At 60.8% G+C, this 46,423-nt stretch carries 51 protein-coding genes and 1 pseudogene (1 of these 52 only partly in view); 28 read left to right on the top strand and 24 right to left on the bottom strand.

Annotated features, from left to right (window positions below):
- The 12 genes from B058_RS17550 (at nt 1) to B058_RS16850 (ending at nt 9,166) form a co-directional block, all read left to right on the top strand.
- Nucleotides 1–576, top strand: coding sequence for a class I SAM-dependent methyltransferase (locus B058_RS17550; RefSeq protein ID WP_081616728.1), 576 nt, complete (start codon nt 1–3; stop codon nt 574–576).
- Between the two features lie 113 nt (nt 577–689).
- Nucleotides 690–1,052, top strand: coding sequence for a nuclear transport factor 2 family protein (locus B058_RS0110570; RefSeq protein ID WP_018508456.1), 363 nt, complete (start codon nt 690–692; stop codon nt 1,050–1,052).
- 108 nt (nt 1,053–1,160) lie between these two features.
- Nucleotides 1,161–1,805 carry an alanyl-tRNA editing protein gene (locus B058_RS0110565; protein WP_026240839.1) on the top strand — a complete coding sequence of 215 codons (645 nt, stop codon included), beginning with the start codon at nt 1,161–1,163 and terminating at the stop codon, nt 1,803–1,805.
- A 132-nt stretch (nt 1,806–1,937) separates the two neighbouring features.
- Nucleotides 1,938–2,567 carry a dihydrofolate reductase family protein gene (locus B058_RS0110560; RefSeq protein WP_018508454.1) on the top strand — a complete coding sequence of 210 codons (630 nt, stop codon included), beginning with the start codon at nt 1,938–1,940 and terminating at the stop codon, nt 2,565–2,567.
- 220 nt (nt 2,568–2,787) lie between these two features.
- Entirely contained in the window at nt 2,788–3,534 is a 747-nt protein-coding gene (map, locus tag B058_RS0110555) for a type I methionyl aminopeptidase (RefSeq protein WP_018508453.1), read from the top strand.
- 95 nt (nt 3,535–3,629) lie between these two features.
- Nucleotides 3,630–4,079, top strand: coding sequence for a DUF1801 domain-containing protein (locus B058_RS0110550; RefSeq protein ID WP_018508452.1), 450 nt, complete (start codon nt 3,630–3,632; stop codon nt 4,077–4,079).
- A 311-nt stretch (nt 4,080–4,390) separates the two neighbouring features.
- Entirely contained in the window at nt 4,391–4,711 is a 321-nt protein-coding gene (sugE, locus tag B058_RS0110545) for a quaternary ammonium compound efflux SMR transporter SugE (protein ID WP_018508451.1), read from the top strand.
- 259 nt (nt 4,712–4,970) lie between these two features.
- A complete protein-coding gene (locus B058_RS0110540; RefSeq protein ID WP_018508450.1) occupies nt 4,971–5,390 on the top strand; it encodes a VOC family protein in 420 nt (139 codons plus the stop codon).
- A gap of 39 nt (nt 5,391–5,429) precedes the next feature.
- Complete coding sequence (locus B058_RS0110535; protein ID WP_018508449.1) at nt 5,430–5,828, top strand: YciI family protein; 399 nt, start codon at nt 5,430–5,432, stop codon at nt 5,826–5,828.
- A 47-nt stretch (nt 5,829–5,875) separates the two neighbouring features.
- Nucleotides 5,876–6,448, top strand: a complete 573-nt coding sequence (locus tag B058_RS0110530) for a dihydrofolate reductase family protein (RefSeq protein ID WP_018508448.1) — start codon at nt 5,876–5,878, stop codon at nt 6,446–6,448.
- Nucleotides 6,449–6,882: 434 nt separating this feature from the next.
- Complete coding sequence (locus B058_RS0110520) at nt 6,883–8,385, top strand: lipase family alpha/beta hydrolase (RefSeq protein WP_018508446.1); 1,503 nt, start codon at nt 6,883–6,885, stop codon at nt 8,383–8,385.
- Nucleotides 8,386–8,503: 118 nt separating this feature from the next.
- Nucleotides 8,504–9,166 carry a phosphatase PAP2 family protein gene (locus tag B058_RS16850; protein WP_157265780.1) on the top strand — a complete coding sequence of 221 codons (663 nt, stop codon included), beginning with the start codon at nt 8,504–8,506 and terminating at the stop codon, nt 9,164–9,166.
- 17 nt (nt 9,167–9,183) lie between these two features.
- Here the strand turns inward: B058_RS16850 and B058_RS0110510 are convergent, their stop codons facing one another.
- Nucleotides 9,184–10,014: a ferritin family protein gene (locus B058_RS0110510; protein WP_026240838.1), complete on the bottom strand. Its 831-nt coding sequence runs from the start codon at nt 10,012–10,014 to the stop codon at nt 9,184–9,186.
- Between the two features lie 215 nt (nt 10,015–10,229).
- On the opposite strand from B058_RS0110510, the gene B058_RS0110505 reads away from it, so the two are divergent.
- The 4 genes from B058_RS0110505 to B058_RS0110490 all read left to right on the top strand — a co-directional run bounded on the left by B058_RS0110505 (nt 10,230) and on the right by B058_RS0110490 (nt 13,438).
- Complete coding sequence (locus B058_RS0110505; protein ID WP_018508443.1) at nt 10,230–11,102, top strand: formylglycine-generating enzyme family protein; 873 nt, start codon at nt 10,230–10,232, stop codon at nt 11,100–11,102.
- A gap of 81 nt (nt 11,103–11,183) precedes the next feature.
- Entirely contained in the window at nt 11,184–12,068 is an 885-nt protein-coding gene (locus B058_RS0110500) for a diguanylate cyclase (RefSeq protein ID WP_018508442.1), read from the top strand.
- Nucleotides 12,069–12,163: 95 nt separating this feature from the next.
- Nucleotides 12,164–13,117 (top strand): DnaJ C-terminal domain-containing protein, encoded by a 954-nt coding sequence (locus tag B058_RS0110495; protein ID WP_018508441.1) that lies wholly within the window; start codon nt 12,164–12,166, stop codon nt 13,115–13,117.
- Nucleotides 13,118–13,120: 3 nt separating this feature from the next.
- Entirely contained in the window at nt 13,121–13,438 is a 318-nt protein-coding gene (locus B058_RS0110490; protein WP_018508440.1) for a chaperone modulator CbpM, read from the top strand.
- Here B058_RS0110490 and B058_RS0110485 read toward each other — a convergent pair.
- The 4 genes from B058_RS0110485 to B058_RS0110470 form a co-directional block, all read right to left on the bottom strand.
- Complete coding sequence (locus tag B058_RS0110485) at nt 13,435–14,457, bottom strand: NAD(P)/FAD-dependent oxidoreductase (protein ID WP_081616777.1); 1,023 nt, start codon at nt 14,455–14,457, stop codon at nt 13,435–13,437. The two genes, B058_RS0110490 and B058_RS0110485, sit on opposite strands and share 4 nt — an antisense overlap.
- A gap of 158 nt (nt 14,458–14,615) precedes the next feature.
- Nucleotides 14,616–15,044 (bottom strand): GNAT family N-acetyltransferase, encoded by a 429-nt coding sequence (locus B058_RS0110480; RefSeq protein ID WP_018508438.1) that lies wholly within the window; start codon nt 15,042–15,044, stop codon nt 14,616–14,618.
- The gene (locus tag B058_RS0110475; RefSeq protein WP_018508437.1) at nt 15,041–16,327 is read right to left on the bottom strand and encodes an MFS transporter; all 1,287 of its coding nucleotides are present in this window, start codon (nt 16,325–16,327) and stop codon (nt 15,041–15,043) included. The genes B058_RS0110480 and B058_RS0110475 overlap by 4 nt, the downstream gene beginning before the upstream one ends.
- A gap of 56 nt (nt 16,328–16,383) precedes the next feature.
- On the bottom strand, nt 16,384–18,180 hold the full coding sequence (locus B058_RS0110470; protein ID WP_018508436.1) for an ABCB family ABC transporter ATP-binding protein/permease: 1,797 nt from the start codon (nt 18,178–18,180) through the stop codon (nt 16,384–16,386).
- A 98-nt stretch (nt 18,181–18,278) separates the two neighbouring features.
- Here B058_RS0110470 and B058_RS0110465 point away from each other — a divergent pair, with 98 nt between their 5' ends.
- From B058_RS0110465 to prmB, 3 genes are read left to right on the top strand one after another with little or no spacing between them, the layout of a single operon-like run.
- Nucleotides 18,279–18,626 carry an ArsC family reductase gene (locus B058_RS0110465; protein WP_018508435.1) on the top strand — a complete coding sequence of 116 codons (348 nt, stop codon included), beginning with the start codon at nt 18,279–18,281 and terminating at the stop codon, nt 18,624–18,626.
- Between the two features lie 6 nt (nt 18,627–18,632).
- On the top strand, nt 18,633–19,793 hold the full coding sequence (gene dapE, locus B058_RS0110460) for a succinyl-diaminopimelate desuccinylase (RefSeq protein WP_018508434.1): 1,161 nt from the start codon (nt 18,633–18,635) through the stop codon (nt 19,791–19,793).
- A 20-nt stretch (nt 19,794–19,813) separates the two neighbouring features.
- Nucleotides 19,814–20,716: a 50S ribosomal protein L3 N(5)-glutamine methyltransferase gene (prmB, locus tag B058_RS0110455; protein ID WP_018508433.1), complete on the top strand. Its 903-nt coding sequence runs from the start codon at nt 19,814–19,816 to the stop codon at nt 20,714–20,716.
- Here prmB and B058_RS0110450 read toward each other — a convergent pair whose 3' ends face one another.
- From B058_RS0110450 to B058_RS0110425, 6 genes are all read right to left on the bottom strand, one after another.
- Nucleotides 20,717–22,924, bottom strand: coding sequence for an EAL domain-containing protein (locus tag B058_RS0110450; RefSeq protein WP_245539292.1), 2,208 nt, complete (start codon nt 22,922–22,924; stop codon nt 20,717–20,719).
- Nucleotides 22,925–23,061: 137 nt separating this feature from the next.
- Entirely contained in the window at nt 23,062–23,523 is a 462-nt protein-coding gene (locus tag B058_RS0110445; protein WP_018508431.1) for a hydrogenase maturation protease, read from the bottom strand.
- Complete coding sequence (locus tag B058_RS0110440) at nt 23,520–24,818, bottom strand: Ni/Fe hydrogenase subunit alpha (RefSeq protein WP_018508430.1); 1,299 nt, start codon at nt 24,816–24,818, stop codon at nt 23,520–23,522. Before B058_RS0110440 ends, B058_RS0110445 begins: the two co-directional genes overlap by 4 nt.
- A 1-nt stretch (nt 24,819) precedes the next feature.
- The gene (locus B058_RS0110435) at nt 24,820–25,614 is read right to left on the bottom strand and encodes an NADH-quinone oxidoreductase subunit B family protein (RefSeq protein ID WP_040724232.1); all 795 of its coding nucleotides are present in this window, start codon (nt 25,612–25,614) and stop codon (nt 24,820–24,822) included.
- Nucleotides 25,614–26,462: an FAD/NAD(P)-binding protein gene (locus B058_RS0110430; RefSeq protein WP_018508428.1), complete on the bottom strand. Its 849-nt coding sequence runs from the start codon at nt 26,460–26,462 to the stop codon at nt 25,614–25,616. Before B058_RS0110430 ends, B058_RS0110435 begins: the two co-directional genes overlap by 1 nt.
- Nucleotides 26,459–27,451: a 4Fe-4S dicluster domain-containing protein gene (locus B058_RS0110425; RefSeq protein ID WP_018508427.1), complete on the bottom strand. Its 993-nt coding sequence runs from the start codon at nt 27,449–27,451 to the stop codon at nt 26,459–26,461. The genes B058_RS0110430 and B058_RS0110425 overlap by 4 nt, the downstream gene beginning before the upstream one ends.
- 285 nt (nt 27,452–27,736) lie before the next feature.
- On the opposite strand from B058_RS0110425, the gene B058_RS0110420 reads away from it, so the two are divergent.
- Nucleotides 27,737–28,402, top strand: a complete 666-nt coding sequence (locus B058_RS0110420; RefSeq protein ID WP_018508426.1) for a mechanosensitive ion channel family protein — start codon at nt 27,737–27,739, stop codon at nt 28,400–28,402.
- A gap of 42 nt (nt 28,403–28,444) precedes the next feature.
- Here B058_RS0110420 and B058_RS16845 read toward each other — a convergent pair whose 3' ends face one another.
- From B058_RS16845 to B058_RS0110405, 3 genes are read right to left on the bottom strand one after another with little or no spacing between them, the layout of a single operon-like run.
- Nucleotides 28,445–29,290 (bottom strand): pseudouridine synthase, encoded by an 846-nt coding sequence (locus B058_RS16845; protein WP_018508425.1) that lies wholly within the window; start codon nt 29,288–29,290, stop codon nt 28,445–28,447.
- A 47-nt stretch (nt 29,291–29,337) separates the two neighbouring features.
- Nucleotides 29,338–30,015, bottom strand: coding sequence for an SMC-Scp complex subunit ScpB (gene scpB / locus B058_RS0110410; protein ID WP_018508424.1), 678 nt, complete (start codon nt 30,013–30,015; stop codon nt 29,338–29,340).
- Nucleotides 29,996–30,823, bottom strand: coding sequence for a segregation and condensation protein A (locus tag B058_RS0110405; RefSeq protein WP_018508423.1), 828 nt, complete (start codon nt 30,821–30,823; stop codon nt 29,996–29,998). The genes scpB and B058_RS0110405 overlap by 20 nt, the downstream gene beginning before the upstream one ends.
- Nucleotides 30,824–30,909: 86 nt before the next feature.
- On the opposite strand from B058_RS0110405, the gene B058_RS0110400 reads away from it, so the two are divergent.
- The 6 genes from B058_RS0110400 to B058_RS0110375 all read left to right on the top strand — a co-directional run bounded on the left by B058_RS0110400 (nt 30,910) and on the right by B058_RS0110375 (nt 34,294).
- A complete protein-coding gene (locus B058_RS0110400; protein ID WP_018508422.1) occupies nt 30,910–31,161 on the top strand; it encodes an AbrB/MazE/SpoVT family DNA-binding domain-containing protein in 252 nt (83 codons plus the stop codon).
- Nucleotides 31,155–31,541 carry a type II toxin-antitoxin system PemK/MazF family toxin gene (locus tag B058_RS0110395; protein WP_018508421.1) on the top strand — a complete coding sequence of 129 codons (387 nt, stop codon included), beginning with the start codon at nt 31,155–31,157 and terminating at the stop codon, nt 31,539–31,541. Before B058_RS0110400 ends, B058_RS0110395 begins: the two co-directional genes overlap by 7 nt.
- A 56-nt stretch (nt 31,542–31,597) precedes the next feature.
- A complete protein-coding gene (locus B058_RS0110390) occupies nt 31,598–32,200 on the top strand; it encodes a TetR/AcrR family transcriptional regulator (protein ID WP_018508420.1) in 603 nt (200 codons plus the stop codon).
- A 167-nt stretch (nt 32,201–32,367) separates the two neighbouring features.
- A complete protein-coding gene (locus B058_RS0110385; protein WP_018508419.1) occupies nt 32,368–32,601 on the top strand; it encodes a sulfurtransferase TusA family protein in 234 nt (77 codons plus the stop codon).
- Between the two features lie 32 nt (nt 32,602–32,633).
- Nucleotides 32,634–33,224 (top strand): DsrE/DsrF/DrsH-like family protein, encoded by a 591-nt coding sequence (locus tag B058_RS0110380; RefSeq protein ID WP_425425246.1) that lies wholly within the window; start codon nt 32,634–32,636, stop codon nt 33,222–33,224.
- Nucleotides 33,225–33,634: 410 nt separating this feature from the next.
- On the top strand, nt 33,635–34,294 hold the full coding sequence (locus B058_RS0110375; protein ID WP_026240831.1) for a beta-class carbonic anhydrase: 660 nt from the start codon (nt 33,635–33,637) through the stop codon (nt 34,292–34,294).
- 202 nt (nt 34,295–34,496) lie between these two features.
- On the opposite strand, the gene B058_RS16840 is transcribed toward B058_RS0110375, so the two are convergent.
- The 4 genes and pseudogenes from B058_RS16840 to B058_RS0110355 all read right to left on the bottom strand — a co-directional run bounded on the left by B058_RS16840 (nt 34,497) and on the right by B058_RS0110355 (nt 37,079).
- Entirely contained in the window at nt 34,497–35,057 is a 561-nt protein-coding gene (locus B058_RS16840) for a LysR family transcriptional regulator (RefSeq protein WP_018508416.1), read from the bottom strand.
- A gap of 141 nt (nt 35,058–35,198) precedes the next feature.
- Nucleotides 35,199–35,996, bottom strand: a complete 798-nt coding sequence (locus tag B058_RS0110365; RefSeq protein ID WP_018508415.1) for a ZIP family metal transporter — start codon at nt 35,994–35,996, stop codon at nt 35,199–35,201.
- Between the two features lie 63 nt (nt 35,997–36,059).
- Nucleotides 36,060–36,209 (bottom strand): annotated as a pseudogene (locus B058_RS0110360) (NAD(P)/FAD-dependent oxidoreductase); the annotation flags it as partial.
- Nucleotides 36,210–36,344: 135 nt separating this feature from the next.
- Entirely contained in the window at nt 36,345–37,079 is a 735-nt protein-coding gene (locus B058_RS0110355) for an OmpW/AlkL family protein (protein ID WP_018508413.1), read from the bottom strand.
- Between the two features lie 144 nt (nt 37,080–37,223).
- On the opposite strand from B058_RS0110355, the gene B058_RS0110350 reads away from it, so the two are divergent.
- Nucleotides 37,224–38,813 carry a sigma 54-interacting transcriptional regulator gene (locus B058_RS0110350; RefSeq protein WP_026240829.1) on the top strand — a complete coding sequence of 530 codons (1,590 nt, stop codon included), beginning with the start codon at nt 37,224–37,226 and terminating at the stop codon, nt 38,811–38,813.
- A 184-nt stretch (nt 38,814–38,997) separates the two neighbouring features.
- Here the strand turns inward: B058_RS0110350 and B058_RS0110345 are convergent, their stop codons facing one another.
- Entirely contained in the window at nt 38,998–39,546 is a 549-nt protein-coding gene (locus B058_RS0110345) for a cysteine hydrolase family protein (protein WP_018508410.1), read from the bottom strand.
- A 105-nt stretch (nt 39,547–39,651) separates the two neighbouring features.
- On the opposite strand from B058_RS0110345, the gene B058_RS0110340 reads away from it, so the two are divergent.
- Entirely contained in the window at nt 39,652–40,626 is a 975-nt protein-coding gene (locus B058_RS0110340) for a GlxA family transcriptional regulator (RefSeq protein WP_018508409.1), read from the top strand.
- Nucleotides 40,627–40,920: 294 nt separating this feature from the next.
- On the opposite strand, the gene lon is transcribed toward B058_RS0110340, so the two are convergent.
- The 5 genes in view from lon to B058_RS0110315 are tightly spaced (at most 59 nt apart) and all read right to left on the bottom strand, a layout consistent with a single transcriptional unit that may run on beyond the window.
- Complete coding sequence (lon, locus tag B058_RS0110335; RefSeq protein WP_018508408.1) at nt 40,921–43,293, bottom strand: endopeptidase La; 2,373 nt, start codon at nt 43,291–43,293, stop codon at nt 40,921–40,923.
- Between the two features lie 59 nt (nt 43,294–43,352).
- The gene (motD, locus tag B058_RS0110330) at nt 43,353–44,132 is read right to left on the bottom strand and encodes a flagellar motor protein MotD (protein ID WP_018508407.1); all 780 of its coding nucleotides are present in this window, start codon (nt 44,130–44,132) and stop codon (nt 43,353–43,355) included.
- Nucleotides 44,132–44,869 (bottom strand): flagellar motor protein, encoded by a 738-nt coding sequence (locus B058_RS0110325; RefSeq protein WP_018508406.1) that lies wholly within the window; start codon nt 44,867–44,869, stop codon nt 44,132–44,134. The genes motD and B058_RS0110325 overlap by 1 nt, the downstream gene beginning before the upstream one ends.
- Complete coding sequence (locus B058_RS0110320) at nt 44,851–45,591, bottom strand: RNA polymerase sigma factor FliA (RefSeq protein WP_018508405.1); 741 nt, start codon at nt 45,589–45,591, stop codon at nt 44,851–44,853. Before B058_RS0110320 ends, B058_RS0110325 begins: the two co-directional genes overlap by 19 nt.
- Nucleotides 45,592–45,595: 4 nt before the next feature.
- On the bottom strand, nt 45,596–46,423 hold the 3' portion of the coding sequence (locus tag B058_RS0110315) for a MinD/ParA family ATP-binding protein (RefSeq protein WP_157265774.1). Its footprint extends 54 nt past the window's final position; 828 of the gene's 882 nt are visible here — the last part of the coding sequence; its start codon lies off the right edge, out of view — the gene reads right to left on this strand; it ends in the stop codon at nt 45,596–45,598.

Genomic DNA, 46,423 nt, shown 5'->3' with positions numbered 1-46,423 from the left:
ATTACGGATCAAGCCATCATTGATGCCGTTCTCAGCCGTCTACCACGCTCCGTCCTTGATATTGGCTGTGGCGAAGGATGGCTTGTTCGTGAACTTGCCGCCAGAGATATGCATGCTGTAGGTATCGATGTTGTACAAAAACTTGTTGAAGAAGCCNGGCGCGCCGGTGGCGGAGATTTTCGCATNCTGTCTTACGAAGAGATTGCTGCTGGGAAACTCAAAGTTTTGGTTGATGTCGTTGTCTGTAACTTCGCGTTACTCGGAAAAGAATCGGTTGAGGGAGTATTTGAGGCTGTTCCATCCCTGCTAAATTCACATGGCACATTTGTCGTACAAACCCTTCACCCAGTGATGGCGTGCGGTGACTTGCCATACCGGGATGGGTGGCGCGAAGGTTCATGGGCCGGGTTCAGTAGCAATTTCTCTAACCCGGCGCCGTGGTATTTTAGGACCTTGGAGAGCTGGATAAAATTGTTCGTTGATAGTGGTTTTCAGCTATGTGAAGTACGTGAGCCGACCCACCCAAAGACCCAGAAACCAGCTTCCGTGATTTTCATTGGAGAAACGGCTGGCTAACAACGCCATCAACCCGGACGTGCAAAAGAGCCGTTTCGCTCTGCTTTTGCACGCCGGTTATGGCAGTACGCATTAGAGAACCGCCGAACAGTAAATCGTCAATGTCTAAGACCATGAAGCCACGCCATCTTGTTCAAGCCTGGGTTGAAGCATTCAACCATGCAGATATCGATGCCCTAGCCAGCTTCTACACGGAAGAGGCCATCAATCATCAAGTCGCTGAATCCCCCGTCGTGGGACGAGAAGCAATCAAGGCAATGTTTGCCTCTGGGTTCGCAGCGGCGAATATGGTTTGCTTGGTCGAAAACATCTTCGAAGAAGGCGAGTGGGCTATCTTGGAATGGCGTGATCCGCTTGGCCTTCGCGGGTGCGGCTTCTTCCACGTCGTAAACGGGAAGATCAAACTTCAGAGAGGCTACTGGGACAAAATTTCGTTTCTCCGCAGCCAAGGCTTGCCCCTCCCGAAGGAACTTTGAGCCTGAGCAAAATGCGCTCTAACCCTTCCATCGAGAGGACCTGCCCCGGCAAGCCTGGTCAGGCCTCTCATGTCAAACATTAGGGCGCCCCACGTTATTAGAGGATGTATGACAAAGAAAGTCTTCTGGGATGATCCGTACGCGACTTCGCATCCAACCTGTGTTTCTTCGGTTAATGGCTGCGAAATCGAACTGGAATCCACAATATTCTTCGCCTTTTCGGGCGGGCAAGAGAGCGATCACGGTTCAATTGCAGGTATCCAGGTGCTTTCGGCAAGGAAAGAGGGATTGCGGATTATCTATACTCTGCCGCCCTCTCACGGGCTTCAGGTTGGTCAGTCCGTGCAAGTTGAAATTGAATGGGAAAGGCGCCATCGACTGATGCGCCTTCATTTCGCTGCAGAATTGGTTCTTGAAATCTTCTACAAAGAGCTAAATGGTGTGGGCAAGGTTGGCGCTCATATCGGCCCAGATAAGGCTCGGATCGACTTCGCATGGCCTGAGAGCATCTCTCCGCTCCTTCCCGCTTTTTCCGAAATGGCGAATCAGATCATCTCATCCAACAGCAGAATAGCGACCGACTTCGATGACATATTGAATGAAAGAAGATACTGGGAAATCCAAGGATTTTCCCGCGTCCCATGTGGCGGCACGCACGTCCGGTCAACAGGAGAGATCGGTCAGATCCGACTCAAGAGAAATAACATTGGCAAGGGAAAAGAGCGGGTGGAAATCTTTCTGTGCGAACCGTGAATATTTCGCCAATACTGATATTTGAGCTCCTTTATCTAATCGGAGAGCGCTAACAATTCATTCAAGCCGACGCCTAACGGTGCGGCTTAACGCCAACGTCAGACCGCCATCCGAACATGCGAGAGGAAAATCATGAGCAAGGTATTCGTCAACATTGGACTTAGCCTCGATGGCTACATGGCACCTGAAGGAATGACCATGGGCAAGCCTGAATACAAGAACTGGGGCGCCAAGTGGGGGGCGCTGATGGCCTGGGTCCTCAATCAACAGTACTTCCGCGAGAACCTCAAACTCGGACCAGGGGGAGAGACCGGTCCGGTCAATGACCTGCTTCGCAGCACTACGGAGCGCATCGGTGCCAACGTCATGGGCAAGCGAATGTTCGACCAAGGCGAGGTCGCTTGGCCAGAGGAGGCTCCGTTTCACACACCGGTATACGTTCTTACCCATGAGAAACGCGAACCCTGGGTACGCCCTGGCGGGACGACCTTTTACTTCATCAATGACGGACCGGAACGTGCCCTAGAGCTAGCCCGGGAATCCGCAGGCAGTCGTGATATTCGTATCGCGGGTGGAGCGGATGTGATCCAGCAGTACCTAAACCTGGGTGTCGTCGAGGAGCTGGAAATCGCCTTGGCGCCTGTGTTGTTCGGCGGCGGGCGGCGGCTCTTCGAGAACCTACGCGAGCCCGGGCCGCAGTTTCGGATTGACAGGGTTCTTGATGGCCCAGCCGCCACACACTTGCGCTATGTGCGTCAGTGAGGGGGCCTAACAACCGGTTGTTAGGCCATACAGAAGAGGCTCGATGGCGATTCCCGCCAATGTTCAATCGATCTGGTCCGCATTGTCGCAGGATCTGGGTGCATCTTCAGTGCGACATGGCTATCGCATGCGAGCGATTCAAAGTCGTCCATTCACCGGTAGCGTGAGGTGCGGCCTCATCCCTTCCCGGGTATTCTCACGTATTCAGATAGGAAATCACATGACCATCGAAACCGAAGATGATGTCGTTGCACTCAAACGCATAGGCAAGATCGTTTCATACGTGCTTCAGGAGATGCTCGATGCTGCCGAACCCGGCATGACTACGCGCGAGCTGGATTCACTTGGTGAGCAATTGCTTGAAAGACACGGCGCACGATCGGCGCCTAGACTCACATACGACTTCCCGGGCTCAACCTGCATCAGCATCAACGAGGAAGCCGCCCACGGCATCCCAGGGGGCCGGGTGATTCGACCTGGCGACGTATTGAACGTCGATGTTTCTGCCGAGTTGGGAGGATACTTCGCCGATACCGGAGGAACGAAAGTTGTACCTCCGACCAACCCACAGAAAACGCGCTTGTGCCACGCCACCCGCACGGCCCTCGAGCAAGCCATGAAGCAGGCCCGCGCTGGCCAGCCCATCAATGGCATCGGCGCTGCAATCCAGCGAACTGCGAAGACATACGGCTTCAAGATTATCGAGAACCTCGGCAGCCACGGGGTTGGCCGTGCACTTCATGAAGCCCCCGAGCACATTGCCGGATACTTTGATCCGACGGACAGGCGCATCTTGAGAGAGGGCATGGTGATCACCATCGAACCCTTCCTCTCAACAAAGAGCCGCATGGTGACCGAGACGTCCGATGGATGGACCTTGGTTGGAAGCCATGGCAACTTATCGGCGCAATACGAGCACACGATGATAATTACCAAGGGCGAACCGATCGTCGTCACTCAGCACTGAATAATCATCAATGAAAGCTAGCCCTTCCATCGAGCGGCCGGCTTTCGGCCGCACGAAAACCGCGATGCCGCAACAGCACCTTTCGGGAGACTTCAATGCTAGGGGCCAAGACTCAGATCAAGCGATTCCCAAAGAAGACTCCCACTTCGGACGCGGACAAGTCACCCTCTGAACTGATCGACGCCCGCATCCAGGGCTTGCAGGATTGGAGGGGGGTACTACTTGCCCAGCTCCGAGAACTTATCAGGGAAGCGTCCTCTGAGATCACCGAAGAATGGAAGTGGAACACACCTGTCTGGTCCTGCAACGGGATCATCTGCACCGGCGAAACCTATAAGAAGGCTGTCAAACTGACCTTTCCGAAAGGCGCATCACTTGCAGATCCTTCTGGGCTTTTCAACGCGAGCCTAGAAGGGAAAGCCAGGCGTGCCATCGATTTCGCGGAGGGCGCCTCGATCAATGAAGCGGCACTGATGGCTCTTGTCCAGGCCGCCGTCGTCCTCAACAACGCACTAGACGTTTCCAGGCGCAAGAGTGCAGCCTAACCATGGACCCATTGCGACATGCGACTGGCGGCGCCATTTATCATCCTCGTTATGTGACCTCCTCACGGAGCGCTGTAACGAATGGCTGAGCTATCTTCGAGAACTCTCATGTGCCTGAAAAGCGAGGCCTTCGCACTTTCTGCTTGTACCGTCTAACTTATGATACCTACGCCGCATAACCTGGCAGTCGGGCGGGGCTGCGCAAAAAGCCGCGCGGGCCGCTCACTTCTATGTGGGCACTCTTGGAAGTGAGGACGACCTCGCCACTCCATCCTGTATCGGGGACGGCTCCGTGCATTAGAAAGGTATCTATGAATTGGGTAATTCTTGTCACGGCCGGATTATTCGAAATCGGATGGGCGATTGGACTCAAATACACCGAGGGCTTTACTCGTCTTTGGCCAACTGTCGGCACTGTATTTGCAATGTTAATCAGCCTTGGCTTGCTCGGCATTGCAATGAAATCCCTCCCCGTCGGTACGGCCTATGCTATCTGGGTGGGTGTCGGTGCCGTTGGTACAGCAATATTGGGCATTGTCTTGTTTGATGAATCGGCGAGCGCTGCACGGCTGATCAGTCTTGCGCTCATCCTTGCAGGCATAGTTGGCCTGAAGCTGGCCACACATGCCTAACCCGGGCTCAACCTCGCTCCTTTCAATCGCTGGAGGCTGCGCGATAAAGCCGCCCAGCGCTGGTTGGCTCTACGTAATACGTTTTGGAGCGAGAGAACAATGGTCTTTTTTTGAAGCCGATCGACGGACTCTCCTCCTTTTTCGATTGGCCGGATGCCGACCTTATTTAATCTGGCCCATACGATGCGTCGGGGGGCAGAAAATCCATTTCATTCGTTCGGTGCCAGAATCGGCGCCACCGTCCCGCAGGGCTAAATCCATGAAGCAGTCAATCGGTCAAGTAGCCATCGTGGTGAGCGAATACGACGAAGCCATCACCTTCTATACAAGCACGCTCGGTTTTACTCTGATCGAAGACACATACATACCAGAGCAAGACAAACGCTGGGTGATCGTTGCACCACCAAACTCCACTGAATCTCGCGTGCTCCTGGCACGCGCTGCAAATGACGAGCAAGCCTCTCGTATCGGCAACCAGACAGGAGGTCGGGTATTCATGTTCCTGTTCACAGATGACTTCTGGCGCGACTACAAGAACTACCGAAGCAAGGGCGTTGTCTTTGTCCGTGAGCCGAAGGAAGAAACATACGGAACAGTGGCGGTGTTCGAAGACCTCTATGGCAATCTCTGGGATCTCCTTCAACCGAAGCAATTGATGCAAGACCATGGCATGCGTTAAATTGAGACGTTTGCATCACGGCTCAATCTGGAGAAGCTGATGTCCGATATATCTCCCCTTCCCGATTTCTTGGTTCTTTCACGCGGAAAATGGGACGCTGACAAGTCCCCGGAAGAGATCCAGCGCGCCATCGACGCCTTCTATGTCTGGCACGATCGTCTTGTACAAGAAGGCAGGCTCAAACCGGGCCAGAGGCTTGCCACGCAAGCCAAGCTGGTCTCGCGCTCGGGTGTGAGGGATGGCCCCTATACAGAAGCGAAGGAGGTCATTGGGGGCTACTGGTTTTTCTGCGCGGCCAACCTGCAGGAGGCCGCCGATCTGGCATCCCAGAATCCTTGCCTGGCCTGTGGGCTTACATTCGAGATTCGACCTGTCGAAAGCGAGCGGGCAAGCGCCTTCAAGTTTGCGAACGAGACACCCGGCCCCGGAACCAGGTAGCGTGTGGGCATCATCTAGGCGCATGAAATCATATTCAGGGCACAAGAATGAAAACGCAGTATTTCGCAGCGACCAGCCTCGATGGCTTCATTGCTACCGAGAATGACTCACTTGACTGGCTGTTTCCGCTTGGCGACCTGAATAGCTCCAGCTATCCAGCGTTCATTGCTGATGTGGGTGCGTTGGCAATGGGGTCCTCAACTTACGAGTGGATGGTGCGCAACGCTGAAAAGCTTGCCTCTGAGGCCGGCTCAGCATGGCCGTATACGCAGCCAGCCTGGATATTCTCCAGCCGCAGGCTTCCAATCATCGAAGGGGCGAACATCAGATTCGTCAATGGGGATGTACGCTACGCCCACGATGAAATGCGAACTGCTGCGGGCACCAAAAACATCTGGATAGTGGGAGGCGGGGATCTCGCGGGTCAGTTCTACGACGCTGGCTTACTGGACGAACTTATCATCCAGGTGGGTTCGGCCACCCTCGGCAAGGGCAAGCCACTTTTTCCTCGCAGAGTGCTCAGCCCAGCTCTGCGCCTGATGTCTGTCCATCAGTTGGGTACTGGCATGGCTGAGTTGCGCTATGAGGTACACAAAGGCGATCCGGGTGGCGATGTTTAACGATTCATTCAAGCGCGACAGCCTAGAACACGTCCCTTAAGTCGCCCCTCTCCCTGCCAGGGACAACTCCATTTTTCAGCCGCATCCGTAACTACCGTGCTGTCGATGATCGGCTGGGCACCTCCGGGCAACCCTCTGTGGGCCCGTTGCGCGAGGACGATCCACGCTACTCGCTGCCTGTTGAGACTGGCGTTGTTGGATCGCTTGGCATGCGCTATGCGCATATTCCTGTCCAGTTATCGGCACCTACCTACGCCGATCTCCTCGAATTCTTCGAGGTCATGGCCAGACACGAAGGCGAGAAGCCCCGGGTTCACTGCGCGGCAAACATGTGGGCCCCTGCTTTCCTGGGCTGTACTTAATTCAAACCTTGGGGCGCTAGGGCCAGGCCGCCTAGAATACCCTCGATACCAACCGCAACAGGAGTGGACGGCATGGCCGATACCCCGTGTTACCCCATCATCTACGTCCGCGGCTACGCGATGACGAAATCGGAAATCACCGAAACCACCTCGACGCCGTACATGGGCCTCGAACTCGGTTCGACCAAGGCGCGCCAGGCCTGGGACGGCGCGGTGCGCAAGGTCTTCTTCGAGTCGCCCATCGTGCGATTGCTGAAAGAAGGCTACAGCGATATCTACCGGGACGGCCTGCAGCTCGAATCCGGACCGATCCCGCCGCAGAGCATCATCATCCATCGCTACTACGATGCGGCCGATCCGGATTTCGGGTCAGGCAAAGTGCCCACGATCGTCGACGCCGCGAAAGGGCTGAGCGACCTGATCCTGCGCGTGCGCGACCAGGTCTGCCTCGACGGCCGCATGAAGCCCGAGGACTTCAGGGTGTATCTGGTGGCGCATTCGATGGGCGGCCTGGTCTGCCGCTGCTTCCTCCAGAACGGCGCGGCCGGCAGCGACGCGGCACGCAAGCTCGTCGACAAGGTGTTCACGTTCGCCACGCCACACAACGGCATCGAGATGGCCGGGATGAATGTTCCGGATTTCTTCGGCCTGTGGGACATGAACAACTTCAACCGCGACGAGATGAGAAAGTATCTCGACATCAAGGACAAGAACGTCGGGGTCAATTCGCTCGATGGAAAATTCGACCCGAGCCGGTTCTTCTGCCTGGTCGGCACGAACAGCAAGGACTACGACGTGGCGCGCGGCGTCTCCCGGCTGCTTGCTGGCGAACTGAGCGACGGGCTGGTGCGCATCGAGAACGCCTATGTTTCGGGTGCGCCGCGTGCCCACGTCCACCGCAGCCACAGCGGTCCGTACGGCATCGTGAATTCGGAGGAAGGCTTCCAGAATCTCACCCGCTTCCTGTTCGGTGACGTCAGCGTCAATGGCGTGCTGGAAATCGAAAACCTGCCGCTTCCGCCTGCGACCAGGCTGCAGAAGCTGCTTGGGAAAAAAATCGGCTACTACTTCGAGGTGGCGGTCGCCACCAGAGGCGCGCTCGATTTCGATCTCACTCGCCGCACGGTGGCCAACAACAGCGCCATATTGCGTTCGCGCGCCGAGCTCTTCGAGGACGACGGCACACTGAAGGCGGATGCGCGCCATCCGCATCTCTTCTCCACCTTCCTCGATCTGTCGAAGCGGCCGTCCGACAGCCGGGAAATGATGTTCACGATCCAGCTCGCCGTATCGATGATCACCTATACCGGCGAGGATGCTTCGCGTGACGACCACTATGTTCCCGGCGAATACCTGTTCCGCGACACGGTCGTGATCAGCGCCATTCCGCCAGCAGACCCGGCCGCATCCTGGCAGGTCGGCTTCGTCCTGGCCGACAGCGGATGGTCGGGTGCGAAGACGACTCCGGCGAACGGAAAAACCGACGAGCAGGGCCAGCCCTATGTCGCGATCCCGCTGGAGAACGAGAAAGGCTTCAAGGCAAGCCTGCGGCTATACGGCTCGCATTGGGCATAGGTTCCGCCCTTGATGTCGGGATTCATACTCCGGCAACCTTTCGGGCACCGGAGCGATTTTTCATCTGCGGATGGTAGGCTGCGCATTGCCATCCTTCCTGCCTGCTCCCGTCAAACCGATGTCTTTTCATGCCGCTGATTTCTGGATCGTGATCACCCATCTGGGCGCTGCCAGCATCACGCTGCCGTTGTTTCTGGTCATCGCGGCCGAGTTGTGGCTCGCTGGTCAGAAATCCGACCTTCTGGCCTGGATGGTGGCGATGTCGGCAGGCGGGGCGATCGTGCTCGCCAGCAAGATCGCTTTCATTGGCTGGGGGTGGGGAAGCGCATCCTTGAACTTTACCGGTATCAGCGGCCACACCATGTTGGCCACGTCCATTCTTCCCGTGTGGATGGGTCGGCTGCTGGCGGAGCCGGACCGTCGCTTCAGTCTTTCCGGCGTATCCCTGGGCCTGGCGATCGGTGCCGCGGTGGGAGTTTCAAGGCTGGCATTGGGGGCGCACAGCCCAAGCGAAGTGATGGCGGGCTGGTTCCTCGGGCTGGCAATCAGCCTGACCGCCTACAAGGTGATGCGGCACCGGCGTGCCGTCCAGGGCGTGGCCGGCCTCGCGGGCGCCTTCCTGCTACTGGCTTTCAGCCCTTCCTGGTCCGGCTATTTCCCTACTCACAAGTGGGAGGTCGACATTGCGCTGGCAATGTCGGGCCATGCGCAGCCTTATGTCCGGCAGGATCTCCATCGCCCGTTGCGAGAAAGCGCGAGTGAATTCTCCTGGCGCGAATAGGCAGGGAATGCGCAGCGCTAAACCGCTGCCAGCGCCTGCTTCCGGTATTTGTTCAGGTCGCGCACGTTCTCGAATGTCTGGCCCAGCAGGCTCGACAGGTTGCGGAGAATGCCGCCGACGACCTTGCTTTCCCAAGCATCGTCGAAACGAATCTGCTCGTCGAGCCAGTGCTCCAGCCATTCCGGATTGGGCAAGCGCGACTGGATGGTGTCCTTGGGGAACAAGGTTTCGTTGACATGCAGATTGGTGGGGTGCAGCGCCTTGTCGGAACGCTTGCTGGACGCCATCAGGAAACCGATCTTGGCGAAGGCTGCGGCAACGCTCTGGCCGCCCTCCTTCAGCGCGCGCTTCATGTATTGGAGATAGGCGCCGCCGTGGCGGCCTTCATCGCGCGAGATGGTTTCGTAGATATATTTGATGACCGGCTCGGTATGCCATTCCGAGGCGCGCTTGTACCACTGCGTGAGACGGACTTCGCCGCAGAAGTGCAGCATCAGGGTTTCCATCGGCGGTGCCGGATCGAACGGGAAGCGGATGGCGTGCAGTTCGTCCTCGGTGGGCGCAAAGTCGGGTTTGAAGCGACGCAGGTACTCCATCAGCACCAACGCGTGTTTCTGCTCCTCATAGAACCAGATCGACATGAAGGCGGAAAAATCGCTGTCGTGTACGAAGTCGCGCAGGAACATCTCGGTGGCCGGCAGCGCCGCCCACTCGGTAATGGCATTCATCTTGATGGTCAATGCCTGTTCGTCTGTCAGCTTGGCGGCATCGAAACTGTCCCACGGAATGTCGGTTTCCATGTTCCAGCGGGCACGTTCGAGAGATTTGAAGAGGTCGATGTAAAGCATGTTGTAGGGTGAGGCACTGGATTGTTTGGGTGTCCCCAGTGTGCCCATTGTTGTCCGAATGAATGACATTTTAGTGTCTTTCCACGATTTTGCCCTCATTCACGCCCTTAGGGCGCGCGGCCCGCCAAATCGCGGGTGGCCCATGCCGCCTCATCCGTCATCCGGTCAACGCGAAAGTGGCATAATAATCAGGTTTTCTGCATCTTCCAGCCACGATGGATCCCGAACGTATTGCCCCCACCCTACCCGATACGTTTGCCCTGCACGAAGGCGAACTGATCGCCCTGCAAGTGAAGGCCGCGCATGCGCTCGGCCTGCCCGATACCCATTTCCGGGATAGCCTGGCCGACGGCACCGCAGCCCCCGCGCTGGCCGTCATCCCTGCAGGTGCATTCGAATACGGTGCCGCGCCGCAGGAAGCGGCACCGGCGCAGGATCGCCCGCGCCGTGCCGCCCTGATCGAACGGGACTTTGCCATTGGCGTGCTGCCCGTCACGACAGAGGAATTCGAGGCCTACGGCCGCGCCACCGGCTGGCGGCGGCGTGCGGAACTGGTCTGGCTGTCCGGTCGCAAGCCGGTCATCAACGTGCGGCAGACCGAGGCACGCGATTACTGCGCCTGGCTGAGCCAGCAGACCGGTCAGCGCTACCGTCTGCCCACCGAACAGGAATGGGAGTACGCCTATCGCGCCGGCGCGTCGAGTGCCTATCCGCAAGGCGACCGCATCACGCCGGCGGATGCGCTCTATAACGCGAGTCAGGGCTATGACGCCGCGCGCCCCAAGCGGCCGCGCTTGTTGTCGCGCTGCTTTGTCCGTTGCGGCGCGATGGAGGCCGGCAAGCTGCGCGCCAACCGCTGGGGCCTGCACGACATGGCGGGCAATGTATGGGAATTCACAGCCAGTCCCTGGACACGCGATCACGCCAGCCTCCCCGAGCGTCCCCTGCCCGGCAAGCCGCAAGCCGTGGTCACCAAGGGCGGCTCCTGGTTCGATGGTCCCGAGGACTGCCGGGCTGCCGCACGCCGCCGCCGGTTGGAGAATGAACTGGACCTCAATCTGGGTTTCCGCGTCGTGCGCGAAATTTAGGGCTACGCTGTACCGCACGCAATAACGGAGTATCAGGATTGAGAAAAACTGCTCGTGCAACGCTAGGGAGGGAACGTCGCCATGCCTGAGCTGCCCGCAGATACCGATCGCTTCATAGCCGAACTCGACGCTGCCGTCGAAGCGCACATGAGCTGGACACGCCGCATTTTACGTTGCGCTGTCCTGCGCTCGACGCCGGGCGAGGATGTGCTCGACCTCCAGGCGCACACCCTGTGCCATTTCGGCGGCTGGTTCATGGCGAACCGAAGTCATTTCGAGATACTGGATGCCCAATCCGCCGGCCGCGTGGAGGTAGTGCACCAGACCATGCACGACGCCATCCGTTCGATCTGCCGCGAGATCCTGACCGGCCGGCCGGGGCGCGAGGCCGATCTGGAAGCCTTCGAACAGTCGCAATCCGAGCTGCTCGGCCTGTTGGCCCGCTTCAAGACGCTGATCCTTTCGACGGCGGTGCGCCGCGACCCGCTCACCCAACTGCCGCTGCGTTACGGCATCGAGCACGATTTCGCCCTGTACCAGAAGGAAGCCCGGCGCAATCGCACCCTGCTGTACGTGGTCATCATCGACGTGGATCATTTCAAGCCAATCAACGACACCTATGGTCATCCCGTGGGCGACCGGGTCTTGCGCCATCTGGCCGACACGCTGAAACGCAGCCTGCGCGACGACGAGCCGCTTTATCGCTACGGCGGAGAAGAGTTTCTCTGGCTTCTGAAATGCAAATCGGCCACCGAGGCCAGGCAGTCGGCGCGACGTGTCCTTGCAATCGTGGGCACCACCCCCGTGCCGATCGACAACAATGAAGTCCTGCGGCTGACCGTGACCCTCGGGCTCGCGCAGGCCGGCGAGCGCGAAGACCTGGCGAACGTCATCGAGCGGGCCGATCAGGCGCTCTACGAAGGAAAAAGCAACGGCCGCAACCGATACGTCATCGCCGAATCCTGACGGCCCCGCCGTCCCGCGATCAGGCAACGCGCCTCTGGTTCCCGCACGCCATCATCTATAAATAAACAAGCCTGTCGGCACCACGGGGAAACCGGATGGAATTCAAGGATTACTACCAGACGCTGGGCGTGAAGCGCGATGCCACGGCGGACGAAATCAAGAAAGCCTTCCGCAAGCTCGCGCGCAAATATCATCCCGACGTATCCAAGGAGGCGGATGCCGAGCTGCGCATGCAGGAGGTGAACGAAGCCCATGCCGTGCTCTCGGATCCGGAAAAGCGGGCCGCCTACGATCAGCTGGGGCGCGGCCACCGGCCGGGCGAGACATTTCGCCCGCCACCGGACTGGGACGCCGGTTTCGAATTTACCGGCCAGGGCTACTCGCCCGGCGAAACCGCCGATTTCAGCGATTTCTTTGCCGAACTGTTCGGCCACATGGGCGGCGCGCGCCCGGGCGCCCGCCATGCCCGCACCGGCTTCCGGGCGCAGGGCGAGGATCACCACGCCAAGGTGCTGCTTGACCTGGAAGACAGCTTCAGCGGCGCCACCCGCCAGATTTCACTGCGGGCGCCGAAAGTGGATGCCCAGGGCCGGGTTCAACTGGAAACCCGTACGCTCAACGTGAAGATTCCCAAAGGCGTGCACGCCGGCCAAGTCATCCGCCTTGCCGGCCAGGGCGCCCCGGGGATGGGCGGTGCCCCGGCCGGCGACCTGTTGCTGGAAGTGCAGTTCAAGCCACATCCGCGCTTTCGGGCGGAAGGCCGCGATCTGCAGCGGACCTTGCCAGTGACGCCGTGGGAAGCCGCCCTGGGCGCCATCGTCGCAGTGGACCTGCCGCAAGGCAGCGTCAAGGTACGTATCCCCGAGGGCGCCCAGAGCGGGCGGCAATTGCGCGTGCGCGGCCATGGCATACCCGGACAGCCGCCCGGCGACCTGCTGCTCGATCTCCAGGTGGTGTTGCCGCCGGCCACCACGCCGAGGGCGCGAGAACTGTATGAAACGATGGCGCGCGAACTCGCGTTCGATCCGCGCGCGCAGCAAAAGGATTGAGCCATGCAAGACGACGATATTCTGATCGGCTGCCTGATGGAGGATTCCTGGCTGACGCTGGAACAGGTTGCCGCTGCCTGTAGCGTGGAGCCGGTCTGGCTCATCCGCCATATCGAGGAAGGCCTCTTCCCGCATGCCGAAAGCGTGGCGGGCACCTGGCGGTTTTCCGGCGCGAGCCTGCTGCGCGCGCGGCGCATGCGGCAACTGGAGCGCGACTTCGAAGCCGTACCGGAGCTTGCCGCCCTGGTGGCCGACCTGCTGGAGGAAATGGATACGCTGCGGGCGCAGACCCGGCAGGCTGCCCCTGGAAGGGGCCGTTAGATCAGGAGTTCTTCCCGGGCCTGAACCAGCGCCTGGGCCAGCCGTACGCCGCTTTCCCACGCACGCTCAACGCCGACGCCGGCAATGCCATCGCCGATCAGGGCGACCCGGCTCTCGCGGTCGCTGACCCAGAAGCCGCCGACCGAGGTTTGCGGACGCGCATGGCGCCACAGGTGCGAGGCTTCGATCTCGACCGGCCACGGCAGTCCCAACAGGCCCATCAGCGCCGAGGCTGCGCGGTTGCTTGCCTCCATTTCGGAGGCTTCCAGGTAGGTTTCGGCGAACTCGTGGCTGCTGTGCACCGCCCACAGGCCGGGGCCGTCGGCGGTCTGGCGTACCGCCAGATTCAACAGATGGTCGTCGAACTTGATGACGTCCGCCGCGGGACCGCCCTCCCAGCGCATCAGGAACGACCAGATCGGACGATAGCGCACCTCGCCCAGGCGTGCGCGCAACAGCGGCAGCGCATCGAGCATGGGAATGGCCTGCGGCGTGGGCACGCTGCATATCACGCAGTCATAGTCGCCGCGCACCTCGCCGTTCTCCAGGATGATCGTTCGCGGCTGCAGGGTCGCCACGCGTGACTGAGTGTGCAGACGGGCACTGCCGAGCAGTTTGCGAACTAGCTGCGACGGTTCGATGGTGGGACGGAAATGGTTTTGCAACTGCGCCTCGCCCCATGAGATGGTGGCGCGCCCCTGCCAGATGTTGCCCCGTACCGGTGCGACCCAGCCCTGACGTACCCAGTCACGCAGCTGGCTGCGGAATGGCTCGCGCTTGGCCGAAATGAACGGCGTGCCCAGCGTGGCCCAGCCCTGTTCCGTACGCCGGGTCGACAGGCGTCCGCCTGCGCCGCGCGCCTTGTCGTACACGTCGACCTCCCAGCCTGCCGCGGCGAGCGTGCCCGCACAGCTTGCACCCGCAATCCCCGCCCCAACGATGCCTGCCCTGAGCGTGGTTCTTGACGCGTCAGCGTCGTTAGAACCGCGGCCTACCCCTTGCGGGTGGAGTTTTTCCATTCCTGTCCATCCTCGTATATGACCATGCGACGATCTCCCGTATCGCCGTGGGAATGGCGCGGCACATGGGCGCGCGCTATTCCCGTTCCATATCGAACTGTATCAGCAAATTCTTAAATGCCGACTCAAAAGCCCTGTTCAAACTGATACCAGCGCGTTCAGGCCAATACCATCTGCATGGCCACATGCGGGATGCCGGCTTCCTCGTATTCGGCACCGTCGGCGACAAACCCTGCACGGGCGTAGAACCCCGCGGCATGGGTTTGCGCACTGAGTCTGAGCACAGTCTGTCCGCGCGCCTGTGCAGCGGGCAGAATCCGATCCAACAAGGCCCGGCCCACCCCGCGCCCGCGCCAGGCCGGCAGCACGGCCATGCGCCCGATGTGTCCGTCGGGCAACAGCCGGGCGCAGCCGATGGGCGATCCATCCTCGGCTAGGGCGAGCCAATGCGTCGAGACGGCATCGTATTCGTCCCACTCCAGCGCTTCCGGGACTCCCTGCTCGTCGATGAACACGGCACGTCGCACGGCGCCGAGGCGTGCGGCATCACGAGCCCAGTCGGTTTCTCCAATCGTAAAGCTCGTCATCGCCAAGCGCCGATGCGGGCGAACCGCCGCGCGGCACGATGGCCGCGCGCCGCTTTCACGCCGACCAGCATCCACAGCCCGGCGACGAAATAACAGCCGGTGATGAGCAGCGACTGGCGGTGGTCGCCCTGCGTGATCCAGCTCGCAATACCATAGGTCAGCGGGCCAATGATCGATGCCAGCTTGACCGCCAATCCCCATAGACCGAAGAATTCGGCCTCCTGCGCCGGCGGTGCCAGCAATCCCACCATGGCCCGACCGGCCGATTGCGAGGCTCCCATGCACAGCCCGGCCAGATTGGCCGCTACCCAGAACATGCGCTCGTCGGGCGCGGCCCAGGCCAGCAACACCATCACGATCCAGCCGACCAGGGTGAACGCAATCAGACGTACATGGCCGACCCGGTCCTGCACGTGGCCGAAGACGAAGGCGCCGACCGCCGCCGTGATGTTGACCACCAGCACCAGCAGGATGGTTTGCTGGGTGCTGAAGTGAAATGCCTGGTTGGCGTAGATCGCCGCCAGCGTGATGACAGCCTGGATGCCGGCCTGATACAGCACGGTGCAGACGAGAAAGCGCTTGAGGTCGGGCAGGCGTTCGAGATGGCCCAGCGTGTGCCGCACTTGGGCCCAGGCGTTGCGCGCCGTGCGCCCGGTTTGCGGCAGGGCGCGCTCGCGCAACATAAACAGCGTCGGCAAACTCGCCAGCAGGAACAGCGCGGCGGTGATCAGCATGGAGACCGGGACGAAAGCCGCTGCTTCCTGGCCGTGCGCCTGCGCCCAGTTGATGTAGGCCAGGCTTGCGCCCAGCGACACCAGTCCGCCCACATAGCCGAGCGACCAGCCCCAGCCCGACACCCGGCCCAGCGCACGCGGACGCGCGAGCTCGTTCAGGAATGCGGCGATCAGGTTTTCGCCGGTACCGAAGAAATAATTGGACAGCACCAGCCCCACGATGGCCAGCGTCAGTTCGCCCGGCGCGGCAAAATACAGCAGCGCGGTAAAGCCGACGCAACCCAGCGTAGTCAGCCACAGCAGCATTTTCTTGTTGGCATGGGCATCGGCATACGCGCCGATCAGCGGTGCGGTGAACATCACCAATGCATAGGAGACCGACAGCGCGAGCGTCCAGACGAAAGTCGCCCACGGCGCGTTGCCGGCCACTGCCGCGACGAAATAGGCGCTGAACACAGCCGTGATGACGACCGTCGTGTAGCCCGAGTTGGCGAAGTCGTACATCGCCCATGCCCAGACTTCGCGCCGGCGCACGCCGGGCTGCAGCATGCCTGTCCTGAGCTCGGTCGAAGGGCCTGTCCTGAGCTGAACCGAAGGTCTGGCCATCAGGCGACCTCCTCTTCGGCCTGCTGCTGCAGCGCCCACATGTGGGCGTACACGCCATTCTTCGCCAGCAGCTCGGGATGCCGCCCGCGCTCGACGATGCGACCGCCTTCCATCACCAGGATCTCGTCGGCCTCGACCACGGTGGAGAGGCGGTGCGCGATGATGAGGCTGGTTCGGCTGCGCGCGATTTCCAGCAGTTCGGCCTGGATGGCCTTCTCGGTCTTGGTGTCGAGCGCGGAAGTGGCTTCGTCGAGAATCAGGATGGCGGGGTTTTTCAGCAGGGTGCGGGCGATCGCCACGCGCTGCTTCTCGCCGCCCGAGAGCTTCAGCCACCGCTCGCCCACCACCGTGTCCCAGCCTTGCGGCAGGCTTTCGATGAAACGCAGGATGTGCGCGGCGCGCGCGGCTTCGATCACCTCGTCGCGGCTGGCGTCGGGCCGGCCGTAGGCGATGTTGTAGTAGATGCTGTCGTTGAACAGCACGGTGTCCTGTGGCACCACGCCGATGGTGGCACGCAGGCTGTCCTGCGTGACCTGGCGGATGTCCTGGCCGTCGATGCGGATGCTGCCGCCGCCGACGTCGTAGAAGCGGAACAGCAGCCGGGCCAGCGTCGACTTGCCGGCGCCGCTGGATCCCACCGCCGCCACCGTCTGGCCGGCCGGGATGGTGAAGCTCACATCGTGCAGGATCGGACGGTCGGCATTGTAGGCAAAGTTCACGTGTTCGAACCTCACTTCGCCCGCGACCACGTCAAGCGCGCGCGCGTCCTTCGCATCCTCGACCTCGCGCGGCCGATGCAGCAGCGCGAACATGCGCTCGACGTCGGTGGTCGACTGCTTGATCTCGCGGTACATCACGCCGAGAAAGCTCAAGGGCTGGAACATCTGCAGCAGGAAGGCATTGACCATCACCAGATCACCCAGCGTCAGCGTGCCGTGGACCACGCCGTTGGCGGCGCGCAGCACCATCAGGGTGACGCCGATGGCGATCGTGCCGGCCTGCGCGGCGTTCAGCAATCCCAGCGAGCGCTGCGACTTGAGTGCCATTTTTTCCCACTCGATGAGGCTCTTGTCGTAGCGCTCCGCCTCGTATTTCTCGTTGCCGAAATATTTGACCGTCTCGTAGTTCAAGAGGCTGTCGATGGCGCGGCCGTAAGCTTCGGAATCGAGCGTGTTGGCGCGCCGCACGAACTGCGTGCGCCAGTCGGTGATGGTGACGGTGAATCCGATATAGGCCGCCAGCGTGATGAGGGTGATGACCCCGAATACCCAGTCGAGCTTGACGAACAGGATGACCGCCACCATGAGGATTTCCAGCACCGTCGGCGTGATGCGGAACAGCAGGTAGCCGACCAGGCTCGACAGCGCCTTGGATCCTCGCTCGATGTCGCGGGTGATGCCGCCGGTCTGCCGCTCCAGGTGAAAGCGCAGCGACAGCGCGTGCAGGTGCTGGAACACCGCCATGCTGATGCGCCGCATCGCGCGCTGGGTGACCTTGGCGAACACCACGTCGCGCAGATCGGCAAAGGTGGTGCTGGCAAAGCGCAGCAGGCCATAGCTGAGGATGAAGGCCAGCGGCAGCACCAGTTCGGCGCGCGGTTTGTCGAGCGAATCGATGATGTCCTTCAGCACCAGCGGCACCGCGACCGACGCCAGCTTGGCGCCGACCAGCAGCGCCAGCGCCAGCAATACGCGGCCGCGGAATTCCCATAAATAAGGAAACAGGCGGCCGATCGAGCGCAGGCTGGGGTCGCCGGGTGGCGGTGGAGCGGCATGGGAATGAACGGCGGGATGCATCAGGTCAGGTAGAATCGTGTTTGTAATTCAGGATTTTACGTCCATGCGTGGCAATTCCGGCACGCGACGACAGAACAGCATGAAGCGCCACGATTAACATGAAGCTCTACGGCATTCCCAACTGCACCACGGTGAAAAAAGCACGCGCCTGGCTCGACGGTCACGCGTGCGACGTCGCCTTCCACGATTTCAAGAAACAGGGTGTCGACGCGGCCTGGCTGCGCAAGGTCGTTGAGCAGACCGGCTGGCAGGCACTGGTGAATACGCGCGGCACGACCTGGCGCCAACTCACCGATGCGGAGAAGGCGGCGGTCATCGACGACACCAGTGCGATCGCGCTGATGCAGGCTTACCCCAGCGTGATCAAGCGACCGGTGCTGGAGCGAAACGGAAAATATCATCTCGGCTTTGCCGAAGAACAATATCAAGCCTTGTTCGGAGAATGAAACTGCATGGCCAATGAAACGCCCAAGGATGGAATCCTTGCCAATGAAACCTTGGCGCTTGCGATCGAACTGCTCAAACGCAAATCGCTGACGCCCGACGATGCCGGCTGCCACGACCTCATCGCCGCGCGCCTGCAGAAACTCGGTTTCCATATCGAGCGCCATTGCCACAACGGCGTCGACAATCTATGGGCACGCAAGGGTACGACCGCACCGGTGGTCTGTTTTGCCGGCCATACCGACGTGGTGCCCACCGGCCCGCTCGAGCAATGGTTATCCGACCCTTTCGAGCCGACCATACGCGACGGCAAACTGTACGCACGCGGCGCCGCCGACATGAAGACCTCCGACGCCGCGTTCGTCACCGCCACTGAGCGTTTCGTCGCAGCTCATCCCGGGCACGGCGGCTCGATCGCCTTCTTGCTCACCTCCGACGAGGAAGGCCCCGCCACCGACGGCACGGTGAAGGTCGTCGAAGCGCTGAAGGCACGTGGCGAGACGCTCGACTACTGCATCGTTGGCGAGCCCACCAGTGCCGCCGAATTCGGCGACACCATCAAGAACGGACGCCGCGGCTCGCTGTCCGGCACACTGCGCGTCAAGGGCGTACAGGGCCACATCGCCTACCCGCACCTGGCCAAGAATCCGATCCATCTCGCGGCGCCGGCGATCGCCGAGCTCGCCGACACCATGTGGGACGAGGGCAATGCCTACTTTCCGCCCACCACCTGGCAGATATCCAATATCCACGCCGGCACCGGCGCCACCAACGTCATCCCCGGCATGGTCGAGATCCAGTTCAACTTCCGTTTTTCCACCGCCAGTACCGCAGAAGGCCTGATGGACGCGGTGAATGAAATCCTCGACAGTCACGGCCTCGATTACGAAATCGACTGGAGCCTGTCCGGCAAGCCTTTTCTCACCCCGCGCGGTCCCCTGTGCGATCGCCTGAGCGAAGCCATCCACGACGTCACCGGCCTCACGCCCGAACTGTCGACCACCGGCGGCACCTCGGACGGGCGCTTCATCGCCGACATCTGCCGCGAAGTCGTCGAGTTCGGCCCGCTCAACATGAGCATCCACAAGCTGAACGAGCACGTCGCGGTGGAGAACATCGAGCAGCTGGCGGCGGTCTACGAGAAGACACTGGAAAAACTCCTGGGTTAACCCTTACAAGAACCGGCGCGATGAAACATTTCGAAGACACCGAATCCCTGATCACCGTGCGCGACTGGCTGCGCTTCGCGGTGTCGCGCTTCAACGAAGCCAAGCTGTTTTTCGGCCACGGCTCGGACAACGCCTTCGACGAAGCGGCCTACCTGATCCTGCATACCCTGCACCTGCCGCTCGACCGTCTGGAGCCCTTCCTCGATGCCAGCCTGACGCACAGCGAATCCGAACAAGTACAGGCGGTGATCGAGCGTCGGGTACGCGAGCGGCTGCCTGCCGCCTATCTCACGCACGAGGCCTGGCTGGGCGCGCACCGTTTCTATGTCGACGAGCGCGTGATCGTGCCACGCTCCTTCATCGCCGAACTGCTGCACGAACAGCTGGCGCCGTGGGTGGAAAATCCGGACGAAGTGACGCACGCACTCGACCTCTGTACCGGCTCCGGCTGCCTCGCAATTCTGGCTGCACTGGCCTTTCCCGATGCCCAGGTCGATGCCGTCGATCTTTCAAGGGATGCGCTCGAGGTCGCCGCAAAGAACGTCGCCGATTACGACCTCACGGACCGTATCGAACTGATCGAATCGGATCTGTTTGCGGCGCTGGCGGGGCGGACCTACGACGTCATCCTCAGCAACCCGCCCTATGTGAACGCCGAATCGGTCGCCGCACTGCCGCCGGAATACCAGGCGGAGCCCGCACTGGCACTAGGTTCGGGCGAGGACGGCCTGGATGCCACGCGGAAGATTCTGGCTGGCGCCAAGGCCCATCTCAATCCCGGCGGCCTGCTGGTGGTCGAAATCGGCCACAACCGCGATGCGCTCGAAGCCGCCTATCCCGCCCTGCCCTTCACCTGGCTCGACACCGAGAGCGGCGACCAGTTCGTCTTCATGCTGCGGCGCGAGGATCTCGCCGACCTGTAATCAGGCCGATCCTGGTGCGATCTGCCGGTCCAGAAACGCGACCAGTTGGTTCGCCGCCTGCGGTCGGCTCATCAGGTAGCCCTGACCGAATTCGCAGCCGTTTTCACGCAGGAAGTCATACTGCTGCGAGGTTTCGATGCCTTCGGCGATCACCTCCAGCCCGAGCCCTTTCGCCAGGGCCAGAATCGTCGTGACGATCTGGGTATCGCCAGCCTGGTCCGGGATCCGGCGGACGAACGACTGGTCGATCTTGAGCGCATGAAACGGCAACTGCTTGAGATAGCTCAGACTGGAATAGCCGGTGCCGAAGTCGTCGAGCGACAGCCGCACCCCCATGCCGCGCAGTTTGTCGAGGCTGCTGCGAACCTCGTCGTTCATGATCAGCATCACGTTCTCGGTAATCTCGAGTTCGAGGCACTCCGCAGCCAGGCCGGTACGCGCAAGCGCCTGTGCAACCGATTTCACCAGGCGCCCGCCTTCGAACTGCCGGGTAGAGACGTTCACGGCCAGCGTCAACTCGTCCGCCCTGCCCTGTTTCTGCCAGGCGTGCAACTGGGCGCAGCCAGCTTCGAGCACCCACTCTCCCAATTGGACGATCAGGCCGGTGTCTTCGGCGGCTGAAATGAATGCGCCGGGCAGCACCAGTCCCTGGTCCGGATCGTTCCAGCGCAGCAAGGCCTCGAGCCCCACGATGCGCCCGCTTTCCAGTTCCACGATCGGTTGGTAATGCAACAAAAATTCGTCACGTTCCAGCGCCTGGCGCAGGCGCGTGTCGAGGGTCAGCCGCTCCACTACGCGTGCGGTCTGCTGCGCGTGGTAGAACAGGAAGCGATTGCCGCCTTGTTCCTTCGCCTGATACATGGCTGTGTCGGCGTGTTTGAGCAGCGTTTCCGCCGACGATGCGTCGTCGGGGTACAGTGCAATGCCAATGCTGGCGCTGCTGTATATCTGGGTGGCACCGATATCGATCGGCATGGCAAGACTGTTCAGCAGGCGGGTGGCGACCAGTTCGGCATCCGCCTGGGCGTCGATATCGGATACGATCGCCACGAATTCATCGCCGCCGAAACGACTCAGATGATCGTGCGCGCGCAACACCGATTGCAGGCGCTGCGCGACCTGCTGCAGCAAGAGGTCGCCCGCTCCGTGGCCGAGCCCATCGTTGATGTTCTTCAAGCGGTCGAGGTCGATGAACAGCAGGGCCAGTCGCGCTTCGCTTCCTTGCAAGGCGGACAGCATTCTCTCGAGTGCGGTGCGGAACCCTTCGCGGTTCGGCAGCTGCGTCAGGCCATCGAAATAAGCCAGCTGGTTCAGGTGTTGCTGGGCTGTTTCACGCTGCTGGATTTCAGTCTGCAGCAGATCGGCACGACGCTGCAGCTCGCCCGTCTGCCGCTTGACCTGATAACGCAGAAAGCCGACGATCGCCAGCGCCAGGACGAACAAGCCTGCGACCGTCGCCACGGCCCACGACAGCCACCAGGGATAGCGCGCCGCAGGTGCGGCTTCGAGCCATCGCCGCAGCGACTCATAATAGGCTGACCCGGGATCTGCCTTGAGCGCAGCCAGATCTCGGTCCAATGCATGCAGAAGCGCTGGGGCGGCATGCTTCGGGGCGGCGTAATGGACAAAAATGGGATTGAACACGATGCCGGTCGCAACCATGTCGTTTTGATGGGCATGCAGTGCCGCGAACACCCGGTTGACGACACCTGCGTCGGCCCTGCGCTCGACGATCGCTTGCAGCGCATCGGCATAGGTATCCACATACACAGGCGTGAATCCTGCATCGAACTGTTTCGACAGCTCGATCAGGGCCTGGCTGTGTGTGCTTCCCCGCATGAGCGCCACCCGCTTGCCCTTGAGGTCGGGCAGCGAGTCGATGTGGGACTCGGTATGGCGGAACACCATGCCCCAGTTTCCGATCAGGCTTTGCTGGCTGAACTGGAAGCGCTTCGCACGTTCGTCGCTATAGGCGATCCCCACGAGCAGATCGATCTCACCCTTGTCCAGGCGGACGAGCAGATTGTCCCAGGAGTCGGGAACGTAGGTGATCTGCCAGCCTTCCCGATCCGCCACCGCACGGATGACGTCGATCGCGATGCCCTGGGGCGGCACACCGGGTGTTGCCGTGACGATGGGAGGATTGTCGGCTACGCCGACCCGGACAGGAGTCCCGCCCTGCGCGGCCACTGCCGGAGAACACGACAACAGCCAGAATAGACAGGCCTGCAAAAGAATACGGAAAACCACGCAAATAAGTCCCTGTAGATCAAACCGCGCCAGGTGTCTGGCTGTTGCGGGCGTAGCCTAACCTAATATCCGGCCCGGTACTAAGCGCGAACCGGCTACCGGGACGCGGCGGCCAAGTCGGCTGCGATATGTCGGGCAAGGTGTCGAGCGGCAGCCTGGATGTCGTCGCCGGCCTCGTCGCCAGGGCATGCAAGCGAGATTTCGATGCCATACAGATCGAGCCGGGGCGGCAGGATGCCGAACGCGCGCGCCAGCGACAGCGCGTCGAGCACGCCGAGCCCGTGGCTGGAAAGGCCATGCGTGTAGCCCGGCCACGCGTCCTGGCCGAAACGTTTTATGCGGCCTGGCCGATCGCCGCTTTGCATGGCGTCGACCAGGATGACCCAGTCCGCATGTTCCAGCAGGCCGATCAGGCGGGCGCCGGGCCTGTCCAGCTTGTCGATGGCAAGTTCATGTTCGCCTTGGACACCGTAAGCCGCCAGGGCGTCCACGGTCAGCCAGCCGGCCTGGTCGTCGCCCGACGGCGAACCGATGCCGAGGATGCGGACCTTGCTCATGCGCGCGCGACATTCAGGCGCAGGAAATGGGTAGCGCAGGAAATGCAGGGGTCGTAGTTGCGGATGACTTTCTCGCAATGCAGCCGCAGCGCGTCGTCAGGATGGTCAAGCCCGAAGTTGAGCAATGACAGCCGCAGATCCTCTTCGATGCGGCCCTGGTTCTGACTGGTCGGCGGCACGATGCGTGCATTGATCACGCAACCCGCGTCGTCCATTTCATAGCGATGCCACAACAGGCCGCGCGGCGCTTCGGTGCAGCCAATCGCCACGCCGGCACGCGGCGTGGCCGGCACCCAGGGCGAGTCCGGCACGCGATAGCCGTCGAGCAGACGTAGCGCTTCATATAGCGCGAGCCAGATTTCCACCGCACGTGCCAGCAGGCTGTGAAAGAGGTTGCGGCTAGGCAACACGAGGCCGATATCGGCAAGCAGAGCCCGGATCGCGCCGGGCAGGTACTCGTGGTTGAGGTTGAGCCGTGCCAGCGGCCCGACCAGGTAAGGCTGCTGGTGATAGGTGCTGAACAGCGCGGTGGAATACGGTTCGTGTCGCTCGATGAAATGCGCGTCAAAGGCCTCCGCCCCGATGCGCAAGCCGTCGCTGGCCCCGATGTCGCCGCGCTCGATGGCGTAGTCAGCCGGGTGCCGTGTCGCCACCGACACGAAAACCTGGTCGTCCTGCGGCACCGGAATGGCTGCAGCCCAGCGGATCAGCGCTTCGGCCTCGGGCAGTGCGGCGCGCAGTTTGTCCCGCATGTCGAGGATGCGTGCCAGCGAGGGCGCGCCATGGAAGCCGCCGATGCGTACCCCGACCGGATGCACCGAGCGCGCGCCGAACAGGTCCATCAGTTCGTTGCCCAGACCCTGGATCCGTAGCCCGCGACGCACCTCGTCCGGCGCGATGCGCGCCAGTTCGATGGCGTTTCCGCAACCGAAGAAATCCGGCGCGGCCAGCAGGTGGATGTGCAGGCTGTGGCTCTGGATCCATTCGCCGCAGTAGAACACCCGGCGCATGACGCGTGCCCAGGGATCGAGTTCGACGCCGAAGAGGTCTTCCAGCGCCTGTGCCGCGGTGACCTGGTACGCCACCGGGCAGATGCCGCAGATGCGCGCCACCATGTCGGGAATTTCGGTGTAGTGGCGTCCCTCCAGGAATTTTTCGAAGAAGCGCGGCGGCTCGAAAATACGCAGGCGCAGTTCGGCGATGTCGCCCTGCTCGATGCGCAAATCGAGCGCGCCCTCGCCTTCCACCCGGGCAAGCACCGGAACATGGATCGCCACGCTGCGCCGTTCAGTCATGCTACCCCGCCCTCAGTTTGTCGGCGGCCGCGAGAAACACCGGCGCCTGGCTGTTGATCGACTGGAAACGCCGTACGATGGCCGCGGGCGTCAGCCCCAGATGGCCGAACTGGATTGCCAGCGCATCGGTGTTGGCATTTTCTGCCGGGCCATAACAGCCATAACAGTCGCGGCCGAGGCTGGGACACAGCGCGCCGCATCCTGCCCGTGTCACCGGTCCCATGCAGGCAATGCCGTGGGTCACCATCACGCAAGGGTAGCCCTGGCGCTTGCATTCGGTGCATACCTTGTCGGTATTGTCGCGCGGCGTCACACCGAGCAGAAGGGCATTGATCACCGCCAGTATCTGCGGGCCGCTGACCGGGCAGCCCCATAGCTCAAAGTCCACTTTCACGTGGCAGGAAATCGGCGTCGAGTGCTCCAGGCTGGCAATCGCCTCGGGATGGCTGTAGATTTGCGCCACCCATTCCGCGCCCTTGGCCTGGTTACGCAAACCCTGGATGCCTCCCGAGGTGGCACACGCGCCGATGGCGATCAGCAGACCGCTATGGGCACGGATGTGCTGGATGCGTTCGAGATCTTCCGGCGTTGACACGCTGCCCTCGACGAACGCCACATCCACACCGGTATCCGGATCGAGCGGACCCGCTTCGGCAAAGTGCACCAGATCGATCCGTTCGGCGAGCGTCAGCAGCGCTTCGCCGAGATTGAGGAAAGACAACTGGCAGCCATCGCAGGAACTGAACTTGTGGACGGCCACGCGTGGTTTGCCGGGGTGGACTGTCTGTTGACTCATCAGAACCCCTTGTGCGCGAGCAGGGCCTTGACCTCACCCCAGTTGAACACCGGGCCATCGCGGCAAACGAACGCCCCCCCGAACTGGCAGTGGCCGCAGCGGCCGACCGCGCATTGCATGTTGCGCTCCATGCTGAGATACAGGCGCGACTCGGGCAGGCCGCGTGCCAGCAGGGCATCCGCCGCGCTGCGCATCATGCCTTCCGGCCCGCACATCATGGCCACGGCACAGCCCGGATCGAAGTTGGCCAGGCTGAACAATTCCGTCACCCGCCCGACATGCCAGGGCCACAACGGAGCCCCTTCGCTGGCCGCCACCAACACCTGGGTATCCGGCAGTTTCGCCCAGCGGTCGTATTGCTCGCGCCAGATCAGGTCTTCGGCATGCTTCACGCCCTGGATGATGACGAGCTTGCCGAAGCGTTCGCGCCGCCGCAGCACATAATGAATCACCGACACGACAGGCGCGCAGCCGAGGCCGCCTGTCACGAGCACGACATCGCATCCGCCGACTTCCTGCAACGGCCAGCCGCGTCCGAACGGTCCGCGCAATCCCACCCGATCGCCCGGTTTGAGCGCGGCCAACCCCCGGGTGACGCGTCCCAGTGCACGGATGGTATGGCCGATAAGGTCGCGTTCTTCCGGATCCGACATGATGGAAATCGGGACTTCGCCGACGCCATAGAGATACAGCATGTTGAACTGGCCGGGCGCAAAACGGTAAGCCGCCTGCGCAGCCGCGTCGTCGAGCCGCAACTGCAGCGTGAAGATGGTCGGCGATTCCTGGATACGGGCCAGTACGGTGGCGGCATGCGGGGGTCCGGCATCGAGGCTGTTCGACACGTTCATGGCTGTCCTTCGGTGAGGGCGGCGACTTCCTCGGTCAGGTCGATGCCGACCGGACACCAGGCGATGCAGCGGCCGCAGCCGACACAGCCGCTGCGGCCGAACTGGTCATGCCAGGTGGCCAGCTTGTGGGTCAGCCACTGGCGATAGCGGCCGCGGATGTCGGCCCGCACGTTGAATCCATGCAGATGGCCGTGCGCCTCGCTAAAGCAGGAATCCCATATCCGCTCATGCTCGCTGGTTGCGCCATCGAGCGCCGGGGTGTCGGCCTCGGCATGGCAGAAACAGGTGGGGCACACCGCCGTGCAATTGCCGCAGGCAAGGCAACGCGCCGCCACCTCGTCCCAGCGCGGATGTTCCAGCCGGCTCATGAGGCTGTCGCGCAGATTACGGCCCGGCAGGCTGCGGGTCTGGACGGCGGCGGCAGATGCGCCCTGTTGGCGAGCCGCCTCGATCTGTTGCGAAGTGGCCAATGACAGGTTCAGATCATCCAGCACCGCTTGTCCCTGGTCGCTGCCTGCCACGGCGACAAAGCCATCCGCCAGCTCCGCCAACGCAAGATCGTAACCGGCGGTCGGGGTCGGGCCATCGCCAGTCGACGCGCAAAAACAGGTCGACGCCGGCTCAGCACATTGCACGGCGACCAGGAACAGGTGGTCGCGCCGTTGCGCGTAATGCGCGTCGCGCCGTCCTTCGCGCAGGAAATGTGCATCCTGCAAGGCCAGCGCCGCCAGGTCGCAAGCGCGCACGCCGATGATGGCCTGCCGGACAACCGGCGGGTGTACGGCCGCAAACTGCAGGCTGCCCGCCTCGTCGCGTTCGACGCGCCACAGCGATTCCTTCGGCGCGAAGGTGTGCGGTTTGATTGCCTGCGGTCCGCTGGCCCAGGCGAAATAGCGGTTGAGGGGATGGGACGTGAGCCGATAGCGGCCGGGCGTTTGCTCGGCTTGTATCCCGCGCGGCAAGTCGTTCGGCGGTTCGAGTTCACGCATGACGATAGCGCCCTGCTCCACCGTGGGTCCCAGACATTGATAACCCCGTTCCCTGAGCCGGGCCAGCAACGAAGGTAACTGCGCAAGGGGCAGAAATCCAGCACGGTCGGATTGGGAAGAAAGCATGGGCCGGACGCCTCCGCTTAGTTTTTTACAGTGTATGCATAAAATCGCAGGCAGAACAAATAGTGTATGCCACCGCGACAGCGTCACGGGCCGGGAAGGCCGTCCGGCAGCGTTCGTTATAATGCGCCATTTACGCAGTAATGAATGAAGGAGTGAGTCATGCAGCAACAACTCGATGTATTCGTTTCGTCCCTGACGTCTTTCTGGACGCAACTGGCTGCGTTTGTCCCGCAATTGCTGGCTGCCCTGCTGCTTCTGTTCATCGGCTGGCTGTTTGCGAATCTGGTTCGAACCGGCGTCACCAAGTTGCTCGATGTATTGCATTTCGATAGCCTGGCCGAGAAAACCGGCATAGAAGCCTTCCTCAAGCAGGGCAATCTCGAACTCAGCCTGTCACGCCTGCTGGCCAAGCTGGCCTACTGGGTTGTCATTTTCATTGTCGTCGTGACCGTGGCCAACAGCCTCGGCCTGCATATCGTGGCCGATCTGTTCAACAAGATCGTCCTCTACATTCCCAATATCATCGTCGCCATCCTGGTACTGGTGTTCGGCATCCTGGTGGCACGTTTCATCAACCGCATGGTATTCGCCTACCTCAACAACATCGGCGTGCAGGGTGCGCTCACCATCAGCACACTGTCGGAATATTCAGTAATCATCTTCGTGGTGTTCGTGGCGCTCGAACAGCTCCAGATCGGCACCAGTCTCCTCACCGCTGCATTCCAGATCGGCTTCGGCGCCGTCGGCCTGGCCTTTGCGCTGGCGTTCGGCCTGGGCGGCCGTGAGTGGGCGGCAGGCGTGATTAAAAAGATGACGGAAAAATAAGCCGGACCCGTGCGGGCATGCCTGCCCGGTTAGCTAGTACCGCTAGCGAATCCGCGGCTTGCGGGTGTGTTTGTCCGGTACACCGCGCATTTGCCGGCGCGGGCTGGGCGCCATCCCCGCCCATTCCATCACGCGCGCGACCAGGTCGTCGTCGAGCTCCATTTTCTGGCCGCGGCGTAACTGCGGCGGCAGCGCGATCGGGCCGAAACGGATGCGCGTCAGGCGCGACACCGTGAGGCCGAAGTGTTCGAACAGCCGGCGCACCTCGCGCTTGCGGCCTTCTTTGATGATGACCTTGTACCAGCGGTTGGCGCCCTCGCCGCCCGCAGCGAAGCAGCTCTGCAGTTGCGCCGGACCATCGTCGAGTTCCACCCCGGACAACAGCTGCGCAATCATGTCCTCGGTCAGTTCGCCCAGCACGCGCACCGCATACTCGCGCTCGACTTCGAAGCGCGGGTGCATCAGATGGTTGGCCAGCTCGCCCGACGTGGTGAAGATCATCAGGCCGTCGGTGTTGTAGTCCAGCCGGCCGATGGAAATCCACTTGGCGCCGCGCAGCTTGGGCAATGCGTCGAACACGGTGGCACGCCCCGCAGGATCCTCGCGGGTGACGATTTCGCCTTCCGACTTGTGATAGATCAGGATGCGGGTGCGTTTTTCATCGAAGCGCAAATAGATGCGGCGGCCGCTGACCTTGACGATGTCGCGCGGCCCGACCTTGCTGCCGATCGTGGCGGTCTCGCCGTTGACCTGCACCCGGCCCTCGGCGATCCATTCTTCCATCTCGCGCCGCGAGCCGAGGCCGGCCGAGGCCAGCGCCTTCTGCAGGCGCTCGCTGGGCGCCTCGGGGGCGGTCGCCTCTTGCAGGCGGCTCGCCGCGCGCCCCATGGGAGCATTGGGCGAACGACGGATGGGGGATGCGGGGCGGGCCATATTCAGGAAATCTCGGAGACAGATGCGACGCGGGCGGTTTCGATCACCGCGCCAAACGTCTGGGGGACGTCATTGTCCGCCAATTCCTCGCGCAATTCAGGAATTAATGCCGTTTCATCCGGGGTGACGAGATTGCCGAGCTCTTCCAGGGGCGGCAGCTCGGACAGCGTGCACAACCCGAGGTCGCTGAGAAAATGGCCGGTGGTGCCGAACAACGCCGGGCGTCCGGGGACATCGCGATGGCCGATGGCCTCGATCCAGCCGCGTTCTTCCAGTGTCTTGATGATGTTGGGATTGACCGACACGCCGCGGATGTCCTCGATGTCGCCGCGCGTCACCGGCTGCCGATAGGCGATGATGGCGAGCGTTTCCAGCACCGCACGCGAATAACGCGGCGGCTTCTCGTTCTTCAGCCGCGACAGCCAGGGCTGCATCTCGGCGCGCGTCTGGAAGCGCCAGCCGTCGGCCACCTGGATCAGTTCGACGCCGCGGCCGTGCCACTGCGCGCGCAATTCGTCGAGCACACGGCGCAACACATCGTTGGACAAAGCTTGATCGGACGCATCCTGTTCAAACATGCGCCTGAGCTCGGCCAGCGTCAACGGCTCGACCGCCGCCAGCAGCGCTGCTTCCAGCACGACCTTCAGATCTTCGGGATTGTCACTCGGTTGCAGATTCATGGAGCTTTACGTAGATGGGGGCAAACGGCTCGGCCTGGGTCACGTCGAGCAGGGTTTCCTTGGTCAGTTCCAGCACCGCCAGGAAGGTGACCACGAGTTCATGCACGGTCGAGGATTCCGGGAACAGGTCCTTGAATTCCATGAACTCGCCCGGCGTCAGCCGCTTCAGGATGCGGCTCATGTGCTCGCGGATCGACAGTTCCTGGCGACCGATGCGGTGGTGGGTGCGGTTCTTCGCGCGCGACAGGATGGCCAGCCAGGCGGCGGCGAGTTCTTCCGGGTGCAGGCTGGGCAGGCGCTTGGCCGCCGCCGGCAGGAACACGCTGACGGTGTCGAAATCGCGCCCCGCCTGCGGCAAGGTGTCGAGATGCTGGCCGGCGAGCTTCATCTGTTCGTATTCCAGCAGACGACGCACCAGTTCCGCGCGCGGGTCGTCGCCCTCGCTCGCCTCCTCGGCCTGCTCGCGGCGCGGCAGCAGCATGCGCGACTTGATGTCGATCAGCATCGCCGCCATCAGCAGGTACTCCGCCGCCAGTTCCAGCCGCGTCGCACGCGCCGCCTCGACATAGGCCATGTATTGCTTGGTCAGCGAGGCCATCGGAATGTCGAGCACGTCGAGGTTCTGGCGGCGGATGAGGTAGAGCAGCAGGTCGAGCGGGCCTTCGAAGGCGTCGAGAAACACCTCGAGCGCGTCCGGTGGAATATAAAGATCCTGCGGCAGTTCGGTCAGCGGCTCGCCGCGCACCTTGATGACGGGTGCGGGGGATATGTCCAGCGGCGGCGGATCGAGAAGCTCGGCTTCGTTCATGGCGGCATTTTACCCGAGGCCGGCATGGACAAGCGTCCACTGCAATGTTTATACTTGGTTTAAACATTTTCTCCGAAGGAGCTGACATGGCCGAGGTCTATCTGGATATTAAGCAGTGGGGCAACAATCTGGGGGTGCGACTCCCTGCCGCAGTGGCGCGCGCAGCCCATCTGCACGCCGATCAGCGGGTACGCGTGTCGGTGGAAGACGGACAAATCGTGATTTGTCCTGCCGATGCGTCCTCGCTCACGCTGGAACAGCGTCTGGCGAAATTCGATCCTGAGCGGCACGGCGGCGAGGCGATGGCCAGCGAGCCCGTCGGAGCCGAGAAATGGTAGTGGCATCGAAAACCACCGCCTGGGTGCCTGACCGCAAGGACATCGTGTGGATAGACTGCAATCCACAGGCCGGCCGGGAGATGAAGGACACTCATCCTTTTCTGGTGCTGTCGCCGCGCATCTTCAATGCCCGTACCTCGCTGGTGATCGGCCTGCCCATGACCACGGCCGAATACAACGCCGACAACCCTTTCGCCGTAGCAGCCGGCCTTGCCAAAGGACGTGGCAAGGCCGGCAAAACCAGCTATGTGCTCTGCCATCAGCCCAAATCCTTCGACTGGCGTCAGCGCGGCGCCAAGACACATCCCCTGGGTACCTTGCCCGATGCCGTGTTTGCCGACGTGTGCGAGCGTCTGAACCAGATCATCCGGCTAGCCTGAATCCGGCTGGCAACTCCCGCTTGCATTTTACCGAACGGTCAACTAGTATCCGGCGCATGAACATTGCAACCGACACCCGCTCCCGCATCATCGCCGCCGCCAAGCCGCGCTTTCACTCGCGCAGCTACGCCAACGTGGGCATCCAGGAAATCTGCGAGAGCGCCGGTGTGCAGAAAGGCAGCTTCTACCACTTCTTTCCGTCCAAGCGCGATCTGGTCATGGCCGTGATCGACGAGTTCGCCGACGAATGGGCCCACGGCTTCGTTGCCGAAGCCTTCGACCCCGCCCTGCCGCCGATGGAACGGATCGACTATCTGGTCGACGCGGCCTACTTCTGGCAGAAGTCGATCAAGCAGGTACACGGCCGCATGCTCGGCTGCATCTTCGGCAACCTGACGCTCGAAGTCAGCACCCAGGACGACATCCTGCGCGCCAAGCTGCTGGCGATCTTTTCACGCGCGAAGTCGCGCTTCAAGGACACTCTGGAGGAAGCCGTCGCCGCCACCACCATCGCGCCCCTCAATTCTGATCTGACCGCCGAAGCCATGCTCGCCTATCTCGAAGGCGTGATTCTGCTCGCCAAGTCGCAAAACGATCCCGAGGTGATCTACCGCCTCGGCCCCGCCATCAAGACCCTGCGCGTCGAAGCGGCCGCCTGATCCTCATGCAGGCCGCTTTTTTTCGCCCAGCGGTTAACCGACCGGTCTAGCGATGGCTCCAACCCATCCCTGCACTGGCCTTTGCCGACTTCAATCCGCCTTTTCGCCCGGCAATTTTTTTGCCGATTGTCTTGACCGGACGGTCATCTACTAGAGGAGGTTTCACCATGAGTACGAACGCAACCCAGACCCTGGACGCCCGCGGCATGAACTGCCCGCTGCCCATCCTGCGAACCAAGAAGGCGCTGACCGACCTCGCCAAAGGCGAGACGCTCGCCATCACCGCGACCGACCCCGGCTCGCTCAAGGACATGCAGGCCTTCTGCAAGCAGACCGGCCACGAACTGGTCTCGTCGAGCGAGCACCGGGGCGAGTTCGAATTCCTCATTCGCAAGTCATAAGGAGACGACCATGGGAGCCACAGACAAACTGCTTGCCCAAAGCCTCGACCCGGCCCTCCTCGACCAGTGGTTCGACCAGCGCTTTCGAAGCCAAGATGGCCGAACGCGAAGCCGCGCACGTGCCGTCGTTGTCGATCATCGCCACCAAGGGCACGATGGATTGGGCCTACCCGCCCTTCATCCTCGCCTCCACCGCCGGCGCACTGGGCTGGGACGTGTCGGTCTTCTTCACCTTCTATGGCCTCGAACTGCTGAAGAAGGATCTGCACCTCGAGATCAGTCCGCTCGGCAACCCCAGCATGCCGATGAAAATGCCGTTCGGCCCGCAGTGGCTCAAGGACATCAACTGGAACGTCCCGAATGCCGTCATGGCGGGCATACCCGGCTTCGAAAAAGTGGCGACCGGGCTGATGCGGCAAACCGTGAAGAACAAGGGCGTGGCCAGCATCGACGAATTGCGCAGTGCCTGCCTCGAAGCCGACGCCAAGCTCTACGCCTGCCAGATGACAGTGGACCTGTTCGGCTATTCGCAGGACGAGTTCATCCCCGAGATCGCCGGCTGGATCGGCGCGGCGAGTTTCCTGCCGCAGGCGCAGAAATCGGATGTGTGTTTGTTCATCTGAGCGGGGCTTTGCCCGGGCCATACTCCGATGCACGGGTGCGGCCCGGCGTCACCGGCGATCGCAATGAACGTCGAGAAAAACCAAGCCGCCCTTGCTAAAGTAAACCGTGGTCTGGCCCTGATTGTTTCGGGGCATCTACTTAGGCCACCTCGTCAGTTCGAGGAAGCTTCAAAAGCTTAAGGGCGTGTCTACGAAACCGGCAGCAGCCCACATTTATAAGCCTTATGAAGAATTACTTCATAAGATGAACCGGCGCTTCGCAATCTCGCCACGAAACAAAACTAAGTAATTGATTTCACTAGAACCACTATCTGGCACTTTGTTTGCTCAATACAAATTGGCTAGCTCTGTGCTAGTCAACAAATGAGGCAGGCGATTCGCTGCCGCTTACGCAATCTATGGAGAAACCAATGGCAAACTCAAATACTGATCAGTTCCTGGAAAACAATAAGCAATATGCAAACGGCCAAACGATGCATAAAGCCGCCTATCCCGGGAAGCAGCCGATCCAGCCATCCCGGCATGTTGCAGTTGTTGCTTGCATGGACGCCCGACTCGATGTCGAAGACCTTCTCGGCCTCCAGACTGGTGAAGCTCACATCATTCGCAATGCCGGCGGTGTGGTGACAGAAGACGCTATTCGTTGCCTGATCATTTCCCATCACCTCTTGAACACCAATGAGATCATTCTCATTCATCACACGCGCTGCGGCATGCTAGCTTTCACTGACGACTTGCTCAAGGCGGGGTTGGAGGGTGACCCTGTGGCTGAAAAAGTGCTGGCACAAGCAACTGGCCGTCCGTTCACAACGACAGGAAAAGCTTCGTCATCCCCCATGGCCTTTCATCCATTCCGCGGGCAGATCGAGGCGTTGGATTCGCCGCGCAATGAAAAAAGCACAGAGAGACTGCAATGGGACGTACGCCGTGGTATGTCGACGATTCTGAACCATCCGTGGATTCCGACCAGCGGACCCGACGCGTCCACCGTGCGTGGCTTTATCTATGATGTGGACACTGGGAAACTCGAAGAAGTGACTTATCCGGGGCCGATGGGTTCATTTGGCTGATTGCAGGCTGTAACGGCATATGGGATGCCATTCCCCGAAAATTAACTTTGTATAGTTATCGGGATAGGAATATCCACCGTAAAAAAAAAAGCGGGCCTGGTTGGGCCCGCCAAGAATGAACGGGCATGAGGAGTTAATGCAGGAGATTGCCCGTCAATACAAATTAAGCACATACCGCACCAGATAAACTTGTTAATAACAATCAATTACTTAACGATAAATTACCAAAATCAAAATGAACTTCTATTTCCCTCTGAAACAGAGGCAACAAAAATAACCAATTGAAATACATTGGAAATATCTGGAGAAAATCCATTTCATGGTTTAGAAGCAACATTTCTCCCATATCGATCAAGCGGTTATCGCAGCGCGCCAGCGACACTTCGAACAACCGAACTTCCACATCCGGATCTTTTTCGCGACACTGTGCCCACAAAGCGGAAAGTCGCACTGGATCAATGTCGTCCGACAACGCGATGCGCAATTTACCTCGATAGCCTTTGGCTGCGGCTTTATAGCTCGCTATAGCCTGCTGTAAGTTAAAGAGGACTTGTCTTGCTTCATCAAGAAATATCTGCCCTGCCCAAGTTAGCCGTGTAGTACGTGTCGTACGCTCGAACAATTTCACACCCAGGCGATGCTCCAGATCCTTGATTGCCCGGGAAAGTGGCGATTGCTCTATGTGCAAACGTTGGGCGGCACGAGCAAAATGCAACTCTTCAGCGACGGCTATTTTAAAGTACCGAAGATGGCGAATTTCCATTTCGTACGTTCCTTAGCCAAACGCGCAGCAAGCGTCTTGTGTGTAACGGCAAGTGATTTCCATAGTTCCATCAAGGGCCTTCAGTCATTTGCATGAAGACGATTTTCGTTGACGGTCATGAATATTCCTTAGCTAAGGCGCTCAATGGCCATGACCGCTCGTCCATCGCTCGGCGAGGCCGCCGGCGCCCCAGACGGTCAGCACACCCAGGCCGATCAGTAGGGCCTGCTGGGCTGTGTGTCCCAGTTCTACCCGTTTATGCAGGCCGGGGATCAGGTCGGCTACAGCCACATAGATCATGCCCGAGGCGGCTAGGGCCAGCATGTAAGGCAGCAGGTTGTGCAGGGGCGTCAGCAGGAAATAGCCCAGCAAAGCGCCCAACAACATGGCCGCGCTGGACAACAGGTTTAGCATCAGAGCCTGGACCTTGCTGTACCCGGAATGGAGCAGAATGAGAAAATCGCCAAGTTCTTGCGGTATCTCATGGGCGGCGATGGCGAAAGCGGTCACCACGCCCAGCTTCACATCCACCAGAAAGGCGGCGGCAATCGCCACGCCATCCACGAAGTTGTGCACCGTGTCCCCCACCGTGATCATCAGGCCGGCACGACCGTGGTCATGGCCATGTCCGTCACCTGCTGGCGCGCCGTGCCCCTCGCAGTGCTCGATGTGACAATGCCGCCAGAGCACCAGCTTCTCCAGAATGAAGAAGCCGAAGATACCGGCCAATACCGTACCGCTGAGAGTCCCGAAGGCGCCTGCATGCTCCATGGCGTGAGGTAGGATTTCGAGAAAGGCTGCCCCCAGTAGGGCGCCGATGGCGTAGCTCACCATCACCGGCACCCACTCCGCCTTCAAGTTCAGAGCCACGCTCGCCAACAGCACGGACAACAGTCCGCCGGCGGCGCTGGCGAGAAGGATCGTAGCGAAAAGACTCACGGGAACCTCCGAGTAGCCTGTCGGGCTGGGCTAGGCATTGGCGCAGCGTTGAGCTTGACGCTTGACCGCCACCCAGGGGTTGGGGGGAACGAAATGGAAGGTGGCGATGTTGGAGATGACGGTGACGCGGTCTTCGGCGCGCGCATTCTCCCGCATCTCGAACGCCATCGGCATCCCGCCTATCCCGGCTCCCAAAATCACGATGTGGGCCATTTTCTATCCTCCTTGCTGTATTTCTGCTTATTAAAACGAAACGGCCGGTCACACCGGCACTCCACCGCGGAATGACCGTCTTATGCCCGGCCCAGAATGAAAATTTGCCGCCCTGGCTATTTCTTCAGGGCTTCCCTAAAAGCGATACCCGACGCCAATGCTCATCAACCACGGATTCACGTCGAGATCGGTCACCTTCGTGCCTGCCAGCGCACCACCGGAAATGTGGATGTTTTTCGCTTCGATCTTCACGTACTTGACGTCCAGATTGAGGAACCAGTTAGGTGCCATCCGGAAATCCACTCCCACTTGGCCGGCCAGCCCCCAGCTATTGCGATCCGAATCGATTGGCGCATCAACGCCAAGCACTGGCGCAGCATTGAGCTTGACGCTCGTGAGGCGTGTGTAATTCAGGCCCACGCCTGCGTATGGACGTATGGGACCTTCCGGCAAGAAGTGGTACTGAAGCGTCAATGTGGGCGGGAGGTGTGTAACAGAGCCAATCTTGGTGCCAGCAAAAGTGACGTCGTGCTCTTGTGGATAGGTGAGGATCAACTCCGTCGCAATGTTCCTCGTGAAGAAATACGTCACGTCGACTTCCGGGAACCATTTATCCTCCATCTCGGCCTTACCCAAGGCCGGAACTACGGCGGTCCTGGAATTATCGTTATCAACATGCATGTTGAGTGCGCGAAGACGCACCAACCATGGCCCATCTTCCGCAGCGGCGGCTGACACACAGAACGCTGACCCGATAAGCGCCAAGCCAATTACTCTCATCATCTTCTTCCCCTTGACATGGATTAAGTTATTGCTGTTCCTACGCTCTTGCCAGCTCGCATTTTTTGTCTGGCGCAGTTCGTGCAGCAATTTGGGTGCCAAAGATACGGATCAGTAAAATCAATAACTTACAAATCAACACAAGTCATTTCTGCGAAGCGTAACTACACTCAACTGAAGCAATGCTTCATTCAGAAATAATTTTCTAGCCCAGCGCGATGTGGAGTATTACAAATGTCAAAACGGCCCCCCTTTTCCAACCTGACTCCCGAAGAATTTCTCCACACTTTCATCGACGAGGCCCGTGACATAGCACCCTTTTCCAGTTGCACCAGTTTGCAGTCCTTCATCCACCAGATCGTGTTTAAGGCCAGCGCCTGTCTGGAGGAACGCTACCGAGCGATAGAGGATTTACGCGGAGCACTAGCACCAGAGCAATACGCGCAATTGATCGTGAACATAAAGAACAGTATCGGGGGCGAATTCGCGGTGGTCTCCAGCGACAAGCAACAGGTACATATCCGCGCCGATCGATGTCCATTCGGCAAGTTGGTGCATTCGGCCCCAGGGCTATGCCATATGACGTCCAGCATCTTCGGCGGTATTGCAGCGCGCAATTTCGGTTATGCGAAGGTGGAACTAAAGAGTCGCATTGCACTTGGAAGTGACCACTGCGACATTTGCATCCATCTGGACACGACTGCCGCAACCGAGGTGCTCGGCGACGAGTATTTCAGTGATGGTTATCAGGTGATCGCGGAGGTCCGCGCACCGGATGAGTTGCAAAAGGTCATCGAGCAGCGCCTGCATACTCTGTGGAGCCAGGATCTCACGCGACATGCGAACGAGGACATATCGACACGTCCTTGCCTGATCGCAAGCAGTATGCAAATGCGTGACCTGCTGCGCGCGGTGGAGAGGATCGCCGATACCCGTGCGACTGTGCTGCTCAGCGGCGAGACCGGAGTCGGCAAGGAGATACTGGCCAGATCCATCCATGGCATGTCTTCGCGCCTGAACCAGTCCTTTGTCGCGGTGAATTGCGGCAGCCTCCCGGCAGATCTGGTCGAGAGCGAACTGTTCGGCCATGAGCGTGGTGCCTTCACCGATGCCAAACAACAACGGCAGGGCCGGTTCGAACTCGCCGACCAAGGCACCTTGTTTCTGGATGAAATCGACAGCCTGTCGCCAAAGGCCCAGGTGTCATTGCTACGGGTATTGCAGGAGGGCCGGTTCGAGCGGGTCGGCGGGCACCAACCGATCGCCTGTGATGTCCGGGTCATCGCTGCCAGCAATCGCAATCTTGCCGAACTGGTCGAACGCAGTGAGTTCCGCAAGGACCTGTTCTTCCGCCTGAATGTCGTGCCGTTGCATATACCACCGCTGCGTGAGCGGCGCGAGGACATAACGCCCTTGGTCAAAATGCTACTGCGACGGTTTGCGGATCGCTACCAGACCGAGGTCAAAGAGGTGTCTCCGGCCGCGATGCGCTGTCTGGAGGAACATGCCTGGCCTGGCAATGTTCGGGAATTGGAGAATGTCCTCGAACGCTCCTTCCTGTTTGCCGAAGGGCCGGTGATCCAGCGTATCAGCCTGGATTTAACGCCGCGCCTTGGGCATGTGCCGGTGAACGAGACAGCCGATCTGCGACAACTGAAAAAGAACGCTGCCGACGAGGTCGAGCGGCGGATACTGGAGTCGTTGCTGGAACAGACCAATGGTGATGTTCGGGGGATGGCCACGGCGCTAAGCCTCACGCAGCGCGCCATCTACCAGAAGCTTAGCTATCATGGGCTCAGCGCGGGGCGCGAGGCAAAAATTTGACCCACGCAGCAAAGTAGGTGGAACTCGGCGTAACCCATCGCCAGAATGGCGGTCGGGATGAGTCCGTACACACCACCCCAGACCTTGCGAGGCACACAACGCGTTCGGACCGGAACATCGGGCACAACAACGTGGACCGCACCAATTGATCTACGGCTATGCCTAGCGCCCCCGGTCCAAAGGGTCACCGCGCGAAATATTCGTCCGTCGTCGTGATCTTGGCATAAGCGAACGCTAAGGCAGCCATCATGGCAGCATGCACTTGCGCCGCAGGCACCACCTGCCCGCCGAATTCAAGATCCCTCGTGGCACAAGCATCGTGAACCACGATGGTCTTGTAACCGAGATCGGAAGCAGCCCGGCAAGTCGCATCGATGCACATATGGCTCATCGCACCGATCACCACGACATTCTCGACGCCGTTCGCATCGAGCATCTGCTTCAAGTCAGTTTTGAGAAACGCATTCGGATAATTCTTCAGGACGACTGCCTCGCCTTCGATGGGCGCAACGGCAGAATGGATCTGCACGCCTTTCGTTCCATGTACGAAGAATGGAGCATCGGGCGCGATGGATTCATGCCGAACGTGGATGACCGGATCACCGTTCGAGCGGGCGGCGGCGATGACACGAGCTGCGTTGGCCACCGCTTCCTCGATGCCGACCAGAGGCAGTTTGCCGGAAGGGAAATACTCGTTTTGCAGGTCGATGACGACCACTGCACGTTTGCTCATGACGCTCTCCTTATGCATAGACGCAACAATAGAGTCGACATAATCAGGTGTGGGTCGCACAATGCGAAGTGGCGATATCGACATAGTTAGTGGCAATAACGACAAATGATCTGCGATGAATCGATCGAAATCGGCCTAGTGCTGTATCCGGGGGCGCAACTGGCGGCGGTGTTGGGTTTGACCGACCTGTTCGGCTTAGCGGGCGGGATTGCCGCTCGCCACCGAAAGCAGAATTCCAATCCGCTTCGTATCAGTCACTGGCAACTGGACGCACTGGGAAAGGCGCCTGTCCGGATCTTCGACACGGCTCCAGGCGACAAGGGCACACTGGCTGTCCTCATTCTGCCGCCCGGCCTGGGCGAACCACTGTCACCAGAAGCGATCGCTCCGTTCACGGGTTGGCTGCGCAACCACCATCGCACGGGTGTCACGCTTGGGTCGGTCTGCGCCGGGGCCTTCCTGTTGGGCGAGACCGGCCTGCTCAAGGGCCGGACGGTTACTACGCACTGGCTCCATGTCGAACTGTTCCAGCATCGGTTCCCGGAAGTACGCATGCATGCCGATCAGCTCATCATTGACGATGGTGACATCATCACCGCTGGCGGCGCGATGGCGTGGACGGACCTGGGGCTAAGGCTGGTCGATCGTTTTCTCGGCCCGACGGTCATGATTGAGACCGCGCGGATGCTGCTAGTCGATCCACCAGGGCGCGAACAGCGCTACTACAGCCCTTTCTCCCCGAAGCTGACCCACGGCGATATGTCTGTGCTCAAGGTGCAGCACTGGCTCCAAGCGACGGATGCCAAGGAAACCACGCTTGCGACGCTCGCCGAGCGAGCCGGACTGGAGGAACGGACATTCCTGCGCCGTTTTCAAAAGGCGACGGGCATGACGACGAAGGAGTATTGTCAGCGGCTGCGTGTGGGCAAGGCGCGCGAAATGCTGCAGTTCAGTCGGTTACCCATAGACCGGATCGCCTGGGAGGTCGGTTATAGCGATCCTGGAGCCTTCCGAAAGATATTTGCTCGGATTGTCGGCCTGACGCCCGGCGAATATCGTCGGCGTTTCAGTGCTGAATGACAAAACCAGGCCAGGGAGGGTGCCCTCTGGCCTGCTGCCGGTTTCAAAGACACTGCGGGCCAGCCCTCAGCGGTCGCAAGTTCAATCAACTGCTTTTCGGAGAGACCGGTTGGATTCATGACCCCCAACGTAATTTAAGTGGCGCAAAGCCCAAGACTACACTCCCACTGAATCGGCACACGGCAAGGCAATCCACTGTTTTATTTGATTTCCCGGAACTCTATCCCCTGCTCGCCCGTTTGCGTAAACCTGAATAAACGCAGATGACCGCGCAACACTTCAACGCCGTAGTCCTCACCCAAACACCACCTCCGCCACATCCTGATACCGCTTCGCGTAATGCACAGTCATCCCGGCGCGGATATGGTCGGGCAGCTTGTCGAAGTCGCGCCGGTTGGCCTCAGGCAGAATCAGCTCGCTGATGCCGACGCGGCGCGCGGCAATGACTTTTTCACGGATGCCGCCCACCGGCAGCACCTGGCCAGTCAGCGTGAGTTCCCCGGTCATCGCCAGCGGGCGTGAAACTTTCATGTTTTTGGCCAGGGACAGCAGCGCAGTTGCCATAGTGACGCCGGCGCTCGGGCCGTCCTTGGGGGTGGCGCCTTCCGGCACATGCAGATGGACGAAGCTGGTGTCGTAGAACTTTGCATCGGCACCATACAGTTTGAGATGCGAGGCAATATAACTGTAGGCAATCTCGGCCGATTCCTTCATCACCTCGCCCAGCTTGCCGGTGAGTTTGAATCCGCGATTCAGTGTATGCACGCGCGTCGCTTCGACCGGCAGCGTGGCGCCGCCCATCGCGGTCCAGGCCAGACCGGTGATCACGCCGACACCGCTCATCGGTTTTTCGCGACTGAACACCGGCTTGTCGAGATAGGCCTCGACCTCCTTGATGCCGATTTTGATCGGCGTGGCGGTGCCGCCGAGGATCTTCACCACGGCCTTCCTCGCCACCCGCCCCAGCTGTTTTTCCAGGTTGCGTACCCCTGCCTCGCGCGCATAGCCCTCGATTACGTGACGCAGCGCGCCTTCGCTGATGACGAGCTGGTTCTTCTTCAGTCCGGCCCGTTCCAGCACACGCGGCCACAGGTGATGTTTGGCGATGGCGATTTTTTCCTCGGTGATGTAGCCCGACAGGCGGATGACTTCCATGCGGTCGAGCAGCGCCGAGGGAATCGAGAAATCGTTGGCGGTACAGATGAACAGCGCCTTGGACAGATCGAAGCGCACGTCCAGGTAATGGTCGAGGAAATCGGCGTTCTGCTCGGGGTCGAGCACTTCCAGCAGCGCCGAGGCGGGGTCGCCCTGGAAGCTGGCGCCGATCTTGTCGATCTCGTCGAGCATGATGACCGGGTTGGCCGAGCCGACTTCCTTCAGTGCCTGCACGAACTTGCCGGGCATGGCGCCGATGTAGGTGCGGCGGTGCCCTTTGATCTCGGCCTCGTCGCGCATGCCTCCGACCGAAAAGCGGTAGAACTTGCGCCCCAGCGCCTCGGCGACGGATTTGCCGATCGAGGTCTTGCCGACGCCCGGCGGCCCGATCAGCAGCAGGATCGAGCCGGACATTTCGCCCTTCATCGCGCCGACTGCAAGGAATTCAATGATGCGATCCTTCACGTCCTCCAACCCGTCATGGTCGCGGTCGAGTATCTTGCGCGCGCGTTCGAGATCGATCTTGTCCTGGGTATGTACGCCCCACGGCAGCACGGTCAGCCAGTCGAGGTAGTTGCGGGTGACGGTGTATTCGGGCGAGCCGGTCTCCAGCAGCGACAGTTTGTGCATCTCCTCGTCGACGCGCTTCTTCGTCTGCTCGGGCAGCGTCAGCTTGGCGATGCGCTCGTTGAATGTGTCGAGCTCGGCCGTCTTGTCGTCCTTGGCCAGCCCGAGCTCCTTCTGGATCGCCTTCAGCTGCTGGCGCAGGAAAAACTCGCGCTGCTGCTCGCTCATCTTCTCGTCGACTTTTTCGCGGATGTCGGACTGCAGGCGCGCAACGTCCAATTCTTTCTTCAGCAATACAAGGACTTTCTCCATTCGCTTCTTGAGCGCGAAGGCTTCCAGCACGTCCTGCAGTTCCTGCTTCGACGCCGTGGTGAGGCTGGCGGCGAAATCGGTCAGCTGGGACGGTTCGTTTGGACCGAAGCGGTTGAGGAAGAACTTCAATTCCTCCGAATACAGCGGATTGAGCGGCAGCAACTCCTTGATGGTATTGATGATCGCGATGGAATAGGCGCGGATTTCCTCCGATTCCGGCTTACCGGGCTCGTTCGGGTAATCGACCCGGACCTTGTAGGGCGGGGTGTCCGACAGCCATTCGACGATGCGAAACCGTTTGGAACCCTCGGCAATGAACTGCATCTTGCCGTCGGAACGAACCGGGTGGTGGATGCGCACCACCGTACCCACGCTGTGGAAATCCGTCCGCTTGACATCATCGGTGTTGTCGGGCCTGACCACCACCAGCCCCACCATGTGGTGCGCGGTTTCGCCGATGGCCTCCACCGTCGACAGCCAGGGGGCTTCGTTCATCAGCAACGGCAGGGTTTGAGCCGGGAAAAAGGGCTTTTCGGTCAGCGGCAGCAGGTACAGCTCGGCTGGCAATGCCGGCGCGGTCGGCAACTGGCGTTCATCGGGGAGGACTTCGCCTTCTAGCGGGTCATTGGGCATGGTCTGATCTTCTCAATCCGTACAACGGAACTTGAAGTATCGGGCCTATCCCCTCGTTTTCAAGGCCGGAGGGGGCTGGGGCGTACGGGAATTTCCTCGACCGTGTCCGGCATGCCTGACAGGATCATCAGTTCGACCCGCCGGTTGCGGGCGCGTCCCTCCGCCGTATCGTTGGACGCGATCGGCTGGCTGGCCTCCCGCCCGATGGCGGACAGGCGGGCCGGTGCGATGCCGCTGTCGGCCAGCAGGCGCACCACGCTGGTTGCACGCACCGCCGACAATTCCCAGTTGGAGACGAACGCCGAATTGCTGATCGGCACGTTGTCGGTATGGCCGGTAACCTCGAGGTTGAACGGCTCATTCTTCAATTTCTCCGCCACGGCCTGCAACACCTTCAGCGATTTCGGCTCGAGTTCGGCGCGGCCGGGTGCAAACAGGACGTTCGCATTGATCTCGATGCTGACGCCGCGACGGCTCTGCGTGACCCGCACCTGGCCTTCCTTCGCCAGCGGGGCCATGACATCTAGCAGGCTGCTCGCCACTTCGGTCATGTGCGCCTGCTCTTCGATCGCCTGCTGCTGTTTCAGGGTGCGCTGTTTGACTTCCGGAGGCAAGGTGACTGCCGGCAACTGTGGCACCGGAACGTCGTTTGTTGCCGCCTTGCCGAAGGCGCTGCCGAGCGAACTGGCCAGGATGCGGTATTTGTTCTCATTGACGGCCGAAATGGCGTACATGACCACAAAAAAAGCGAACAGCAAGGTGATGAAGTCCGCATACGAGATCAGCCAGCGATCGTGATTGTCGTGATCGGAAGCGATGCGACGGCGGCGGCGATGCATCAGAGATAACCTTTCAGGCGTGCCTCGATGATGCGCGGGTTGTCGCCTTGCGCAATACCCATGAGACCATCGCAGACGATCTCGCGCTCGCTCACCCGACGCGCGATGGTGAACTTGATCTTGTTGGCGATGGGCAGGAAAACCAGGTTGGCCAGGCCCACGCCATAGATGGTGGCGACAAAGGCGACCGCGATGCCGGTTCCCAGCTTGCCGGGTTCGGTCAGGTTTTCCATCACATGGATCAGGCCCATGACCGCACCGAGAATGCCGAGCGTCGGCGCATAGCCGCCTGCCGCTTCCCATACGCGCGCCGCGTGGCGTTCGTTCGTTTCGAAATGGACGATCTGGACGTCAAGCGTATCGCGCAGCTTGGTCGCATCGGCACCGTCGATCAACAATTGCAGCCCGGTTCTCTGGAACGGGTCATGCGTCATGTTGACGTGTCTTTCCAGCGCCAGCAGGCCGTCCTGACGCGCAGTGTGGGACCATTGGACGACACGGCGAATGAGTGTGACGGCCTCCGGCTCGGGCGGACGGAATACCCATTTCGCCATGCGCATGCCCTGCATGAAAACCGGCAGCGGGTAATGCAGCAGCACGGCAGCCAGGGTGCCGCCCACCACAATAAGGAAGGCTGCCGGCTGCACGAACAGGCCGATATGTCCGCCTTCCATCGCCTGGCCGCCCAGTACGGCGGTCGCAGCCAGCCCGAGCCCGATCAGGCTGCCACGATCCATGCGTCTTCCTTCAGTTTGGCGCGCAGTCGCGCGATGGCCTGGCCATGCAGCTGGCAAATACGGGACTCGCTGACACCGAATACCTCGCTGATCTCGCGCAGGTTGAGTTCCTGTTCGTAGTACAGCGACATCAACAGCTGCTCGCGCTCAGGCAGGTTCTCGATGCCGGCGATGATGCAGGCGCGCAGGTTGGCGTCGAGCAGCTGCGGCAGCGGCATGCTGGCCTCGTCCGCCGACTGTTTGTCGAGGAAGGAATCGTCCTCGTCCGACTCGCCGAAATCCTCGAAATACAGCAGCTGGTGGCCACGCGCGTCGCCGAGCATGGCCTGGTATTCCGCCAGCGGGATTTTCATGGATTCCGAAATCTCGGTTTCGCTAGGTTGCCGGCCGAGCTTGTGCTGCAGTGTATTGATCGCCTGTTCGATCTTGCGCATCGACTGGCGCGCGCTGCGCGGCATCCAGTCGGACTGGCGCAGCTCGTCGATCATCGAGCCGCGGATACGCTGGATGGCGTAGGCCTCGAATTGCGCACTCTGCGCTTCGTCGTAGCGGCTGATCGCATCGAGCAGGCCGATCATGCCAGCCTGTACCAGATCGTCCTCTTCCACGCTGGGCGGCAGCCGCCCCATCATGTGATGCGCCAGGCGCTTCACCATGGGCATGTATTGCGCCAGCAGGTCGTTCTTCTCGCTTTTTTCGCTTTTACCGGTTGCGGTGTACATCCCCCTACCCCCTTCTGCAGGCTTCCATCAGGCGTCCACCCTGGATCACGCGCTGCATGAACCCGCCAACGCTACCCAGGCTGGCGGGTTGCGGCCACCGCAGCAGGCCGTCGGCCAGCTTGCGGAACTGCGAGGTCGACTGCGCGACCGGAAACGCATCCACCACCGAGGTGCGCAAATGGCCTGCACGCGTGAGCCGCTCGTCGAGCGGAATATAGCCCAGATAATCGACCGACACGCTCAGATACTGTTCGGCGGTATGGGCAAAATTGCGCGCGACGGCTTGTGCCTGCTCGGGCGACTCGATGCGATTGAGCAGCAGGCGGAACTGGCGCTTGCCGAAGTTCTGCGCCAATCGCTTCACCAACGTGTAGGCCTGGGTAATTGCCGTGTTGCCGGGCGGCAGCACCACCATGATCTCGGAGGCGGCCAGACCCAGCGGCAAGGCGTCCGGGTCGGTCGCCTCCTCCATGTCCACCAGCACCACGTCGACGCCGCACTGCAGGCGGTTGAAGCTCTGTGCCAGCCAATCCTGGTCGCGTTCGGACAGTTTCCCCAGCCGATTGAAGCCGCCACCCAGCGGCAATACCTGCACATTGTCGGGGCCGGTGAGGATCAGCGAATCCAGCGTGCAATGACCTGCCAGCACGTCCGCCACGTCATGGCGCGGCGTCAGCCCGAGCGCGGCGCACGCCCCGCGTCCGTGACGGTCCTGGTCGACGATGAGAACGTCGCGGCCGGAGCGTGCCAGGGCGACAGCCAGATTGGCGGTCGCGGCAGTCTTGCCTGCCCCCTGCTGTCCCGACATCACGGTGATGACCTGAAATCCGGT

This window comes from Thiobacillus thioparus DSM 505 (assembly GCF_000373385.1).
Lineage (GTDB): Bacteria > Pseudomonadota > Gammaproteobacteria > Burkholderiales > Thiobacillaceae > Thiobacillus > Thiobacillus thioparus.
This window is presented reverse-complemented; position numbering and strand designations above follow the sequence as displayed.

What these genes read in the sequence shown, in the direction of transcription:
- B058_RS0110420 (WP_018508426.1), top strand. Translation starts at nt 27,737, where the DNA reads ATGCAGCAACAACTCGATGTATTCGTTTCGTCCCTGACGTCTTTCTGG.
- motD (WP_018508407.1), bottom strand. Translation starts at nt 44,132, where the DNA reads ATGCATCGCCGCCGCCGTCGCATCGCTTCCGATCACGACAATCACGAT.
- B058_RS0110350 (WP_026240829.1), top strand. Translation starts at nt 37,224, where the DNA reads ATGTCAAAACGGCCCCCCTTTTCCAACCTGACTCCCGAAGAATTTCTC.
- sugE (WP_018508451.1), top strand. Translation starts at nt 4,391, where the DNA reads ATGAATTGGGTAATTCTTGTCACGGCCGGATTATTCGAAATCGGATGG.
- B058_RS16840 (WP_018508416.1), bottom strand. Translation starts at nt 35,057, where the DNA reads ATGGAAATTCGCCATCTTCGGTACTTTAAAATAGCCGTCGCTGAAGAG.
- B058_RS0110485 (WP_081616777.1), bottom strand. Translation starts at nt 14,457, where the DNA reads ATGGAAAAACTCCACCCGCAAGGGGTAGGCCGCGGTTCTAACGACGCT.
- B058_RS0110500 (WP_018508442.1), top strand. Translation starts at nt 11,184, where the DNA reads ATGCCTGAGCTGCCCGCAGATACCGATCGCTTCATAGCCGAACTCGAC.
- B058_RS0110390 (WP_018508420.1), top strand. Translation starts at nt 31,598, where the DNA reads ATGAACATTGCAACCGACACCCGCTCCCGCATCATCGCCGCCGCCAAG.
- B058_RS0110540 (WP_018508450.1), top strand. Translation starts at nt 4,971, where the DNA reads ATGAAGCAGTCAATCGGTCAAGTAGCCATCGTGGTGAGCGAATACGAC.
- B058_RS0110495 (WP_018508441.1), top strand. Translation starts at nt 12,164, where the DNA reads ATGGAATTCAAGGATTACTACCAGACGCTGGGCGTGAAGCGCGATGCC.
- B058_RS0110475 (WP_018508437.1), bottom strand. Translation starts at nt 16,327, where the DNA reads ATGCTGCAGCCCGGCGTGCGCCGGCGCGAAGTCTGGGCATGGGCGATG.
- B058_RS0110425 (WP_018508427.1), bottom strand. Translation starts at nt 27,451, where the DNA reads ATGCGTGAACTCGAACCGCCGAACGACTTGCCGCGCGGGATACAAGCC.
- B058_RS0110445 (WP_018508431.1), bottom strand. Translation starts at nt 23,523, where the DNA reads ATGAGCAAGGTCCGCATCCTCGGCATCGGTTCGCCGTCGGGCGACGAC.
- B058_RS0110505 (WP_018508443.1), top strand. Translation starts at nt 10,230, where the DNA reads ATGGATCCCGAACGTATTGCCCCCACCCTACCCGATACGTTTGCCCTG.
- dapE (WP_018508434.1), top strand. Translation starts at nt 18,633, where the DNA reads ATGGCCAATGAAACGCCCAAGGATGGAATCCTTGCCAATGAAACCTTG.
- B058_RS0110395 (WP_018508421.1), top strand. Translation starts at nt 31,155, where the DNA reads ATGGTAGTGGCATCGAAAACCACCGCCTGGGTGCCTGACCGCAAGGAC.
- B058_RS0110535 (WP_018508449.1), top strand. Translation starts at nt 5,430, where the DNA reads ATGTCCGATATATCTCCCCTTCCCGATTTCTTGGTTCTTTCACGCGGA.
- B058_RS0110325 (WP_018508406.1), bottom strand. Translation starts at nt 44,869, where the DNA reads ATGGATCGTGGCAGCCTGATCGGGCTCGGGCTGGCTGCGACCGCCGTA.
- B058_RS0110400 (WP_018508422.1), top strand. Translation starts at nt 30,910, where the DNA reads ATGGCCGAGGTCTATCTGGATATTAAGCAGTGGGGCAACAATCTGGGG.
- B058_RS0110435 (WP_040724232.1), bottom strand. Translation starts at nt 25,614, where the DNA reads ATGAGTCAACAGACAGTCCACCCCGGCAAACCACGCGTGGCCGTCCAC.
- B058_RS0110320 (WP_018508405.1), bottom strand. Translation starts at nt 45,591, where the DNA reads ATGTACACCGCAACCGGTAAAAGCGAAAAAAGCGAGAAGAACGACCTG.
- B058_RS16845 (WP_018508425.1), bottom strand. Translation starts at nt 29,290, where the DNA reads ATGGGGCGCGCGGCGAGCCGCCTGCAAGAGGCGACCGCCCCCGAGGCG.
- prmB (WP_018508433.1), top strand. Translation starts at nt 19,814, where the DNA reads ATGAAACATTTCGAAGACACCGAATCCCTGATCACCGTGCGCGACTGG.
- B058_RS0110510 (WP_026240838.1), bottom strand. Translation starts at nt 10,014, where the DNA reads ATGCTTTACATCGACCTCTTCAAATCTCTCGAACGTGCCCGCTGGAAC.
- B058_RS0110430 (WP_018508428.1), bottom strand. Translation starts at nt 26,462, where the DNA reads ATGAACGTGTCGAACAGCCTCGATGCCGGACCCCCGCATGCCGCCACC.
- B058_RS0110565 (WP_026240839.1), top strand. Translation starts at nt 1,161, where the DNA reads ATGACAAAGAAAGTCTTCTGGGATGATCCGTACGCGACTTCGCATCCA.
- B058_RS0110480 (WP_018508438.1), bottom strand. Translation starts at nt 15,044, where the DNA reads ATGACGAGCTTTACGATTGGAGAAACCGACTGGGCTCGTGATGCCGCA.
- B058_RS0110440 (WP_018508430.1), bottom strand. Translation starts at nt 24,818, where the DNA reads ATGACTGAACGGCGCAGCGTGGCGATCCATGTTCCGGTGCTTGCCCGG.
- B058_RS0110345 (WP_018508410.1), bottom strand. Translation starts at nt 39,546, where the DNA reads ATGAGCAAACGTGCAGTGGTCGTCATCGACCTGCAAAACGAGTATTTC.
- map (WP_018508453.1), top strand. Translation starts at nt 2,788, where the DNA reads ATGACCATCGAAACCGAAGATGATGTCGTTGCACTCAAACGCATAGGC.
- B058_RS0110560 (WP_018508454.1), top strand. Translation starts at nt 1,938, where the DNA reads ATGAGCAAGGTATTCGTCAACATTGGACTTAGCCTCGATGGCTACATG.
- B058_RS0110550 (WP_018508452.1), top strand. Translation starts at nt 3,630, where the DNA reads ATGCTAGGGGCCAAGACTCAGATCAAGCGATTCCCAAAGAAGACTCCC.
- B058_RS0110470 (WP_018508436.1), bottom strand. Translation starts at nt 18,180, where the DNA reads ATGCATCCCGCCGTTCATTCCCATGCCGCTCCACCGCCACCCGGCGAC.
- scpB (WP_018508424.1), bottom strand. Translation starts at nt 30,015, where the DNA reads ATGAATCTGCAACCGAGTGACAATCCCGAAGATCTGAAGGTCGTGCTG.
- B058_RS0110375 (WP_026240831.1), top strand. Translation starts at nt 33,635, where the DNA reads ATGGCAAACTCAAATACTGATCAGTTCCTGGAAAACAATAAGCAATAT.
- B058_RS0110465 (WP_018508435.1), top strand. Translation starts at nt 18,279, where the DNA reads ATGAAGCTCTACGGCATTCCCAACTGCACCACGGTGAAAAAAGCACGC.
- lon (WP_018508408.1), bottom strand. Translation starts at nt 43,293, where the DNA reads ATGCCCAATGACCCGCTAGAAGGCGAAGTCCTCCCCGATGAACGCCAG.
- B058_RS0110520 (WP_018508446.1), top strand. Translation starts at nt 6,883, where the DNA reads ATGGCCGATACCCCGTGTTACCCCATCATCTACGTCCGCGGCTACGCG.
- B058_RS0110490 (WP_018508440.1), top strand. Translation starts at nt 13,121, where the DNA reads ATGCAAGACGACGATATTCTGATCGGCTGCCTGATGGAGGATTCCTGG.
- B058_RS0110570 (WP_018508456.1), top strand. Translation starts at nt 690, where the DNA reads ATGAAGCCACGCCATCTTGTTCAAGCCTGGGTTGAAGCATTCAACCAT.
- B058_RS0110530 (WP_018508448.1), top strand. Translation starts at nt 5,876, where the DNA reads ATGAAAACGCAGTATTTCGCAGCGACCAGCCTCGATGGCTTCATTGCT.
- B058_RS0110385 (WP_018508419.1), top strand. Translation starts at nt 32,368, where the DNA reads ATGAGTACGAACGCAACCCAGACCCTGGACGCCCGCGGCATGAACTGC.
- B058_RS0110405 (WP_018508423.1), bottom strand. Translation starts at nt 30,823, where the DNA reads ATGAACGAAGCCGAGCTTCTCGATCCGCCGCCGCTGGACATATCCCCC.
- B058_RS0110340 (WP_018508409.1), top strand. Translation starts at nt 39,652, where the DNA reads ATGATCTGCGATGAATCGATCGAAATCGGCCTAGTGCTGTATCCGGGG.
- B058_RS16850 (WP_157265780.1), top strand. Translation starts at nt 8,504, where the DNA reads ATGTCTTTTCATGCCGCTGATTTCTGGATCGTGATCACCCATCTGGGC.